We start from the raw sequence: 56,908 nt of genomic DNA, 5'->3' as shown, positions 1-56,908 counted from the left end.
CGGGTTCGCCGGCGCGCTGACCTTCGAATCGGATCTGCTGGCCATGTACGCGAGCGGCGCCGTGGCTCCCGTCGGCTACGGCGTGGTGTGCGGAACAGGCGCGAGCGCCGTGCGCGTGGAGGGCGGGCGCATCGTCGCCACGGCAGACGGGCTGGGCTGGCTGCTCGGCGACCGCGGGAGCGGATTCTGGATCGGCCGCGGCGCGGCGGCGGCCGCGATCGCGGAGCTGGACGGTCTCGGCCCGGAGAGCATGCTCACCGCGCGCGTGCTGCAGGCCGCCGGCATCGCGGGCGAAGGCGCCCACGCCTCAGGAAACGATGGGCGCCCCGCCGCTCTGGAGCATCTGATCCGCGTGCTGTACGCGCAGCGGCCGGTGCAGCTGTCCGGGTTCGCGCCCCTCGTGTTCGATGCCGCAGAGGAGCATGATCCGGTCGCGCAGGGGATCCTGCACGAGGCGGGCGAGCAGCTGGTGCGCACGCTCGGACTCGTCCAGGCGGGTCCAGGACCCGTGGTGATCGGCGGGAGCATCGTGCTGCGACCCGGCGCGCCGCAGCAGATGCTGCGCGCGCACGTCGCGGAGGCCTTCGGCGACGTGCCGTTCGTGCTCGTGGACAGCGGCGCGGCCGGCGCGACGATGCTCGCACTGCGGCACGCAGGCGTCGACGTCGACGAGGGCACGCTCGCGCGGGTGCGCGCGGGCATCGGCGAGGCGATGCGCGCCGGGGCGACGGCGGGGATCCCCGGCCCTCTCACGACGGTTCCGAAGGGCGACACGCCCTAGAATCGATAGCCTATGAACCCCGAAGCCCTCGCCACTGCGATCCTGACCGTCCTCGCCCCGATCGCGGACGAGCGACGACCCGGCGAGCCCCTTGCGCTCACCGCGGGCGACATCGTGCTGGAGCGTCCGCGCAACCGCGAGCACGGCGACTGGGCGACCAACGTCGCGATGCGCCTGGCGAAGCAGTTCGGTGCGAACCCGCGCGAACTCGCGCAGCAGATCGCCGACGGGCTCGGCGCCGTGGACGGCATCGCCGAGGCCTCGGTCGCGGGGCCGGGCTTCCTCAACGTGCGCCTCGAGGCGGGCGCTGCCGGCGCCCTCGCGAAGGTGATCGTCGACGCCGCCGAGGCGTACGGGCGCAACGACTCGCAGACCGGCCGCTCGATCAACATCGAGTTCGTCTCGGCGAACCCGACCGGGCCGCTGCACATCGGGCACACCCGCTGGGCCGCGCTCGGCGACGCGATCGCGCGCCTGCTCGACGCGAGCGGTGCGACCGTGGCGCGCGAGTTCTACATCAACGACGCGGGCGCGCAGATGGAGCGGTTCGCGGGATCCATCGTCGCCGCCGCTCAGGGCGAGCCGACCCCCGAGGGCGGATACGCGGGCAGCTACATCGCGGACATCGCGCAGCGCGTACTCGCCGATCGCCCCGACTTCCTCTCGCTGGAGCAGAGCGAGCAGCTCCTCGTCGCGCGCGAGCTCGGCTACCAGTACCAGCTGGCCGAGCAGAAGGACTCGCTGGCGAAGTTCAACGTCGTGTTCGACGTCTGGTTCTCGGAGCGGGTGCTGCACGCGAAGGGCGACGACGGCGCGCCGAGCCTCGTCGACCAGGCCGTGGACCGGCTGCGCGTACAGGGGCACGTGTTCGATCAGGACGACGCCGTATGGGTGCGCACGACCGACTTCGGCGACGACAAGGACCGCGTGATCCGCCGCTCGAACGGCGAGTACACGTACTTCGCCGCCGACGCCGCCTACTACCTGAACAAGGGCGACCGCGGCTTCGAGCACAAGATCTACCTGCTCGGCGCGGACCACCACGGCTACGTGCACCGGCTGAAGGCGCTCGCGGGCGCCGCCGGCGACGACCCGGAGAAGGACGTCGAGGTGCTCATCGGGCAGCTCGTCTCGGTGGGTGGTGCCCGGCTCAGCAAGCGCGCCGGCAACATCATCGAGATGGACGACCTGCGCGAATGGCTCGGCACCGACGCGCTGCGGTACTCGCTCGAGCGCTCGCCGGCCGATTCCCCGCTGTCGCTGGATCCCGAGCTGCTGCAGAAGCGCACGAACGACAACCCGGTGTTCTACGTGCAGTACGCGCACGCGCGCACGCACAACGTCGCGCGCAACGCGGCCGACTCCGGTGTGGACCGCTCGGCGTTCGCGCCCGAGCTGCTCACGCACGAGACCGAGTCCGCGCTCCTGGGCGCCCTCCAGGAGTTCCCCCGCATCGTGGCCTTCGCCGCCGAGGTGCGCGAGCCGCACCGCGTCGCGCGCTACCTGGAGGAGCTCGCGGGCCTGTACCACCGCTGGTACGACAACTGCCGCGTGATCCCGCAGGGGGACGACCCGATCGAGGATGTGCACCGCACGCGCCTGTGGCTGAACGACGCCACCGGCCAGGTGCTGCGCAACGGCCTCGATCTGCTCGGGGTGTCCGCGCCGGAGCGGATGTGACGTGAGCGGCGCGGAAGAGGGCGCGCACCCGACCGAGCCGTATCCGCGGGATCTCGGTCCCGAGCATCCGACCGTGCCGCTGCCTCCGGCACCGGGGTCGCCGGCTCCGGGCGCCGCGCCCGGTGCGGGGCTTCCGCCTCGGCCCCCGCTGCCGTCCGCGCCCGTCGCCGTGCCGCCGCCCCGCCGGCGCGCGCGGTGGCCCTGGGTGCTCGGAATCGTGGTCGTGGTCCTCGCGGCGCTCGTCGTGGGAGGCGAGTTCGTGGCGCGGGCCGTCGTCGCACAGCAGATCCGCTCGCAGGTGATCACGGCGCTGAAGCTCCCCGCAGATCAGCAGATGGACGTGAACGTCGGCGGGATCGTGCTGCCGCAGCTCGTGGCCGGCCGGCTGGACGATGTGCGCCTCTCCTCGAAGAGCGTCGCGATCGGCCCGATCACGAGCGCTGTGGCCGTCGATGCGAAGGGCGTGCCGATCCGCGGCGGTGAGCTGGGGAGCGCCAGCGGCACGTTCCGGATCACGGGCGATCAGCTCGAGAAGGCCATCAAGGCCGCCGCCGGATCCACCCCGATCGACTCGGTGACGCTGGACGGCAAGGACGTCAAGGCGACCGGATCCGTGAAGCTGTTCGGCGCGACCGTGCCGCTCGCCCTCGCGCTCACCCCTGGTGCGGAGGGCGGCGAGCTCACCTTCACGCCGACCTCGGCGACCATCGGCGCCATGACGCTGGACGCCTCCGACACGTCCTCGCCGTTCGCGAAGGCGCTCAAGCCGCTGTTCGCCACGCAGAAGCTCTGCATCGCCGACCGGCTTCCGGCGGGGGTGCACCTGAGCGGGCTGCGCGTGGACGGCGAGGCCCTCGTGGCGACGTTCTCCGCGGACAGCGCGATCACCACGGATCCGAAACTTCTCGAGAACGGGACCTGCGAGGGGCAGTAGCCCGTCAGGAACCACGGCGCTCGGTGGCGACCTGGTCCCGCGCCGCGTCGCGCTCGGCCGTGGTCGCGACGAGCAGCCGTTCGGCGCGCTGGAGGCGCCGTTCGGCGAACGTGCGCGGCCTGCCGGTGTCGCGATCCTCGCCGTCCTCGACCCCGGTGATGATCCAGGCGCTTGTCAGCAGAACGACCTGCGCGGACAGGTTGAGCCAGAGCAGCAGCGCGATGAGCGCCGCGAAGGAGGCGAGCAGCGGGTTCGACGAGGCGCCGCCGACGAACAGGGTGGACAGCTGCTGCAGCACCAGCAGTCCGAGGCCGCCGAGCGCGGATCCCGCCCAGAGGGTGCGCGCGCCGGTGCGCACGCCCGAGAGCACCGAGAACAGCCCCGCGATGAGGGCGGTGTCGAGCGCGAACACGATCAGGAGCGACAGGATCCGCTCGGTCCAGGCGGTCGCGGGGGAGTGGCGGAGGCCCAGCAGATCGGCGATCTGGTCGAGCCCCACGGAGCCGACCACGGTGGCGGCCGCGCTGAGCGCGAAGCCGATCCCGATCCCGGCGGCCAGAGCGAGGTTGCGACCGATCACCCAGTACCACTGCACGTCGTCGGCGAGGGCGCCGGCGAGGGTGCGCAGGGCGATGCGCAGGGATCCGATCGCGCCGAGCGCGGCGCCCACGAGTCCGGCGAGTGAGACGACCCCCGCGATCGACAGCCCGGCCGGGGCGGTGATCTTCTCGGGGTCGATGAGGCCGCCGGATCCGACGAGCCCCGGCACGGCGGCGTCGACCGCACTGACGAGCGCGGTGAGCGCTCCGGGGTTGCCGGCCAGCCACAGCCCCGCCGCGGAGAAGCCCAGCAGCACGGCGGCGAACAGGCTGAACAGCGCGCGGTAGGTGATCCCGTCGGCAAGCGCAGGGCCGTGCTTCTCGGAGTACAGCAGCCAGGCGCGCGCGAGACGCCACCGCAGCACGCGCGCCAGCACGGCGTCGATCGTGCGCGGCAGCCACGGCTTCTGCGCGCGTGCGCCCTCGGATGCGGTGCGGGTGCCCATGCTCCGAGCGTACCCAGCCCCGGTTCCGCCCCCTCTACTTCCGAGTCGTCCCCGTCAGCGGAGCCCATAGGGTGCGCTGACGGGGACGACCCGGAGGCGGGGGAGTCGGATCCGGGGACGTTGTGCGGGGCATCGCCGAGGGCATGGCCTGTCGCGGGGCGGACCGTCTGCTGCCGGGCACACGGCTTGTTGCCGAGCGCACGGGGTGTTGGCGTGAGGATCCCGTGCATTCGGCAGGATCCCGTGCCCTCGGCGAGCGCCGGCGTCGTCGACGAGAGGCCGGGCCACGGCCGTCCCGCGGCGTCACACCCGTCGGGGCGGACCGGTGTCGTGCCTTAGAATTCTCAGAACTCGGCACGCTCTGGGCCGGGCTCGAACACCCGAGACACCCACGACGATTGGTGCCCTGTGCTTCCCGCATCGCCCGACGACGCGCTCGCCCCGGAATGGCTGAAGGAACCGGCCGATCCGAACGATCTCGCCCCGGGGGTGTGGCCCGCGTCTGCGCGGCGCGACGCCGACGGAGAGCTCGAGCTCGGCGGCGTCGGCGTCGCCGAGCTGCGGGCCCGTTTCGGCACCCCCCTCTACGTGCTCGATGAGGCCGAGGTACGAGCCCACGCGGCACGGATCAAGGCCGCCTTCGACACCGCGGCGGCCGCCCACGGCGTCAAGGCGCGCGTCTACTACGCGGGCAAGGCGTTCCTCAGCACCGAGGTCGCACGCTGGGTGACCCAGGAGGGCCTGCGCGTCGACGTCTGCAGCCGCGGAGAGCTCGAGATCGCCCTCGCCGCCGGCGTCAAGCCGTCCCGGATCGGCTTCCACGGCAACAACAAGAGCGTCTCCGAGCTGGAGCGGGCCGTCGAGGTCGGCGTCGGCACGATCATCCTCGACTCGGCGATCGAGATCGAGCGCCTCGGCGCGATCGCCGAGCGCCGCAGCGCCGCGAGCAACGGCACGGGATCCGACGGATACGTCCAGCGCGTGCTGCTCCGGGTGAACAGCGGCGTGCACGCGGAGACCCACGACTTCCTCGCCACCGCGCACGAGGACCAGAAGTTCGGCACCTCGCTCGAGGCGGCGCCCGCGCTCGTCGAGCGGATCCGCGAGATCCCGAGCCTGAAGCTGCGCGGCCTGCACTGCCACATCGGATCCCAGATCTTCGGATCCGCCGGCTTCGCCGAGTCCGCCTCGCGCGTCGTCGATCTGCACGCGGAGCTGCGCGAGGGCGGGGAGCTGCCCCTGCTCAACCTCGGCGGCGGCTTCGGCATCGCGTACACCGCGGCCGACGACCCGACCCCGATCGAGGAGCTCGCCACGGCGATCGTCGAGGCCGTCGCGCGCGAGTGCGAGGTGCGCGGGATCCCCATCCCCACGCTGGCGTTCGAGCCGGGCCGCGCGGTCGTCGGACAGGCCGGCGTCACCCTGTACGAGGTCGGCACCACCAAGGAGGTGTCGCTCGGCGAGCGCGGAGAGCGCCTCTACGTGAGCGTCGACGGGGGCATGAGCGACAACGCGCGGCCCGCGCTGTACGGCGCCCAGTACTCCGCACGCATCGCCTCCCGCGAGGGCACGGGCGCACCGGTGCTCGCGCGCGTCGTGGGCTCGCACTGCGAATCGGGGGACGTCGTCGTCGATCACGAGTACCTCCCCTCCGACGTCACCCCGGGCGACCTGCTCGCGGTGCCGGCGACCGGCGCGTACTGTCACGCGCTGTCCAGCAACTACAACCACACCCCGCGCTCCGCGGTCGTCGCCGTGCGCGACGGTCAGGCGCGGGTGATCGTGCGGGGGGAGACCCTCGACGACCTCCTCTCCCGCGACGCCGGCATCGCCGCCCGCCGGACGAAGGAAGCCACCGGCGTTCGCGCCGGAGAAGGAGAAGCATGACGGAAATCGACGGCCTCCGCCGCACCCTCCGCGTCGCCCTGCTCGGGGCGGGATCCGTGGGATCCCAAGTCGCGCGCCTGCTCCTCGAGCACCAGAGCGACCTCGCCGAGCGCAGCGGCGCCCGGCTCGAGCTCGCGGGGATCCTGGTCCGCGACATCGATGCGCCGCGCGACGCCGAGCTGCCGCGCGAGCTGCTCACGACCGACGCGGAGGCGCTGATCCAGAGCGCGGACATCGTGATCGAGCTCATGGGCGGGATCGAGCCGGCCCGCGGCTACGTGCTGCAGGCGCTGCGCAGCGGGGCCGACGTCGTCACCGGCAACAAGGCGCTGCTCGCCACGCACGGTGCGGAGATCTTCGAGGCCGCGGATCAGGTCGGCGCCTCCGTGTCGTACGAGGCTGCCGTCGCCGCGGCGATCCCGATCATCCGCCCGCTGCGCGACTCCCTCGCCGGCGATCGGATCAAGCGGATCTTCGGCATCGTCAACGGCAGCACGAACTACATCCTCGACTCCATGGACCGTCAGGGCCTGAGCGCCCAGGAGGCGCAGCGGATCGCCACCGAGCTCGGCTACCTCGAGGCGGATCCGTCGCTCGATCTCGAGGGATACGACGCGGCGCAGAAGGCCGCGATCCTGGCCAGCCTGGCGTTCCACACGCAGGTCTCGCTCGACGACGTGCACCGCCAGGGCATCGAGTCCGTCACGGCCGACATGATCGCCGACGCCCGCAGGGCGGGCTACGTGATCAAGCTGCTCGCGGTGTGCGAGCGCCTGTCCGAGGACGGCGGAGACGCCGTCTCCGTGCGCGTGTATCCGGCGCTGATCGACCGCGAGCACCCGATGGCGAGCGTGCACGGCGGCAACAACGCCGTGTTCGTGGAGGCCGAGGCCGCAGGCCCGCTCATGTTCTACGGGGCAGGTGCAGGCGGCGTGCAGACCGCGTCGGCTGTGCTCGGCGACGTCGTCTCCGCCGCGCGCCGGCACATCGCCGGGGGCGTGGGCGTGGGGGAGTCCGCCAGGCAGAGCCTTCCGATGGCGCCGTTCGGCCACATCACCACGCGCTACCAGATCACGATCGAGGTCGCGGACGTCACCGGCGTGCTCGCGACCGTGGCCGGGATCCTCAGCGATCACGGCGTCTCCATCGCGACCGCGCTGCAGACGATCGAACGGGGCGAGGAGAGCAGCACCGCCCGCATCGTGATCGGCACCCACCGCGCCACCGAGCAGGCGCTCAGCGACACCGTCGCCCGCCTCGCCGACAGCGACGCCGTCACCCGCGTGCTGTCGGTGCTGCGCGTCGAGGGGGAGTGACGTGAGCGCCACCATCGGGCCGATGCCGGGGCGCACCGTCGAGGTGCGCGTCCCCGCCACGAGCGCCAACCTCGGTCCAGGGTTCGACACCCTGGGCCTCGCGCTCAGCATGTACGACGAGCTCGAGGTCACGGCTCTCGAGCCCGGCCTGCTCGAGGTCGAGGTCTCCGGATCCGGCGCGGACGAGATCGCCCGTGACGGATCCAATCTCGTCATCCGCTCGATCGCGCACGTCTTCGCCGACGTGGATGTCGCGATGCCGGGGATCCGGCTCGTGGCGCGCAACGGCGTTCCGCACGGGCGAGGTCTCGGCTCCTCCGGCGCCGCGGTCGCCGCCGGCGTGCTGGCCGCGCAGGGTCTTCTGGCGGGGATCGTCGAACTCGACGACGCCGCACTGCTGCGCCTCGCGACGGAGCTCGAGGGACACCCCGACAACGTCGCACCCGCACTGTTCGGTGGTCTGACGATCGCCTGGACGGCCGCGCGTGGTCCGCAGCACAAGAAGCTGCTCGTGCACCGCGGCGTCTCGCCGCTCGTGCTCGTCCCCGGCTACACGATGTCGACCAAGGCAGCGCGGAGCCTGCAGCCGGAGCAGGTGCCGAGCGAGGACGCGGTGTTCAACGTCTCCCGCTCCGCACTGCTCATCGCCGCGCTCACCCAGAGCCCCGACGTGCTGCTGGACGCCACCGATGACCGGCTGCACCAGGACTACCGCGCGCCCGCGATGCCGGAGACGAACCGCCTCGTGCGCGCCCTGCGCGCCGAGGGATTCGCGGCGGTCGTCTCCGGCGCCGGACCCAGTGTGCTGGTGCTGTGCGACGGGCCGGGCAGCCGCCTCGACGCGGTGCGGATCGCCGACGCCGTCACGGACACTCCGTGGATCCCGCAGATGGTCGCCGTCGATGTGCGAGGTGGTACAGTGAGGGATCGAGCGGAGGGTTCTTCGTCACAATCGTGATCCCGACCCGCGACGCACTTCCCGCGTCAGCCGCACAGCACCCGAAACCGCAGGACGAGCCGGTCACCGAGCTCTATGTCAGCGTGTTCCCCGGGTGGCATGCAGGGGACAGCCTGTTCTCGGCATGATCGTGCGGTCGCGCCTCGGCATCTGCCGTGTGCGCGCCGAAATACCCACGACTTACAAGAGGAGTACTCGTGGAGACTATCTCCGAGACCCAGATCGAAACTTCGGCTCCGGCCGATCAGGCGTCCGCCGAGGACGCACCCAAGGCACCGCGCAAGCGCGCCCCGCGCCGCGCGAACACGGCGACGGCTGCGGCGAAGGCCGCCGAAGCCGCTGAGGCTGCGCCCGCCGCCGAGGCCGCACCCGCTGCCGAGGCTCCGGCCGAGGCTGCTCCGAAGGCGAAGGCTCCGCGCCGCAGCCGGGCGAAGAAGACCGAGGACGCGCCCGCCGAGGCCCCGGCCGAGGCGGGTCCCGTCGCGGAGGCGCCCGTGGCCGAGGCTCCGGCCGAGGCTGCTCCGAAGGCGAAGGCTCCGCGCCGCAGCCGGGCCAAGAAGACCGAGGACGCTCCGGCGGAGGCCGCGGCGGATGCTCCGGCCGAGGCCGCGTCCGAGCCTGCAGCGAAGGAGGCGCCCGCCGAGTCGGCGTCCGCCGACGCGCAGCCGGCGGACAACTCCGCCGAGGGCGGCGACGAGACGAGCGGCCGCAGCCGCAGCCGGTCCCGCAGCCGCAGCCGCAACCGCAACGGCGGTCAGGACGGCCAGGGCAGCGGTGGTCAGGGCAGCCAGAACGGCAACCAGGGCAACCAGGGCAACCAGAACAGCAACCAGGGCAACCAGGGCGGCCGTGGCGGCGCCCAGGAGGCCGACGAAGACGGCGGCAGCGCCCGCGGACGTCAGCGCAACAAGCGCCGCACCGGCACGAACCAGAACATCGACGAGTTCGAGACCGAGATCGGCGAGGACGACGTCCTCATCCCGATCGCCGGCATCCTCGACGTGCTGGACAACTACGCCTTCGTGCGCACCAGCGGCTACCTGTCCGGCCCCAGCGACGTGTACGTCTCGCTCGGCCAGGTCAAGAAGTACAACCTGCGCAAGGGCGACGCCGTCGTCGGCGCGATCAAGCAGCCTCGCGAGGGCGAGCAGCAGGGGCGCCAGAAGTACAACGCGCTGGTCAAGGTCGACTCGATCAACGGCCTGAGCACGGACGACGCCGCGAACCGCGTCGAGTTCTCCGCGCTGACCCCGCTCTATCCGCAGGAGCGCCTGCGCCTGGAGACGGCGCCGGAGAAGCTCACGCAGCGCATCATCGACCTCGTCGCCCCGATCGGCAAGGGCCAGCGCGGACTCATCGTCGCGCCCCCGAAGGCGGGCAAGACGATCGTGCTGCAGCAGATCGCCAACGCGATCGCGCAGAACAACCCCGAGGTGCACCTCATGGTCGTGCTCGTCGACGAGCGCCCCGAAGAGGTCACCGACATGCAGCGCACGGTCAAGGGCGAGGTCATCGCCTCGACCTTCGACCGCCCCGCGGAGGATCACACGACGGTCGCCGAGCTCGCGATCGAGCGCGCCAAGCGCCTCGTCGAGCTGGGCCGCGACGTGGTCGTTCTGCTCGACTCGATCACCCGCCTCGGCCGCGCGTACAACATCGCGGCTCCGGCCTCCGGCCGCGTGCTCACGGGTGGCGTGGACGCTTCGGCGCTCTACCCGCCGAAGCGCTTCTTCGGCGCTGCGCGCAACATCGAGAACGGCGGATCGCTCACGATCCTCGCGACCGCGCTGGTGGAGACCGGATCCAAGATGGACGAGGTCATCTTCGAGGAGTTCAAGGGTACCGGCAACAGCGAGCTGCGTCTCAGCCGTGCGCTGGCCGACAAGCGGATCTTCCCGGCCGTGGACGTCAACGCGTCCTCGACCCGCCGCGAGGAGATGCTGCTGAGCCCCGACGAGGTCAAGATCACGTGGAAGCTGCGCCGCGCCCTCGCCGGGCTCGACCCGCAGCAGGCCCTCGAGGTCGTCCTCGGCAAGCTCAAGGAGACCGAGTCGAACGTCGAGTTCCTGCTGCAGATGCAGAACGCGCAGCTGGGCAAGCCGGCCTCCGGCACCGGCCACAGCCACGCGTCCGAGAACAGCATCCGCTGATCCGCGCCGCCTGAACCAGGGATCCGGTCGTCATGTTCGAGCAGGTCGAGTCGCTGCGCGACGAGCACCGCAGGGTGGAGAGGGAGCTCTCCGACCCCGAGGTGCACGCCGATGCCGCGCGGGCGAAGCGGGTCAACCGCCGCTACGCCGAGCTCAGCCGCATCGTGAAGGCGCATGACGACTGGATCGCCGCGGGCGAGGACCTCCAGACCGCACGGGAGTTCGCCCGCGAGGACGAGTCCATCGCGGCGGAGATCCCCGGCATGGAGGAGGGACTGCAGGGCGCCCAGGAGAAGCTCCGGCGCCTGCTGATCCCTCGGGATCCGGATGACGCGCGCGACGTGATCATGGAGATCAAGGCGGGGGAGGGCGGAGCCGAATCCGCCCTCTTCGCCGCCGATCTGCTGCGCATGTACGTGCAGTACGCCGCCTCGAAGGGGTGGAAGACCGAGCTCCTGGAGCGCACCGAGTCCGACCTCGGCGGTTACAAGGACGTGCAGGTCGCGATCAAGGGATCCTCGACCGACCCCTCCCAGGGCGTCTGGGCGCACCTCAAGTACGAGGGCGGCGTGCACAGGGTGCAGCGCGTTCCGGCGACGGAGTCGCAGGGGCGCATCCACACGTCCACGACGGGCGTGCTGGTGTTCCCCGAGGTGGATGAGCCCGACGAGGTCGCGATCAACCAGAACGACCTCAAGATCGACGTGTTCCGCTCCTCCGGCCCCGGAGGGCAGTCTGTGAACACGACCGACTCGGCGGTCCGCATCACGCACGTGCCGACCGGCATCGTCGTCTCGATGCAGAACGAGAAGTCGCAGCTGCAGAACCGCGAAGCGGCCATGCGCGTGCTGCGCGCCCGGCTGCTCGCGAAGCAGCAGGAGGAGCTCGATGCCGCGGCCTCCGACGCCCGCCGCTCGCAGATCCGCGGGATGGACCGCTCCGAGCGGATCCGCACCTACAACTTCCCGGAGAACCGGATCGCGGATCACCGCACCGGGTTCAAGGCCTACAACCTCGACCAGGTGATGGACGGGGCCCTCGAGCCGATCATCGAGTCCGCGATCCACGCGGACGAGGAAGCCCAGCTCGCCGCCCTCGGCACCGAGGGCTGAACGCGACGCGCGGTCACGGACCGCGCGTCACCATGCTCCGCGGGTGGGCGTACGACCGTCGCGCGCATCCTCCGGCAGTGCCATCTCCGCGCGCATCCCCAGCAGGCGCACCGCGCGGTCCGGGGCGATCCGGGCGATGAGCTCCTTCGCCTTCGCGAGGACCACGTCGCGGTCCGCGGTCTCCGGGATGCGCTTCGTGAACGTCTTCGTCGTGAACGGCGCGTAGCGCACCTTCAGTCCGAGACCGACGACGGGTCGTCCGTCCTCCCTCACGTCGTCCAGGACCTGCGCGAGCAGCGTCAGCGCGGCCCGCTCGATCTCCGCACGGTCGGCGAGGTCGGTCTGGTAGGTGGTCTCTCGGCTGTGCCCGCGCGGGACCCACGGCGTGTCGTCGACGACGGCCGATCCGCCGCCGCGGCCGAGCTCCTGGTACCAGAGACCCATCCGCGGGCCGAACTCGGCGGTGAGCCCGGGTTCCGGCGCCACGGCGAGCTCTGCGACCGTGCGGATGCCGAGGGTGAGGAGCCGCTTCGAGACCTTTGTGCCGACGCCCCACAGTTCGATCACCGCTCGCGCGCCCATCACCTCGTCCCAGTTCTCGGCGGTGAGACGGAACACGCCCTGCGGCTTGCCGAACCCGGTCGCGATCTTCGCGCGTACGAGGGTGTCGCCGATCCCTACGCTGCAGTGCAGCCGGGTGCGGTCCAGGACAGCCTGCTGCAGGCGTCGGGCGTAGGCCTCCGGATCGTCCGTGTCGACGCCCACGAAGGCCTCGTCCCATCCCAGCACCTGCACCACGGCGCCGGGCTGCGCGCGCAGCACCGACATGACCTCGGCGGAGGCGGCCAGATACGCCGGGGCGTCCACGGGCAGGATCACCGCGTCCGGCACCTTGCGGGCGGCGATCCGCAACGGCATCCCCGACCCCACGCCGAACGCGCGGGCCTCGTAGGAGGCGGTCGACACCACGGCGCGCTCGGTGGGATCGCCGCGCCCGCCCACGATGACGGGGAGGCCGGCCAGTTCGGGCCGGCGCAGCACTTCGACGGCCGCGATGAACTGGTCGAGGTCCACGTGGAGCACCCAGCGCATGATCCCGACAGTACGCGGCGCGCGCCAGGTGCGCACCCGTCCCGCGCTATGCTCCGGCTATGGGCCTCTTCTTCATGCGCACCCTGATCTTCCTGGCGTCGTCGGCGCTCGGCCTGATCGTGGCCGATCTGCTGCTGACGGGCTTCACGATCGAGTGGAGCAAGTGGTGGGGCTTCGTGCTGTGCGTGCTGATCTTCACCGTGCTGCAGAGTCTGCTGGCACCGTGGATCGCGTCCATGGCCACCCGCTATGCGCCGGCTCTGCTGGGCGGGATCGGCATCATCTCCACCTTCGCGGCGCTGCTCATCGTCATCCTGCTGCCGATCGGCGGCCTGCGGATCACCGATCCGCTGGGCTGGATCCTCGGACCCGTCGTCGTCTGGGTCATCACCGCGCTGTGCACCGTCGTGCTGCCTCTGCTGCTGATCAAGCGCGAGGTGCGCGAGGCGGCTGCGCTCAAGGCCGCGGCCAAGAAGCGCTGATCGCCGCTCAGATCGAGTAGTCCGGGACCGACAGGATCCTCGCCGTGCTCTCGCCCTCGACACGGGGCCTGGCCCTGGCGGGGACCCCGGTCAGCACGGAATCTGCGGGCGCGTCCTTCGTGACCACGGCGTTCGCGCCGACCGCGGAGCGCGCTCCGATCACGACGGGGCCGAGGATCTTCGCGCCGGCGCCGACCACGACGCCGTCCTCCAGAGTCGGGTGGCGCTTGCCCGCATCGCGGGTGCGCCCGCCGAGCGTGACGCCGTGGTAGAGCATCACATCGTCGCCGATCTCCGCGGTCTCCCCGATCACGACGCCCATGCCGTGATCGATGAAGAAGCGGCGCCCGATCGTGGCGCCGGGGTGGATTTCGACGCCCGTGAGCCAGCGCGCGACCTGCGAGCCCATGCGGGCGGGGAAGCGCCAGCCGCGCGCCCAGAGGGCGTGGTTCAGCCGATGCGCCCAGATGGCGTGCAGGCCGGGGTAGAGCAGTGCGATCTCGAGTCCGCCGCGCGCGGCGGGGTCGCGCAGCCGGGCGGATGCGATGTCCTCGCGCATCCGCCCGGCCCACGACATGCCAGAGTGCGGCATCAGTCCTCGCGCAGGTCCTCGAACAGGGCGGTGGACAGGTAGCGCTCGCCGGTGTCCGGCGCGATCACGACGATGGTCTTGCCGGCGCTCTCGGGGCGCGCGGCCACCTTCAGCGCCTGGGCGACGGCGGCGCCGGCGGAGATGCCGACCAGCAGGCCCTCCTTCGCGGCGAGGTCGCGGGCAGTGGAGAGGGACTCCTCGAAGCCCGCGGTGATGATCTCGTCGATGACCTCGCGGTCCAGGATCGCGGGGACGAAGTTCGGGCCGATGCCCTGGATCTTCGCGGGTCCGGGGTGCCCCTGGCTGAGCAGCGGGGAGTCGGTCGGCTCGACCGCGATGACCTTGACTTCGGGGTTGGCGGCCTTGAGGGCCTGCCCGGTGCCCGTGATGGTGCCGCCGGTGCCGATCCCGGCGACGAAGACGTCGACGTTGCCGTCGGTGTCGCGCAGGATCTCCTGCGCCGTGGTCTCGCGGTGGATCTGCGGGTTCGCGGCGTTCTCGAACTGGCGGGCCCAGACGGCACCGGGAGTCTCCGCGATGATCTCCTGCAGCTTCTCGATCGCGCCCTTCATGCCCAGCGCGGGGTCGGTCAGCACGAGCTCCGCGCCGAACGCCTTCAGCAGTACGCGGCGCTCCTTCGACATCGATGCGGGCATCGTCAGGATCACGCGGTAGCCGCGCGCCGCGCCGACCATCGCGAGAGCGATGCCGGTATTGCCGCTGGTGGCCTCGACGATCGTGCCGCCGGGCTCGAGCTCGCCGGACGCCTCCGCGGCGTCGACGATCGCGATGCCGATGCGGTCCTTGACGCTCGAGGCCGGGTTGAAGGACTCGAGCTTGACCAGCACCGTGGCGTCGAGGCCCTCGGTGACGTGGTTCAGCTTGACGAGCGGGGTGTTGCCGAACGTGCTGGTGATGTCGGAGTGGATGCCTGCCATGACTGACCTTTCGATGGGCGCACTTCTTCGCGGATGCGACGGCCCCGTCCCGCTTCGGAGGAGGACCCGATCGAGCACAGCCTAAGGCGAGGGTGTGTGCGCCCGGTGAATGTGACGCCCGCATTACGCTGGAGGTCTATGTCCGTGCCCCTTGCCGATGCCCTCCGCCATGCCGCGACGACCCTCGGCGACGCCGGTGTTCCGGATCCCGCCGTCGACGCAGAACTCCTCATCGGCCACGTGCTGGGACTCGGCCGCGGCGGTGTGCAGGCCGCGACGATCCGCGGTGACGTGCTGACCGAGGAGGACGAGACGGCGCTGGCCGGACTCGTCGCCCGCCGGGCCGCCAGGGAGCCGTTGCAGCATCTCACCGGCACCGCCCCCTTCCGCCACCTCGAGCTCGCCGTGGGCCCGGGCGTGTTCGTGCCGCGGCCCGAGACCGAGATCGTCGCGCAGTTCGCGATCGACGCGCTCCTGGCCGCAGCCTCGCCCGCGCCGATCGGCGTCGACCTCTGCACGGGGTCAGGGGCGATCGCGCTCGCGCTGGCGACCGAGGTGCCGCACGCGCAGGTGCACGCGGTCGAGCTCTCGCCCGAGGCGCACGCCTGGGCGGTGCGGAACACGGCGGGGCAGGAGAACCTGTCCCTCGTCCTCGGCGACCTCGCTGACGCACTCGCGGACCTCGACGGGACCGTGGACGTGGTCATCTCCAATCCGCCGTATGTGCCGGACGACGCCATCCCGCGCGACCCGGAGGTGCGTCTGCACGACCCGGCGCTCGCGCTGTACGGCGGCCGGGACGGGCTCGACGTGGTGCGTGCGATCAGCCGTCGCGCGTGGGCGCTGCTGCACCCCGGCGGCACGCTCGTGCTCGAGCACGCGGAGGTGCAGGGCGCCGCGATCAGGGAGCTCCTGGCGCAGGACGGCTGGCGTGCCGCCGCGACGCACCAGGATCTCACCCACCGGGACCGCGCCACCACCGCCCTCCGCCCGTAGCCGGATCCGCCGCGGCAGGGCGCCGGTCCGGGATCGGACTGCGGTGATTCGCGTGCCCCGCTCAGGGCGTACCGCGCCGCGCCCCGTAGACTGGGCCGGTCATGTCCTCAGTCTTCGATAGCCGCGACGCGGATCAGATCCTCACCGGTATGCGCCAGGCCCGTCTGGCCATCGGCCGCGGTGAGCTGGTCGTGCTCCCCACCGACACCGTCTACGGCGTGGGCGCCGACGCCTTCAGCCCCACCGCCGTGCAGCGCCTGCTCGACGCGAAGGGGCGAGGGCGCCAGCAGCCGCCCCCCGTCCTGGTCGGCAGCACCGCCACCCTCGCCGCCCTCGTGGAGACCGTGCCGGAGCCCGTGCAGCGCCTGGTCGACGAGTTCTGGCCCGGGGGCCTCACGATCGTGCTGCCCTCGCAGCCCTCCCTGGTCTGGGATCTCGGCGAGACCCACGGCACCGTCGCGGTGCGCATGCCCGACCACCGCGTCGCGCTCGCCCTGCTCGAGGAGACCGGCCCTCTCGCGGTCTCCAGCGCGAACCTCACCGGCGAGCCCGCCGCCGTCGAGCTCGAGGCGGCGAGGAGCATGCTCGGCGAGAGCATTGAGGTCTACCTGGACGCCGGACCCTCGACCCGCGGCGTCGCCTCCACGATCATCGACGCCACCTCTCTGGTCCGTCCCGGGGGTGAGGACGCCAAGGTGCGCGTGCTCCGCGAGGGCGCGATCTCCCGTGACGAGCTCGCCCGCGTGCTCGGGGATCTGCTCGACGAGCAGCCCTGACCCAGGGCGGAGGAGAGCGACGACGTGAAGCAGTACCTGTTCACCGTGATCCTCACGGCCGCCGTGACCCTGGCGTGCTCGTGGGCCGTGTGGCAGCTGAGCCTGCGGTTCAAGCTGTACCCCGGCATCCGCGAGCGCGACGTGCACACCACGCCGACGCCGCGGCTCGGGGGAGTGGCGATGCTGCTCGGCATCCTCGCCGCCTTCGCCGCGAGCGCGGCGAGCCCGTTCTTCCACATCATCTGGGCGCAGCCGCAGACGATGTGGTCGGTGCTCGGCGCGGTCCTGCTCATCGCGATCGTCGGCGTGATCGATGACCTGTGGGATCTGGACTGGATGATCAAACTCGGCGCGCAGTTCTTGGCGGCCGGTCTGGTCACGATCGTCGGCGGCCTGCAGATCGCCTCGCTGCCTCTCGCGGAGCCCGTGATCGGATCCAACTGGCTGAGCATCGTGATCACGATGCTCGCGATCGTCATCGTCATGAACGCGGTGAACTTCATCGACGGCCTCGACGGGCTCGTCGCCGGCGTCTGCCTCATCGCGAACGGCGTGTTCTTCGCGTACTCGTACATCATCGCCCGCGACATCGGCCAGTCCAGCTACTTCAGCCTCGCCCCGTTCATCGCGGCCGTGCTGATCGGGGCGTGCATCGGCTTCCTGCCGATGAACTGGAGCCCCGCGAAGCTGTTCATGGGCGACTCCGGAGCCCTCGTGATCGGGCTGCTGATGGCCACGAGCGCCGTCGCCATCACCGGTCAGCTGAACCCCGCCGTGCTCACGAACGCGCAGATCGGGCGCTCCCAGCTGCTCGGCGCGTTCATTCCGATCCTGCTGCCCGTCGTGGTCGTGCTGCTGCCGCTGCTCGACTTCGGCCTCGCGGTGCTGCGCCGCATGGGCGCGGGCAAGTCGCCGTTCTCCCCTGATCGCAAGCACCTGCACCACCGCATGCTGGACCTGGGGCACCGCGGACGCGACGCCGTCCTCATCTTCTACGCCTGGACCGCGATCATCTCGATCGCCGTGCTGCTGATGTACATCGGCTCCCGCGAGGGCTGGTACGGCGAGTATGCGGCCGGCGTGGTCTTCGGCATCGTCGGGGCCGCGGCCTGCCTCGTCGTCACCCTCATCCCGTCGCGCCCGCGCGCCACCCAGAAGGAATCGAAATGAGCTCCGCGAGCCACCAGCCCTCCTCCGGATCGAACCCCGTGACCAGCACGCCGATCCTGCGCACCGCATTCATCGCGTCCGGTGCCGCCGCCGTCGTGCTCGGGGTCGTCGCCGGGGTCATCGGGGGAGTGCTCAAGGGCGCCCCCGGAGTGTGGAGCGGCCTGATCGGCGCGCTCATCGCCGTGCTCTTCGGCGCGATCACCGCCGCCAGCATCCTCATCGCGAACCGCTGGTTCGGGCAGGAGCTGTACGTGCAGCTGTTCTTCGCGATCGTGATGGGCGGCTGGTTCCTCAAGCTCGGGCTGTTCTTCGTGCTCATCCTCGTGCTGCGCGGGCAACCCTGGCTGGAGCCGATCATCTTCTTCTGGGCGTTGCTGGCGGGGGTGGTGGTCTCGCTCGCGATCGACGCCGTCGTGTTCCTGAAGATGCGTCTGCCCGTGGTCAGCGACGCGTCCTTGCCGACCGTCGCTCCCGAAGACGTCGCCCCGGGGTCTGGAACCGCCTCCCAGCAGGCTCCGGACGGGGATTCAGGCAACTCACGGGTCTGATAGGCTGGAACCCGAGCCCGCTCGTTACGCGAGCGCTGCGCTGTGAAGCACATCGACCGACGCCCCGGTAGCCCCCGGTGCCCCGAAGTTGGAGCCCGCGCTGTTTAATCTTGCTGCGACCATGATCCCTCGACTGGCCGACAACGGCGGGTTCCACGGTCCGTCGATCGACGAGTTCTTCCCCGGCGAACTGTTCAACATCTTCGGTCTGACCGTGCACCGTATCACGCTGGTGCAGGCCATCTCGACTCTCGCGATCATCCTGATCCTCGTGCTCGGCACCCGCCGCATGAAGATCATTCCCGGTCGCTTCCAGAGCGTGGTCGAGATGGGTCTCGGCTTCGTCCGGACCAATGTGGCGCATGACCTGCTCGGCCGCAAGGACGGCGACCGGTTCCTGCCGATCCTCACCACGATCTTCTTCATGGTGCTGTTCTTCAACATCACCGGCATCATCCCGTTCCTGAACATCGCGGGATCCAGCGTGGCCGCCGTGCCGCTCACGCTGGCGGTGGTCAGCTACGTGACCTTCATCTACGCGGGAATCCGCCGCAACGGCTGGCGCTTCTTCAAGAACTCGCTGTTCCCGCAGGGCGTTCCCGGCTTCGCGCTCCCCATCGTCGCGATCATCGAGCTCGTGTCGACGTTCATCCTGCGTCCCGTCACTCTGATGCTGCGACTGCTGATGAACATGATCGTCGGCCACATGCTCCTGGTCCTCTGCTTCTCGGCGACCTGGTTCTTCTTCTTCACGGCGGGTGGCGGCTGGGCCGCGCTCGGCGTGGGAACTCTCGCCTTCGGCGGCGCCTTCACGGTCTTCGAGATCCTGGTCGCCGTCCTCCAGGCCTACGTCTTCACCGTCCTCACCGCGGTCTACATCCAGCTCGCGGTCGCAGAAGAGCACTGACAACCCCTGCGGGCGGCGAACCTGCCGCCCACAACGAAAGGAAAAACCCGTGGACGCTACTACGGTTCTCGCAGCAGTCAACGGCAACCTCGCGGCAATCGGCTACGGCCTCGCCGCCATCGGCCCGGCCATCGGCGTGGGCATCGTCGTCGGAAAGACGATCGAGGGTGTCGCCCGTCAGCCCGAGCTGGCCGGTCGCCTGCAGGTTCTGATGTGGATCGGTATCGCCTTCACCGAGGCGCTCGCGTTCGTCGGCATCGCCGTCGGCTTCATCCCCTTCCCGTAATCCGCACTCGAATCCCGAAGGAGACAGGATGCTGAACGCTCTTGTCACGCGCCTCGCGGCTGAGGGTGAGACTCCGAAGAACCCGATCCTGCCCGAGGTCTATGACCTCGTCTGGTCGGCCGTGTTCTTCCTGCTCATCCTCTTCGTGGTGTGGAAGGTCGCCCTTCCCCGCTTCACGAAGATGCTCGACGAGCGCTCCGCCGCCATCGAGGGCAACATCGCGAAGGCTGACGAGGCTCAGAAGCAGGCCGAGGCCGCGCTGGAGGAGTACACCCGCCAGCTCGCCGAGGCCCGCACCGAGGCCGGCACGATCCGCGAGACCGCCCGTGAGGACGGCAAGAAGATCGTCGCCGAGGCCAAGGAGACCGCTGTCGCCGAGGCCGCACGGACGACCGCAGCCGCACACGCGCAGATCGAGGCAGAGCGCCAGACCGCGTTCGTCTCGCTCCGCAACGAGGTGGGCGGCCTCGCCCTCGACCTCGCCGGTGGCGTGGTGGGCGAGACTCTCTCCGACGACGCACGCGCGACGGCTGTCGTGGACCGCTTCCTGGCGGACCTCGAAGCCTCCGAGGCGGCGAAGTAATGGGCAGCGCGACCGCTCAGGCCCTCGAGGCGTCGAGCAGTGCTCTGACCGCCGCGCAGGGGATCACCCTCGACGTCGCCGGAGACCTGTTCTCCGCCACGCGCCTGATCGGTGAGACCTCCGCGCTGAGCGGCGCGCTCGCCGATCCGTCCGCTCCGGTCGAGGCGCGCGCGGCACTCGTGTCGCGCGTCTTCGCCGGCGCGTCGGCGCCTGCGCAGCAGGTGCTGACCGTCGCGGTCTCGCAGCGCTGGTCCTCCGCCGCCGACCTGGTCGACGGCGTGGAAGAGCTGGCCGTGCGTGCCGCGGCGATCGCCGCACCCGATGCCGACATCGAGGGCGAGCTGTTCTCGGTCTCGCGCCTGGTGGCCGACAATGCCGACCTCGAACTCGCCCTGGGCAGCCGCCTGGGCGGCGGCGAGGGCAAGGCCGCGCTCGTGCAGAAGCTGGTCGGTGCGAGCCTGCACCCGGCCACGTCGCTGATCCTCACCTCGCTGGTGCGCCAGCAGCGCGGCCGTCGCGTGCGCCGGCTGCTGAGCAGGGCGATGCGCATCGTGTCCACGCAGCGCGACCGGATCGTCGCGACCGTGCACACCGCCACCCCGCTGAGCGCTCCGCAGCGCGACCGCCTCCGCGCAGTGCTGGCCGGTCGCTACGGCCGCCAGATCGCGCTGAACGAGGTGCTCGACTCCTCCGTCGTCGGAGGCCTGCGCGTGCAGGTCGCGGACGTCGTCATCGACGGCAGCATCTCCGCCCGCCTCGCCGATCTCCGGCACAAGCTCGCGGGCTGAAACACGACTTCGCGCGGGAAGCCGCGCACCCATACACAAAGGGAAGACAATGGCAGAACTTTCGATCAGCCCCGACGTCATCCGTGACGCGCTGAAGGACTTCGTCGCCGCGTACGAGCCCACGGGCGGCGTGGCGACCGAGGTCGGCACCGTCATCGACGCAGCGGATGGCATCGCGCACGTCGAGGGCCTGCCCGGCGTCATGGCGAACGAGCTCGTGACCTTCGCCGACGGCACCAAGGGACTCGCGCTGAACCTGGACGAGCACGAGATCGGTGTCGTCGTCCTCGGCGAGTTCTCCGGTGTCGAGGCCGGCCAGGAGGTCACCCGCACCGGTGAGGTGCTCTCCGTCCCGGTCGGCGACGGCTACCTCGGCCGCGTGGTCGACCCGCTCGGCAACCCGATCGACGGTCTCGGTGAGATCGCCTCGGAGGGCATCCGCGCCCTGGAGCTGCAGGCGCCCGGCGTCATGCAGCGCAAGAGCGTGCACGAGCCGATGCAGACCGGCATCAAGGCCATCGACGCGATGATCCCGGTCGGCCGCGGCCAGCGCCAGCTGATCATCGGCGACCGCCAGACCGGTAAGACCGCGATCGCGATCGACACGATCATCAACCAGAAGGCCAACTGGGAGTCGGGCGACGTCAACAAGCAGGTCCGCTGCATCTACGTCGCGATCGGCCAGAAGGGCTCGACCATCGCCTCCGTGAAGGGCGCGCTGGAAGAGGCCGGCGCCCTGGAGTACACGACCATCGTCGCCGCCCCGGCGTCCGACCCGGCCGGCTTCAAGTACCTCGCGCCCTACACCGGTTCGGCCATCGGCCAGCACTGGATGTACGGCGGCAAGCACGTCCTGATCATCTTCGACGACCTGTCGAAGCAGGCCGAGGCGTACCGCGCCGTGTCGCTGCTGCTGCGCCGTCCGCCGGGCCGCGAGGCCTACCCGGGCGACGTCTTCTACCTGCACTCCCGTCTGCTGGAGCGCTGCGCGAAGCTGTCCGACGAGCTCGGCGCCGGTTCGATGACGGGCCTGCCCATCATCGAGACCAAGGCCAACGACGTCTCGGCGTACATCCCGACCAACGTGATCTCGATCACCGACGGCCAGATCTTCCTGCAGTCCGACCTGTTCAACGCGAACCAGCGTCCGGCTGTCGACGTGGGCATCTCGGTGTCCCGCGTCGGTGGTGACGCCCAGGTCAAGTCGATCAAGAAGGTCTCCGGAACGCTGAAGCTCGAGCTCGCGCAGTACCGCTCGCTCGAGGCCTTCGCGATGTTCGCATCCGACCTGGACCAGGCCTCGCGCCGTCAGCTGGCTCGCGGTGCGCGTCTGACCGAGCTGCTCAAGCAGCCGCAGTACTCGCCCTACCCGGTCGAGGAGCAGGTCGTCTCGATCTGGGCCGGAACCAAGGGCAAGCTCGACACGCTCGAGGTCGAGGACGTGCTGCGCTTCGAGCGCGAGCTGCTGGATCACCTGCGTCGCAACACCAAGGTGCTCGACACCCTCCGCGAGACGAACGTCCTCGATGACGACACGGTCGCGGAGCTGGAGAAGGCCACCGACGCCTTCCTCCTCGAGTTCCAGGGCGGCAAGGGCCACGGCATCAGCGCTCCCGGCCACGAGGAGCACAGCGCCGCGGACGTCGACGACGTGAACCAGGAGAAGATCGTCAAGGGCCGCCGCGCGTAATCGCGGGGGATTCTCAGAGCTATGGGCGCACAACTCAGGGTCTACAAGCAGAAGATCTCTTCTGCTCAGACGACCAAGAAGATCACGAAGGCGATGGAACTCATCGCGGCTTCGCGCATCCAGAAGGCGATGGCGCGCGTCAACGCGTCCTCGCCCTTCGCGCGGGCCGTGACGAGGGCCGTGTCCGCCGTCGCGACGCACTCCAACGTCGACCACCCGCTCACCCGTGAGCCCGAGACGATCCGCCGCTCCGCCGTCGTGGTCTTCTCGAGCGACCGGGGACTGGCCGGCGCGTTCAACTCGCAGATCCTGCGCGAGGCCATGGAGCTCGCAGAGCTCCTGCGCTCGGAAGGGCGCGAGCCGGTGTTCTACCTCGTCGGCCGCAAGGCCGTCGGCTACTTCCAGTTCCGGCGCCTCGAGGCCGCCGCGGAGTGGACCGGTGACACCGACACGCCCTCCTTCCACACGGCGGAGGCCATCTCCGCCGCGCTGCTGGAGGCGTTCGAGCGCGGTGGCGAGCAGGGCGGCGTGGACGAGATCCACCTCGTGTACAACCGCTTCGTCAGCATGATGACGCAGTCGCCCGAGACGGTGCGCCTGCTTCCGCTGGAGATCGCGGAGGCGGACGAGGCCGACACCTCGGGCGCCGTCTACCCGCTGTACGAGTTCGAGCCGGATGCGGCGACGGTGCTCGACGCGATCCTGCCGGTATACATCCAGAGCCGCGTCTTCAACGCCCTCCTGCAGTCGTCCGCCGCCAAGCAGGCCGCGACGCAGAAGGCGATGAAGTCGGCCAGCGACAACGCCGACAAGCTCATCACCGACTACACCCGCCTGCGCAACAACGCGCGCCAGGCGGAGATCACGCAGCAGATCGCCGAGATCGTCGGCGGCGCCGACGCGCTGGCGTCGAGCAAGTAAGACCCTCAGGAGAGAGACGAAATATGACTGCCACCGCTACGACGGTCGTCGGCCGCGTTGCTCGCGTCACCGGCCCGGTCGTCGACATCGAGTTCCCGCACGACTCGATCCCCGACATCTACAACGCACTCAAGACGACGATCACCATCGGCGAGGAGTCGACCGAGATCACGCTCGAGGTCGCGCAGCACCTCGGGGACGACCTCGTCCGCGCGATCTCGCTCAAGCCCACCGACGGCATGGTCCGCGGTCAGGAAGTGCGCGACACCGGTGAGGCCATCTCGGTCCCCGTCGGCGACGTCACCAAGGGCAAGGTCTTCAACGTGATCGGCGAGGTCCTGAACGCCGAGCCCGGCGAGCAGATCGAGATCACCGAGCGCTGGCCGATCCACCGCAAGGCCCCGAACTTCGACCAGCTCGAGTCGAAGACCACGATGTTCGAGACCGGCATCAAGTCGATCGACCTCCTCACCCCGTACGTGCAGGGTGGAAAGATCGGCCTGTTCGGCGGCGCGGGCGTCGGCAAGACCGTCCTCATCCAGGAGATGATCCAGCGCGTCGCGCAGGACCACGGTGGTGTGTCGGTGTTCGCCGGTGTCGGCGAGCGCACCCGTGAGGGCAACGACCTCATCGCCGAGATGGAGGAGGCGGGCGTCTTCGACAAGACCGCCCTCGTCTTCGGCCAGATGGACGAGCCGCCGGGAACGCGTCTGCGCGTCGCCCTGTCGGCCCTGACCATGGCGGAGTACTTCCGCGATGTGCAGAAGCAGGACGTGCTGCTCTTCATCGACAACATCTTCCGCTTCACGCAGGCCGGTTCCGAGGTCTCCACGCTGCTCGGCCGCATGCCGTCCGCCGTGGGTTACCAGCCGAACCTCGCGGACGAGATGGGTGTGCTCCAGGAGCGCATCACCTCGACCCGTGGCCACTCGATCACCTCGCTGCAGGCGATCTACGTGCCGGCCGACGACTACACCGACCCGGCCCCGGCCACGACGTTCGCGCACCTCGACGCGACGACCGAGCTCTCGCGTGAGATCGCGTCGAAGGGTCTGTACCCGGCGATCGACCCGCTGACCTCGACCTCGCGGATCATGGACCCCCGCTACCTGGGCGAGGACCACTACCGCGTGGCCACCACGGTCAAGCAGATCCTCCAGAAGAACAAGGAGCTCCAGGAGATCATCGCGATCCTCGGTGTCGACGAGCTCTCCGAAGAGGACAAGATCGTCGTCGCCCGTGCGCGCCGCATCCAGCAGTTCCTGTCCCAGAACACCTACATGGCGAAGAAGTTCACCGGTGTCGAGGGCTCCACGGTTCCGCTCAAGGAGACCATCGAGTCGTTCGACGCGATCTGCCGCGGAGACATGGATCATGTCGCCGAGCAGGCCTTCTTCAACGTCGGCGGGCTCTCGGACGTCGAGGAGAACTGGGCTCGGATCCAGAAGGAGAACGCCTGATCATGGCGCTGCACGTCAGCCTCGTCTCCGCCGATGCGGAGGTCTGGACCGGTGAGGCCAGCCTCGTCGTCGCGAAGACCGTCGAGGGCGAGCTGGGCTTCATGGCGGGGCACGAGCCCGTGCTGGCCATCCTCGCCGAGGGTCAGGTCCGCATCACCCAGCTGGACGGCACCAAGGTGCTCGCCAGCGCTCGGGACGGCTTCGTCTCGATGGAGGGCAACTCCCTCACGATCGTCGCGGGCAACGCGGCGCTCGTCGCCTGATCGAACCATTCACGCAAGCGCCGGATCCCCTCGGGGTCCGGCGCTTGCGCGTCTCCATCCGCTTGAGGAGTCCTGCGCATGATGATCCTGCTGCCGCCGAGCGAGACCAAGCGTCCCGGAGGCACACGCGCACCGGTGGATCCCACGGGATGGGCGCTGTCGGATCTCGCGCCCCAACGCGAGCAGGTGATCGACGCGCTCGTCGCGCTGGCCGCGGACGCGGAAGCGACACGCCGGGTGCTCAAGCTCAGCGACAAGCAGCTCGCCGAGGCTCTGCGCGACAACGCCGGGCTGCGGACCGCCGCGGTGATGCCGACCGTGGACCGCTACATCGGCGTGCTCTACGACGCGCTGGACGCGGCGACGCTCGACGGCTACGCGCGGCGCTGGCTGGGGGCGCATGTGCTCGTGCACAGCGCACCCTACGGACCGGTCGGCGCGCTGGATCCGATCCCGTCGTACCGTCTCGGCGCCGGCGCGTCGGTGCCGGGGCTGCCCGCTCTGCGGCGGTTGTGGGCCGATGCCGTGTCCGCCGCGTTCTCGGCGGCTGCGCCGGACTTCGTGCTGGATCTGCGCTCCGAGGCCTATGCGGACCTCGGGCCCGTGCCGGCGGAGCTGCCCTCGGCTTACGTGCGCGTGGTGACGGCGCAGGGCAAGGCGCTGAACCACTTCAACAAGCACGCCAAGGGCGAGCTGGTGCGGCGTCTCTCGACCGAGCGGCCGAAGATCGGGTCGCGACGCACGCTGCTGAACTGGGCGGGCAGGGTCGGCGTCGAACTCCGCACCACGGAGGATGCGGGGATCCTGGAACTCGTCACGGATCAGCCGACTGCCCGCAAATAGTTCGTGAGTGCGGCACCGGGACAGGGTAGGGTGTTTCGCGTCGAAGCGCTCAGCTGATTCTCAGGTGCGCGCTCCTCGATGCCTTGGCATCTCAACCTGTTCCCGGGAGGAACACATGAACGACTACGGATACGACTCAGGAGTGAGCATCGCCGCACTCCTGATCGGCACGCTGGTCTACCTGATCTTCGCGATCGGCTTCTACGTCCTGGCCTCCATCTTCCTCATGAAGATCTTCGACAAGGCCGGGGTGCAGGGCCGGTGGCGCGCATGGGTGCCGATCTACAGCGGAATGGTGTTCCTCAAGCTCGGTGATCTGAGCCCCTGGCTGGTGCTCATCGCGATGGGCGCCTCGATCGTGCTCGGCTGGATCCCGGTCATCGGGTGGCTGCTCATCGCGGCAACGGCTGTGCTCTGGGTCCTCGCCGCGTGGCGTGTCGGCCTCAAGCTGCAGAAGGGCGCGGGCTGGGTGGTGCTCTACATCTTCCTGAGCATCGTCTGGTACGGCATCAACGCCTTCGACAAGTCCCGCTGGAACCCGAACATCGCTCCCGCCTCGTGGGCCGGCAACGGCTTCTTCGCCGACCGCACGGTGTGGCAGGGCATCCCGGTGCAGCCGTCGGCCGCAGCAGCTCCCGGCTACGGCGCCCCGCAGGGATACCAGCCGCCGGCTGCCCAGGGTTACGCCCCGCCGGCTGCTCCCCAGGCTCCCCAGGCTCCGCAGTTCGGCCAGCCCGGCCAGCCCGGCCAGCCGCCGCAGGGATTCCCGCAGGCCGCACCGCAGGCCCCGCAGCCGACGTTCCAGCCGCCGGCCGCTCCGCCCGCCGCCGCTCCCGAAGCCCCGGTGACGCCGCCGGCTCCGCCTGCGCCGCCGGCTCCGCCCGCACCGCCGGCCGCCGCGCCGGACGCCGCTCCGGACAACGGCGAGCAGCCCCCGGCGTGATAACGCCAGGAAGCCCCGGTCTTTCGACCGGGGCTTCCTGCATGCCCGGCGTCCGCACCCCGGAGCGGCCTGTAGTTTGGAAGTATGAGCGCTGAACGTCGTGTCGGATCGTCCGGGCTCCTGGTCTCCGCCGTGGGACTCGGATGCAACAACTTCGGGCGCGCAGGGACGGCCACCGAGACGCTGCAGGGCACCGTTCAGGTGCTGGATGCGGCGATCGATCATGGCGTGACGTTCCTCGACACCGCGGACATGTACGGCAAGGATCCCGGCCTCAGCGAGACGCTGATGGGGGAGGCCCTCGACGGTCGGCGGGACCGCGTGGTGCTGGCCACGAAGTTCGGCTACCCGTCTGCGGACATGGGCTACGACTTCCCGGCCGGGTTCGGCTCGCGCCGTTACATCCGCAAGGCCGTCGAGGAGTCGCTGCGACGGCTGCGCACGGACTGGATCGATCTCTACCAGCTGCATTGGCCGGATCCGCTCACCCCGATCGAGGAGACGCTCGACGCCCTGGACGATCTCGTCCGCGAGGGCAAGATCCGCTACTTCGGCCACTCCAACTTCAGCGGCTGGCAGATCGCCGAGGCGGAGTTGCGCGCGGAGCGCAGCGCCCATTTCATCTCTTCCCAGAACCAGTACTCGCTGCTGTCGCGTGCGGCGGAGCGCGAGGTGCTGCCGGCCGTCAACCGGTTCGGTCTCGGGTTCTTCCCGTTCTTCCCGCTGCACAACGGCCTGCTCACGGGCAAGTTCACGCGGGACGGCGGACCCGCCCAGAGCCGCATCATGCGCACCAGGGCGTACCTCTGGGAGGACGCCCCCTGGGATGCGCTGGATGCTTATCGCGAGTTCTGCGAAGAGCGCGGCATCAGCATGCTCGAGGCGACGTTCGGCTGGCTGCTCGCGCAGCCCGGCGTGGCTTCCGTGATCGCCGGGGCCACGTCCGCCGAGCAGATCGAGGCGAACGCACGCGCCGGCGCAGCATGGACGCCGACCGCGGCGGACGTCGCCGCGATCGATGCGCTGTTCCCGCTCCCGGCGGATCCGGCGGTCTGAGGCGCGTGTCGACGCAGGAATCCAATACGATGTGTGAGATTTCAGCGGTCGTTCCGATCGCCCGAGGATGGGGAGGACCGCGATGAGCCAGGGTTCCACGGCACACGCGCGCGAGGTCGCACTGGCGTCGGGCGACACGGTCGTGCTGTCCTGGGCGGGTGCGACCGACACCGGTCGGCGCCGGGAGAACAATCAGGACTCGCTCCTCGCGGAGTTCCCCCTGTTCGTCGTCGCGGACGGCATGGGCGGCCATGCGGGCGGCGAGATCGCGAGCCAGCGCACGATCGCCCGCCTCGAGGAGGCCGTCGCCGCGGGCGAGATCACGACGCAGACGATCGAGACGGCTCTGGTCGCCGCGGTGCAGGACATCACTGCGCATCCCGACACCACGGACGAGGGCACCGGGACGACCCTGACGGGCGTGTTCTTCACACTCGTCGACGACGACGCCCGCTGGGTGTCGCTGAACATCGGCGACTCCCGGGTGTATCTGCTGCGCGACGGCGCGCTCGACCAGGTCACGACGGACCACTCCGTCGTCCAGGAGCTGATCACGGCCGGCCGGCTCAGCCCCGAGGAAGCCGAGGGACATCCCTACAGCAACGTGATCACCCGTGCCGTGGGCGTCAGCGAGGCGCTGCCGCCCGACTACCGCGAGTTCAGCGTGCGGGACGGCGACCGGTTCGTGATCTGCTCCGACGGGCTCACCAAGGAGCTCACCGACTACGGGATCCAGCACTTCCTCGGGCTCAACGCGACGCCGGACGCCGCGGTCGACGCGATGCTCTCGGCCGCGCTGGAGAACGGCGGGCGCGACAACGTCACGATCATCGTGGTGGATGTGCGGCGCGGTGCGAGTGACGACGGATCCTCCTCCACCGCTCCGATCCCCGTCCCCTAGTCCACCGGTTGCGCTGAGCCGTTCCCACTGGTTGACGGCTCGCGGTGGGATGGCGGGATGGATCCCGCCGAGACGATCGTCCTCCCCGCCGTCGCTGTGGCTCCGCCGCGCGGCCCGCTCCCTCTGCTGGCTGCGATCGTCCCGGTGGTCTCCGGCGTCGTCCTCTTCGCCGTCACCGGCTCGCCGCTGTCCTTGAGCTTCGCCGCGCTCGGACCCGTCATGATCCTCGCCTCGTTCCTGGACGGGGTTCGCCAGCGGCGCCGTGCCGTCCGCGTCGCGCGAGCCGACGAGGCGAGGGCGTGGGCGCAGGTCGAACGGGTCGTGGCCGAACACGAGGCGACCGAGCGCGGGCGTCGACTGCGGGCGACGCCGGATCTCGCCGCCTGCCTGACGGATCCGCCGACGCGCCCGGTCGCCCTCGCGGAGACCGTCGAGATCGCGGTGGGTCGAGGAGAGGGGTCCTCGTCGCTGCGGTTCAGCGGCGGTGGAGAACGGGCCGATGCGTTCCGCGGCCGGCATCGGCGTCTGCCGGGAGTGCCCGTGACGGTGCTTCTCTCCGCCGGCCTCTGCGTGCGAGGCCCGGCGCCGATCGCCGCGGCTGTGGCGAGAGCGCTGGTGCTGCAACTGTGTCTTCGGCACGCGAGCGGCGCGATCCGACTCGAGGGCGATGGCGTCGCCGCGCTCGGGCTGGACGAACTGCCGCAGGCCCGTCTCAGCCCGCACGGCTCTGGCGCCGTGCATGTCGGCGCGCAGCGAACTGCGCCCTTCGGACCCAGACTCTGCCTCATCGCCGCCGGGACATCGCCGCCGGTGGGCTATCACGCGGTGCTCGACGTCGCCGAGCCCGGTTCCGCTCTGCTGAGCACTCCGGAGGGCACTCGCGGCTGTCGTGCAGAGGGCGTCTCGCGCGAACAGGCGGAAGCGATCGTGCATCGCCTGGCGCGGGAACAGGGGGAGGAGGAGACGATCCCTGCGGCGGTGGCGCTGCGCGACGTGCTGCCGCTCACGTCGGACGGAGAATCGGGCGGCGGTGCCGGACCTCGTCCTGCGGTCGCGGAGGGCTTGTGGACGGGGATCGGGCGGGATGCCGCCGGGCTCGTCGCACTCGATCTCGTCGACGACGGGCCGCATGCGCTCGTCACCGGCGTCACCGGAGCGGGCAAGAGCGAACTCCTGGTGAGCTGGGTCGCGGCGCTGGCCGCCGCGCACTCCCCGGAGCAGGTGGGATTCGTGCTGGCCGATTTCAAGGGCGGCACGGCCTTCGAACGGCTGCGCGTGCTGCCGCACGTCGCCGCCGTGATCACCGACCTCGACGCCGCGGGAGCCGAACGCGGCGTGCGGAGCCTGCGAGCCGAGCTGCGGCGCAGGGAGGGCATCCTCGCGGGGGTCGGGGCCCGCGATGTTGCGGAGACCGGGGGAGCGCTCGGCCGTCTGGTGATCGTCGTCGACGAGTTCGCGGCACTGCTGCAGGAGCATCCGGATCTGGCGGCCGTGTTCACGGACATCGCCGCCCGCGGGCGCGCGCTCGGCGTGCACCTGATCCTCGGCACGCAGCGCGCCACCGGGGTGATCCGCGATGCGCTGGCGGCGAACTGCCCGCTCCGGATCGCCTTGCGCGTCACGGATCCGGCGGACAGCAGGGCGATGATCGGCAGCGACGCGGCGGCCCGGCTGCCGGGCGACACCGGAGGGCGCGGCCTCGCGTACCTGCTCCGCCCTCAGGACGCGGCTCCGTCTGCGTTCCGCGTCGCGCGGACCGGCGCGGAGGACCTCGCGGAGCTCTCGAGCCGCTGGCGCAGCGCGCCGCGCGTGCCGAGCCCCTGGCAGCCAACCCTGCCGCGGCGGCTGGGTCGGGACGCCCTGCCTGCGGCACGGCCCGGGGAGATCGTGCTCGGGCTCGCAGACGAGCCGGAGCAGCAGCGGCAGACGCCGCGCACGCTCCGCCTCGGCGAGGACCGAGGGCTCACGGTGTTCGGCGGGCCGGGGAGCGGGAAGAGCAGCGTCCTGCGGGCGGCCGTTGCGCAGGCGCCGGACGGGGTGCTGCTGTCCTCGGACCCCGAGCAGGCGTGGTCGGTGATCGACGAGATCGCGGAAGGGTATCGTCTCGTGCCGACGCTGCTGGCGGTCGACGATGTGGACCGGCGCCTCGCGGCCTTCCCACTCGAGTACGCCTCCGCCTGGGCGGAGCGGCTGCAGCGTGTCGTCCGCCTCGCCGCGGAGCACGGCACGGTGCTCCTCAGCGCCTCACGGTGCACAGGCCAGGTCGCCGTCCTCGCGGATCTGCTGCCGGAGCGCGCCCTGCTGTGCGCCCCGAGCCGCGCAGAGCACCTCACCGCCGGAGGCGAGCCCGGAGCATACGATCCCGACCGTCCACCGGGGCGCGCTCGACTGGGCGGCGCGGAGGTGCAGTTCGTGCTGCCGGAAGCGGAGAGCAGGGAGGCCACTTCTCCGGCACTGCGGCGCCGCGGCGCGACCCCTCGCGCTGGCACCCCGCAGTGGGAGCCGCGCGCGCCGCTCGTCGGCGTGGTGAGTACGGTGCCGTCGCGCACGGCGGACGCACTCGCCGCGCGCTTCGGACGCGCCGCGGTGCAGATGCTCGGGGAGGGAGGCCCGCTCGTGCTGCCGGGTGGGGCGGGGCTGACCGGCGGCGCGGCGGAGGACGGAGGGATCCGCGCGGACGGCGGGACGGACATCGGGACGGCCGGCGCGACGGCCTGCGGGACGGACGAACGGAGAGGGCGCTCCGCGCATCGGGAACGGGAGCCGGCGGGTCTCCTCGTGCTGGTCGGCGACGGCGATGCCTGGCAGCGTCAGTTCGCGCTCTGGCAGCGGGTCGTCCGCGCCGGCGAGGTCGTGGTGCTCGCCGAAGCCGCACGGGACCTGCGTCTGCTCGCCGGCGTCCGCGAACTGCCGCCCTATGCGGCGCCGCACGCGGGGCGGGCGTGGACCATCGATCAGGACGGCCGACCGTCCAGGGTGATCCTGCCCGCCCCGCGGGGCGGACTCAGTCCAGCAGCTCGTCCAGCGGCGTGAGGGGCAGGTCGTGCGCGGTGGCCACGCCGGCGCTGGCGATCTTGCCGCCGGTCACGTTGAGACCGCCGGCGAGAGCGGCATCTGCGCGCAGCGCCGCCTGCCAGCCGCGCCCCGCGATCTGCCTCACGTACGGCAGGGTCGCATTGGTGAGCGCCGAGGTGGACGTGTTCGGCACAGCGCCCGGCATATTCGCCACGCAGTAGAACACGGTGTCGTGCACGCGGAACGTGGGGTCGTCATGCGTGGTCGGGTGCGTGTCCTCGAAGCAGCCGCCCTGGTCCACCGCGATGTCCACGAGCACGCTGCCGGGACGCATCTCGGCGACCATGTCGTTCGTGACCAGCTTCGGCGCCTTCGCACCCGGGATCAGCACCGATCCGATGACGAGGTCCGAGTTCACGACCGCACGACGCAGATCGAGCGGGTTCGACGCCGCCGTCTTCACCCGGCCGCCGAAGAAGTCGTCGAGGTAGCGCAGCCGGGCGATGTTGGTGTCGAAGATGGTCACATCCGCGCCCATGCCCGCCGCGATCACGGCGGCGTTCGCACCCGCGACGCCGCCGCCGATCACCGTCACGGTGGCGGGGCGCGTTCCGGGGACGCCCGACATCAGCAGGCCGAGGCCGCCGTGCGAGCGCATCAGGGTGTTCGCGCCGACCAGTGGCGCGAGACGGCCCGCGACCTCGCTCATCGGGGCGAGCAGCGGCAGCGCGCCAGAGGCCAGCTGCACGGTCTCGTAGGCGATCGCGGTCATACCCGACTCGGCGAGCCGGTCGGTGAGCGGGCGGTCGGCGGCGAGGTGCAGATACGTGAACAGCACCAGGTCGCTGCGGAAGCGGTGGTACTCGCTGGCGATCGGCTCCTTCACCTTCAGCACCAGCTCGGCGCGGGCCCAGACCTCGTCGGCGTCGTCGAGCATCGTCGCTCCCGCCTCCACGTAGTCGGCATCCGACATCGAGGAGCCGGCACCGGCGCCGGACTGCACGAAGACCTCATGACCGGCCTGCACGAGATCGTGCACGCCGGCGGGCGTGAGGGCGACGCGGAACTCGTTGTTCTTCACCTCGCTGGGGACAGAGATCCTCATCGTGGCTCCTTTCCTTCCCTATGACGGGTACGGCCCCTTTTGGGGGCGCTCAGATTCCGGCGCCGGGGCGGATGGCCCCCACGCCGCTGCCGCCTCCGAGGACGGCAAGTGGAAGGGCCGAGGCGAGGCTTTCCACCTGCGCGTCGGTCAGCGCGCCCGCACGGGCGAGCAGAGTGGCGGCGACGATCGTCGCCGCGCGGCCGGAGCCGTCGAGCATCTTCAGGGCGACCGTGGCACCGTTCGGGGCGACCATCACCATCACGCCCTCCGCGCCGTGCTTCGCGAACACGCCGAGCTTCTCGATCGCGATGGTGTCGGGGCGGCCTGGACCTTCGATCGTCCACGGGTTCTCCCGCACCGTGCGCACCAGTGCGCCGGCGACGCGGTGCAGCGCGAACGGAGAGCGCTCCGAGGCGGTGCCGATGCGATGCACGGCCCTGGCGAGACCGGTGAGCGTGATGGCGTGTACGGGGGCGCCGCAGCCGTCGATGGCCGTGGCCGCGATGCGCTCGCCGCTGAGCCGCTCCACGACGTCCTTGATGTGCACCTGCAGGGGATGATCCAGGTCGAGGTAGCCGGCGGTCGGCCAGCCGTTCGCGATGCAGGCGCGCAGCATCGTGGCGTGCTTGCCGGAGCAGTTCATCCGGATGCGCGCCTTGCCGGCGTGATCGCGCACGAGCTCGTCCCTGGTCGCCGAATCGCCGGGCCAGTCCGCGGGGCAGCCCAGGTCGTCCTCGGTGAGTCCGCCCGCCGCGAGGATCTCGCGCACCACGGCGACGTGCCGGTCGGTGCCGTTGTGGCTCGCCGTGGCGAGTCCGAGCTGCTCGCCCTCGAGCGGGGCGCCGGCGGTGAGGCACGCGATCGCCTGCAGCGGCTTCAGACTGGAGCGGGGCAGCACCAGCGCGTCGGAGTTGCCGTGGCGGACCACGACCTCGCCCTCCGGGGAGAGCACGACGGCTGCTCCGATGTGGCGGGATTCGATGAATCCGTTCCGTTCGACGACGGCGAGTTCCACGGCATCCTGGACGGTCAGAGTCTGCACCACGAGTGCCAGCCTAGTGGGCGCGCGCATGGCCGACAGGCGCATTTCGACCCTGGCGGGCGGGATCCTGGCACGATGGATCCATGACCCTCGGCACGCATCACTACGCCCTCCGCACCACCTGGACAGGGAACAGGGGCACCGGTACCTCGGGCTATCGCGATTACGACCGCGCGAGCACGGTCAGCGTCGAGGGCAAACCGGATCTGCTGGCATCCTCCGACAAGCCTTTCCGCGGGGATCCCACCCGCTGGAACCCCGAGGACATGCTGCTCGCGGCGCTCAGCGAGTGCCATCTGCTGAGCTATCTGCACGCCTGTGTGACGGCGGGTGTCGTCGTCGTCGACTACCGCGACGAGGCCACCGGCACGATGCAGGAGGACGGGCGCGGAGGCGGCGCCTTCACCGAGGTGACGCTGCATCCGGTGGTGACCATCGCCGAGGAGTCCATGCGCGCGGCCGCCGAGGCCGCGCATGCGCAGGCCAACGCCTGGTGCTTCATCGCGAACTCGGTGTCGTTCCCGGTGCACCACGAGGCGACGATCCTGGTCGCGGATCCGGTCGTGCACAGGGCGTGATCCGCGCGGTCAGCGCCGCTCGTGGGGCAGGGCCTGCTTGATCTTCTCGATCGTGCCCTGCGCCGGCACCTCGTTGTAGACGCCGGCGAGCTCCTGCTCGCTCAGCGCGTGGATCGCCGCCATGATCTCGTCGGTCGCGCCGCGGCGGGCGCGGCCGGAGTTCGCGGCGCCGTGATGCGAGAGGTCGAGCGGCTCGCCGAAGCGGATCGTGACCTTCGAGCCGATCTTGGGCATGCTCGCGCCGACGGGCATCGCCTTGTCGGTGCCGATCACGCCGACCGGCACGACCTTCGCGCCCGTCTGCAGGGCGAGGAAGGCGACGCCCGTGCGTCCCTTGTAGAGGCGGCCGTCGGTCGACCGCGTGCCCTCGGGGTAGAGAGCGACCGCGAGTCCCTGGTCCAGCAGCTTCCGCTGCGCGTCCAGCGCGTCCAGCGCCGCCTGCCCCGCGCCCCGGCGCACCGGGATCGCGCCGACCGCGCGCATGAAGTTCGCCACGAAGCGGCCCTTGAGACTCGTGCCCTCGAAGTAGCTCGACTTCGCGAGGAAGTGCACGCGGCGGGGCGCTGCGACGGGGATCGCGATCGAGTCGATGAAGGAGAGGTGGTTCGACGCGATGATGATCGGCCCGTCCATCGGCACGTTCGCGCGGCCCTCGATACGAGGGCGGTAGATGAGCCGCGTGAGCGGGATCAGGATCATCCGGCCGAGCAGGTAGGTCGCCCCGGCCCGATGCAGTTCTTCGTCTTCGGCCTGGTGCTGATCCGCGACGGCTTCGTCGCGAGCCGCAGACGCTGCGGGTTCGGGTTCCGGGGTCACCAGACAAGGCTAGATCAGGATCCATTCCGCGATCGGAATGGGCTCGCGTGGCGGAGCGGCGGGGCGGATCTCCCCGCCTCCCAGCGGCGGCAAAGCCCGATAGGGCAGGATAGGCGGGTTCGTCTCTACGTCTCGAGGTCCTCCGTGCGCATCCGCCTTGCCGCTGCTCTCTCCGCCGTCGCAGCGACGGCACTCCTGATCTCCGGCTGCGCCGGCGCCGGGAACCCCTCCGCTTCGCCGTCCCCGTCCGCGTCGTCGTCGTGCCTGCTCGACGCAAAGCCGGGCAAGACCTCCGACGCCGTCAAGGTCGAGGGCGAGGGCAAGGACCTGAAGGTCACGGTGCCGTCTGGCACGGACGTCGATGCCGCCGCCTCCGTCGAGCGCACGATCGTGAAGAAGGGCGACGGCGAGGAAGTGAAGTCCGGCGACCTCGTCTCCGCGCAGTACCGGATCGTCAACGCGGCCGACAACACCGTGCTCGACTCCAGCGCGCGTCAGGCGGACGACCAGCTGCCGGTGCTTCTGGATCCGCAGCAGCAGTCGCTCTTCGTCGTTGCGCTCGGCTGCCAGCCCCTCGGCTCCTCGGTCGTGATGGCGGTCCCCGGCAAGATGTTCGGCGACGGCGGCAAGGCCGTCGTCGTCTACGCCCAGTCGATCAAGAAGCTGCCGACGGTCGCCACGGGCAAGGACGTGGCTCCGGTCGACGGAATGCCCGGCGTCAAGCTCGCCAAGGACGGCGCGCCTGAGATCACGATCCCGAAGGCCGACCCGCCGACCGAGACGAAGATCGCCCAGCTGAAGCAGGGCGATGGGCCGACCGTGGCCAGCGGCGACCAGGCCATCGTGCAGTACCGCGGCGTGACCTGGGCCGACGGCAAGGAGTTCGACTCCAGCTGGAAGCGCGGCACCCCCGCGCAGTTCCCGACGACCGGTGTCGTCGCGGGCTTCAAGAAGGCGCTCGAGGGTCAGAAGGTGGGCTCGCAGGTGCTGGTCGTGATCCCGCCGGCCGACGGCTACGGCGCCCAGGCCTCCGGATCCATCCCCGCCAACTCGACGCTCGTGTTCGTGATCGACATCCTCGGCACGGTTCCGGCGGCGACGCCGGCGCAGTGACCGCTTCCTGACCTGATCGGGGCCCGCCACGTCGCGCGACGTGGCGGGCCCCGTTTCGTTCGAGGGCATACGGCCTAGGCTGAGGCCATGCGTCGCGTCCTCGTCCTCGGCTCCACCGGCTCCATCGGCACTCAGGCTCTCGACGTGATCAGGGCGAATCCGGATCGCTTCGAGCTGGTCGGGCTCGCCGCGGGCACGCAGGCGGAGCTGCTGCAGCAGCAGGCCGAGGAGTTCGGCGTGGAGGACACGGCTCTCGGCGCCGACGAGGCAGAACAGCTGGTCCGCGACGTCGAGGCCGACGTGGTGCTCAACGCGATCACCGGATCCATCGGGCTCGGGTCGACCCTCGCCGCGCTGAAGGCCGGCCGCACTCTGGCGCTCGCCAACAAGGAGTCGCTGATCGTCGGGGGCTCCCTCGTGACCGCGCTCGCCGCACCCGGCCAGATCGTGCCCGTCGACTCCGAGCACTCCGCGCTCGCGCAGGCGCTGCGTTCCGGGACGAAGCAGGAGGTCCGCAGGCTCGTCGTGACCGCGTCCGGAGGGCCTTTCCGCGGCCGGTCCCGCGAGGAGATGGCCGCGGTCACCCCCGCGGAGGCGCTCGCGCACCCCACCTGGGACATGGGACGCATGGTCACCACGAACTCGGCGACGCTGGTGAACAAGGGCCTCGAGGTCATCGAGGCGCACCTGCTGTTCGACGTGGACTACGAGCGGATCGAGGTCGTCGTGCATCCGCAGTCGATCGTGCACTCGATGGTGGAGTTCGTGGACGGATCCACGATCGCGCAGGCATCCCCGCCCGACATGCGCCTGCCCATCTCGCTGGGGCTGGATTGGCCGAATCGTGTGGGCGGCGTCGGACGGCCGATCGACTGGACCAAGGCCGCGAGCTGGACTTTCGAACCCCTCGACAACGCGGCCTTCCCGTCGGTCGCCCTGGCGAAGCACGTCGGCCGCGCCGGGCGCACCTTCCCGGCCGTCTACAACGCCGCGAACGAGCAGGCCGTGAACGCGTTCCACGAGGGGCGGCTGAGCTTCCTCGCGATCGTCGACACGATCCAGCGCGTCGTCGACGCCCACGAGCCGCCCGACGAGCTCACGGTCGAGTCCCTGGCCGCCGCCGAGGCATGGGCCCGGGCGACCGCAGACCGGATGATCGCCGCCCAGGCGTGAGGCACCGGACCGGATCCGCTGGATCCTGGCGAGTGCACAGCTCCGGCACGGCCGTTTCCTAGCCCGGCACCGGTAACGTGGCGGGGTGGAGATCCTGCTATACATCGGCGGCCTGCTGTTCGTGCTGGTCGGGCTCGGTGTCTCGATCGCCCTGCACGAGCTCGGGCATCTCGTTCCCGCCAAGCTGTTCGGCGTGCACGTCGGTCAGTACATGATCGGCTTCGGGCCGCGGCTCTTCTCGAAGAAGATCGGCGAGACCGAGTACGGCGTCAAGGCGCTGCCGATCGGCGGCTTCATCTCCATGTCCGGCATGTACCCGCCTTCGCCCGGCGATCAGGGCGACGACGGAGGGCGGAGCCGATCGCGCGGCGCCTTCCGCACCCTCATCCAGGACGCGAGGGCCGCGAACGACGAGACGATCGACCCCGAGCGCGCGAGCCGCGTCTTCTACCTGCTGCCGGTGTGGAAGCGGGTCATCGTCATGTTCGGCGGCCCGTTCATGAACCTGGTCCTCGCGGTCGTCACGTTCACGGTGCTGCTGAGCGGCATCGGGCTGCAGCAGGGCACGACCACGATCGCCTCGGTCTCGGAGTGCGTGCTGCCCGCCGGATCCACGCAGACCTCGTGCTCCGCATCGGATCCGGTGGCCCCCGCGGCGCAGGCCGGCGTGAAGCCGGGGGACAGGATCGTCTCGGTCGACGGGAAGGTCGTCAGCACCTTCGCCGAGGCCAGCGCGATCATCCAGGCCTCGCCAGGCAAGGCCCTCCCGCTCGTCGTCGAGCGCGACGGATCCCGGCTCACGCTGCAGCTGACCCCTGTCGCCGCCCAGCGGCAGGAGGCGGATGCCAACGGGCGCGCGGTCGTGGACGACAAGGGCAATGCGGTGATGCACACGGTCGGCTACGCCGGAGTCGGCGCGCAGCTCGCCTACGTGCAGCAGCCGCTGTCCGCCGGTTTCGATCAGGCGATGGCGAACACCGGATCCGTCGTGCAGCTCATCGGCAACCTGCCGGTGCGGCTGTGGGACGTGGGCGTCTCACTCGTCACCGGCACCCCGCGGGATCCGAACGGGCCGCTCAGCGTGATCGGCGTCGGCCGCATCGCCGGCGAGGTGGCCGCGGCCGATGCGCCGCTGCTGAACCGCTTCGCCGTGCTGCTGAGCCTCATGGGCTCGCTGAACATCGCGCTGTTCGTGTTCAACCTGATCCCGCTGCTGCCCCTCGACGGCGGGCACATCGTGGTCGCGCTGTGGGACGGGTTGAAGCGCGCCTGGGCCAAGGTGGCCGGGCGTCCGAAGCCCAAGCCCGTCGACGCCACCCGGCTCGTGCCGTTGACGATCGTCGTGGCCGCGCTGCTCGTCGGCATGGGCGGCCTGCTGCTCGTCGCCGACCTGTTCAACCCGGTGTCGATCGGCTGAGTCTTCAGCTCAGGGCGTGTCCGACCAGGCGTTCCAGGGTCGTCATGCCGTCGCGGGACAGGATCGACTCCAGGTGGCCCTGCACGGAGGCGAACGCCGGGCCGCGCAGCGCGTAGACGTCGCCTGAGGCGGCGTCGGCGGACACCTCGGCGACGCCGGCTTCCGTCGTACCGGGGGCGACGCGCGCCGTGAACGTGTTGTAGAAGCCGATGGAGGCGTCCTCGCCGAACACCGGCACCGCCTTCTGCAGACCCTGGTGCGGACTGGCGAGCGGCGCCAGCTCGATCCCGAGCGAGTCCGCGAGGATCTGGTGGCTGAGGCACACCGCGAGCAACGGGCGCGCCGTCTCGCGGCGGCGTGCCACGAGCGCGCGCATCCGGGCGATGCGCGGCGAGGAGTCGTCCCTGGGGTCGCCGGGGCCGGGGCCGGCGATGAGCAGGTCGGCGGCGTCGATCTCGGCGTCGTCGGCCTCCGCCCACGGCTGGATCCGCACCTCGAGTCCGAGGTGGCGCAACTGGTGCGCGAGCATCGTGGTGAAGCGGTCCTCGGCGTCCACGACCACGGCCGTGCGCCCGGCGAAGGGCGAAGCCGTCGACGCCTCGGTGCCGCCGTCCTGCGGGTTGATCCAGAACTCGGCGAGGCGGGCGTTGCGAGAGGCGAGCAGAGCCTGGATCGCGGGATCGTCGGCCGGGGTCGCCCCGGACCCGGGCGCATCGGCATCCTCACGGGCCTCGGCGGCAGTGTCGCGCGCGACGGCGCCGATCGCACCCAGCACGCCCGCGGCCTTGCCGTGGGTCTCGCCGACCTCGCCGGCCGGATCGGAGTGGCGCACGAGCGTGGCGCCGACCGGCACGCTGACCTCGCCGTCCTTGAGGTACACGGTCCGGATGAGGATCGGCGCGTCCAGGTCGTGGCCGCCTGCGTCGTTCGGCGTGAAGAGCGCCGCCACGCCGGAGTAGTAGCCACGAGGCTTGCGCTCGTGCCGGCGGATCACCGTGCACGCGTTCTGCATCGGAGATCCGGTCACGGTCGGCGCGAACATGGTCTCGCGCAGGATGTCGCGCGGATCCAGCCGGCTGCTGCCGCGGAGCATGTACTCGGTGTGCGTGAGTCGCGACATCTGCTTGAGGTGCGGGCCGGTGATCCGACCGCCGTCGGAGCAGACGGCGCTCATCATCTTGAGCTCCTCGTCGACCACCATGAACAGTTCCTCGGTCTCCTTCGTCGAGGAGAGGAACTCGCCCAGCGCCGCCGTGGTCGACCCGCCCGCGGGGTGTCGGAACGTGCCGGAGATGGGGTTCATGGTCACGACGCCGCCCTGGGCGACGACGTGCGCCTCGGGGCTCGCGCCGACCGCGACCACGCCGGGGGTGACGACCGCGAACGTCCAGTACGCGCCGCGCTCGTGCTCCAGCAGTGCTCGGAACCAGGTGAGCGCCGCCGTGCGCTCCGCGTCAGGGACCGTCGTGTCGATGCGGGCGGTGTAGTCGCGGCGGATCACGAAGTTCGCACCCTCGCCGCGCCCGATCTCGTCGGCGATCACGCGCTCGACGATCGTGGCGTACTCCTCGTCGCTGAGGTCGAAGCCGCCGTCGTGCAGCGGGATCGGATCCGCGGGCAGCGCCGCGCGCACCTCGTCCGCGGGCAGGTGCAGGTGCTCGTCCACGATCAGGCAGCGCAGCGGGGCGCCGTCGTCCTGCGCCTCGAAGCCGCGCTCGCGGACCTGGCGATAGGGGACGAGCGAGAACACCTCGCGGCGCTCGCCGCCGGTGCCCAGGGGGATGTCGGCGAGGTTCGTCACGTCGACGATCTCGCCGGTGAGCAGCTCGACGTTGTCCGAGCCCTCACGGGCGAGCAGGACGAAGGACGAATCGAGGGCGTGGATCCGGTCGGCGGTGGTCATTGAGGGTTCTCCTGAAAGAGGGATCCGACGCGGCAGAAACGACAAGACCGCCCCGGAAGGCGGTCTGGATCGTGGGTCGCGAACTCTCCGCCTAAGAGGCGGGCCACCAAGAGCGGTTCACGGACATGCGCCGAAACTACCACACGGATCCTGTCCAGCTGCGCACGGGTACCCTGGATGACGTGCCAGCTGTGAACCTGGGGATGCCCCGGATCCCCGACGTCCTCGCCCCGCGACGCAAGAGCCGCCAGATCAAGGTCGGCAAGGTGCTCGTCGGCGGCGGTGCTCCCGTCAGCGTGCAGTCGATGACGACCACGAAGACCACCGATATCAACGGGACGCTGCAGCAGATCGCCGAGCTCACGGCCTCCGGCTGCGAGATCGTGCGCGTGGCGGTGCCGTCGCAGGACGATGCCGACGTGCTGCACATCATCGCGAAGAAGAGCCAGATCCCGGTCATCGCGGACATCCACTTCCAGCCGAAGTACGTGTTCCAGGCGATCGATGCCGGCTGTGCTGCGGTGCGCGTGAACCCGGGCAACATCCGCAAGTTCGACGATCAGGTCGGCGCGATCGCGAAGGCCGCGAAGGATGCGGGCGTCTCGTTGCGCATCGGCGTGAACGCGGGCTCGCTCGACCCGCGCCTGCTCGAGAAGTACGGCAAGGCCACTCCCGAGGCGCTCGCCGAGAGCGCGCGCTGGGAGGCGTCGCTGTTCGAGGAGCACGACTTCCATGACTTCAAGATCTCGGTCAAGCACAACGACCCCGTCGTCATGGTGAAGGCCTACCGTCTGCTCGCCGCGATGGGCGACTGGCCGCTGCACCTCGGCGTGACCGAGGCTGGTCCGGCGTTCCAGGGCACGATCAAGTCGGCGACCGCCTTCGGGATCCTGCTCGGCGAGGGCATCGGCGACACGATCCGCGTCTCGCTGTCCGCGCCTCCCGCCGAGGAGGTCAAGGTCGGTCACCAGATCCTGCAGTCGCTGAACCTGCGCGAGCGCAAGCTCGAGATCGTGTCCTGCCCCTCCTGCGGGCGGGCGCAGGTCGACGTCTACACGCTCGCCGAGAACGTCACCGAGGGCCTCAAGGACATGACCGTGCCGCTGCGCGTGGCCGTCATGGGCTGTGTCGTGAACGGTCCTGGCGAGGCCCGCGAGGCCGACCTCGGCGTCGCCTCCGGCAACGGCAAGGGGCAGATCTTCGTCAAGGGCGAGGTCATCAAGACCGTGCCAGAGGAAGACATCGTCGCGACCCTCATCGAGGAGGCGAACCGCATCGCCGACGAGATGGGTCCGAACGCGCCGCTCGGCACCGCGCAGGTCGTCACCAGCTGAGGGGCACCCCGTAGCGCGAGGCCTCTGCGGAGGGCCGCGTGACAGAGTGGGACCTTTCCGAGGAGGAATCATGAGCCAGCTTCCTGTTGCCGTGCAGCGCATGGTCGACGCCATCAACGATGCCGACACCGAGGCGTTCGTCGCCGCCTTCACGCCGGACGGTTTCGTCAGCGACTGGGGCACCGTCAAGGCGAGCCCCGAGGGCGTGCGCGCCTGGGCCGGGTCCGACGCGATCGGCGCCGGCGCCCGCATGACGGTTCTGTCCGCGGACACCGACGGCGACACGACCCGGATCCGCTTCGGCTGGCGCAGCAGCGTCTTCAGTGGCGAGTCGGACGGGACCTTCGTGGTCTCCGACGGCCTCCTGGCCAGCTTCACCATCCCGCCGTCGCACTGACGTCGCGGCGTTCCCCGTCACCTTGTCTGGAGTCTCCGTGTCGCACAGCACCGTCGTCACCTTCCCCTCGGGGTCCCTCGTCGAGTCGGCGCGCGTCGTGGGCGTGCATCCGGCGGAGGGCGGAGCGGTGGTCGTGCTGGACCGTACTCCGTTCCACCCCGTCGACCACATCTGGCCGGATCAGCCGGGCGATCGGGGTGCGCTGCGCGTGGATGACGTCGAGGTCGCGGTGACCGAAGCGGTCATGGCGGCGGTGAGCGACGAGGGCGAGGTCGCGGTCGGTGCGGACATCCCGGTCAAGCGCGGTGCCGAGGGCTGGACGTGGCTCGTCGGGCACCGGGTCGAGGCCGTTCCTTCGGCGCTCGCGGCGGGCGCCTCGGCCGAGGCGACGGTCGATGCGGAGCGTCGTGCGGGGCTGAGCCGCGGGCACACCGCCTGTCACCTCGCCTCGCTGGCTCTGGATCTCGCGGTCGCGGATCTGTGGCGCAAGGATCCCGGATCCGATGCACTCGGCACTCCCGATTTCGAGGGCCGCGCGAACCAGACGAGCTTCATCGACGAGGGCGGCTCGGTCGACGAGTACCGGCTCGGCAAGAGCCTGCGCAAGGCGGGGTTCGATACCGAGGGTTTCGCCGCGTCTCTGGCGGAACGCGAGGAGCGGATCAACGCGCAGCTCGCCGCCTGGGTGGCGTCCGGCGCATCGAGCCGGATCGAGGTCGACGGCGAGACGATCGTGGATCGCCGCCGCTGGGTGTGCGGGCTGCCCGAGGGCACCGCATCGATCCTCTGCGGCGGCACGCACGTGTCGTCGCTCGCGGAGTTCGCGTCGATCCGAGTGTCGCTGGATCTGACGGATCCGCAGCTGCTCGTCATGAAGACCTCGGCAGTGCCGGCGTAGTCCGCGCCAGACTGGACGTATGACGATCTGCGAGGTCCCGGCCGCTCCCGCTGTGCACCCGGCGCTGGCCGGCAGATTCAGTCCGGTGGGATTCGACCCGGAGTTCGAGATCGGCGCCGCGCACGTCGATTCGCTGCTGGATGCGGCGCGGATGGCGCCGTCTGCGGGGAACGGCCAGCCCTGGATGTTCCTCGTCGCTCGCCGGGGTGATGAGATCCACCGGCGGCTCGTGCCGCATCTCGCGCGGAGTTCATCGATGTGGGCGCCCGATGCGTCGCTGCTGGTGGTGAACTGCACGCAGGTGCTGGTCGAGGGGACCGCGGACTGGGCGTACTCGGAGTTCGCCGGCTACGACCTCGGCCAGGCCGTCGCCCACATGACTGTCCAGGGCCTTCATCTCGGACTCGACGCGCACCAATTCCGGGCATTCGATCGCGACGCGCTCGCCGCCGAGTTCCAGATCCCGCCTCATTGGGAGGCCACCACCATGACCGCGTTCGGTCGCGCCTCCCACGCCCCCGGGGACGTCTCGTCCGCGGGCACGAGTCGTGAGCGGGCCAGTCGTGACGAGATCACCTGGGCTCGCGACTGATCGCTTTCCGCGATCCCGTCATGCCGCCGCGCGGAATCGCTTCCGCCATGGTCGGACGCCCGCCCAGGCGTATCGGAGGGCAGGTCGGGGAGGGAGCGCGAAGGTCTGCCCGCGAGGGTGATGAAGGACGAAGTCTTCCTTCTCGTGACGGGTGATCCGCCAGCCGCCGTGGTGCAGTTGCATGTGATGGAACCTGCACAGCAGGATGCCGCGGTCGATGTCGGTCCGCCCGTCATCCTGGACCCACTCATCGAGGTGGCGTGCTTCGCCGAAGGACGCCGGCCGATCGCAGCCCGTCCATCGGCATCCACCGTCTCGGATGGCGAGCGCGACGCGCTGCTTGGGTGTGAAGAGGCGGTGTTCGCGGCCGACGTCGAGCGGGTTCCCACGGGAATCGACCGTGACCCTGACAGCGCCGACATCGCACGTCTGCTGCTGGGCGACCGCCGAGGGGAATGAGTGCAGGTGATCCTCCGCGTGTGCGATCGGATCTGCGATGCCCTCGCCGTTCACGACCTGCACGATGCGGACTCCCGCACGTCGCGCGCCGAACACGGCCGGGGCGTCGGCGAGGGCCCCGGTGCGGAGCAGATCGAGGAACAGGTCGTAGGTCAGCTGGTCGTTCGTGCGCGGATCGTCGGTCAGAGCCTTCGCGCGGGCCTTCTCCTCGGCGTCGACGAAGCGAGGGCCGCCGGTCCGCGGGCGCATGGCGTTGGCGATGATGGTGGTCGCCCACGCGTAGCCTTCGTCATCGAAGTCGATCGTGCCCCGCTTGTGACCGTCGTCCGTGGTCCACACGCGGAATGAGCGCCGCGAGTGCCGTTCCTGGAACCGTCGGCGCGCACCATCGGGATCGAGCCGGTCGCGGATCGAGCGAGCCGCGGAGCTCAGCATCTCAGGCGTGTCGTGCGCCGCCGCGCCGATGAGCTGATCTGCGGCCACCTCCCACAGCTCGCGCAGGAGCGCGTCGTGCTCGGTCTCGTCGCACTCGGACTCGTGCTCGGTCTGGTCGGAGCGTGGAGGATCTGCGAGCCCCTGACGGATCGCGTCGTGCTGCGCCGACGTGATCCGCCCGTCGAGCAGGGCGCGGTCGAGTTCGGTGTGCCAGGGCGTGATCGGCATATCCGCGCGAGTCGATTCGTCGTCCGAAGACGGGTCGCCGACGGCCGGGACGGAGGAAGCCGCCGCGACTGCAGAGGTGCGGAGCGACTCGCCGATGCGCACCTGCCGGCCGGCCTCGGCCCTCGTCGAGCCCGTGATCTCCTGCACGAGGGAGGCGACGTTCCTGTGTCCGCGGGACTGGGCGAGTCCGTTCTGCCCGGCTTCGCGGGAAGAACGAGCCGCGATGACGCCCGTGGCCGCCGCCCGGATCCTCTCCCCGTCCTGGACCAGCGCTGTCGCCGCCGTGAGCGCATCGACTGCTTGCGCGTCGTCGAGCCTCTCGATGAGCGGGATGAGATCGGTCGGTTCGAGGGCATCACCGAGCAGCGCGCGCAGGGCCTGAACCTGTGCCTCGATGTCGGTGAAAAGTTCCATGCTCCATTCTCTCGAACGCCGCAGACTTTGGGAGAGACGATCCAGGATCGGGGAAGAACTTCGAACGAGGGCCGACTGTGCGGATCGTTAGTGGAGCCTGCCGGTCGCGATCGGCATACATCGGCAACCCTCAGCGCCGATCGAGCCCGCGGTCGTCGATCCAGGTCCGCCAAGGGGTCACCGACCGGATGAAGGCCACCGCGTCGAACGCGTCGCGTGCGCGGCCCGGCTGGACCACGTCGCCGTTGTGCCATCCGGTCGTGACGTCGAGCGCGACGGCGGCCGCCTCCGGCGCGGTGCGCAGGTCGATGACGGCATCGTCGATGCCTGAACGCTCGAGCGCCGCGTCCAGGCTGGACGGATCGAGCGATGCGAGCGGCGCGACGAAGGGGCGGGAATGCCCCGGCGGATCCGCGGGGTCTGGGCGATGCAGCCATTGCTCGCCACCGCCGAACGCGGTCCCGATCACCACGAGGTCGTCGCCGAGCCTGTCCGCGAGGTGCCCGCCCATGGTCGTCATCGGATCCGGGACGAACGGGGGAGCGGAGAACGGGGTCCGCTGCACGTGGCCGTTGGCCGCCGAGACCACGATGCGGGGCTCCCGCTGCAGGACCCACTCCACGGTGTCGGCCATCCACGCGTCGCGGATGTTCGCGGCGGGCCAGGTGCGGGTGGGGCCCGCGGTCATCGCCTGCAGGAACGAATCGGCCGCCCGGGCGCTCTCGGCGGCGCGGATCGCGAAGTCCACCCGCTGCTCCGCTGCGGCATCACCGCCGAGCGCCACGATCTGCTCGCGCCGCCGTGCCCGGATGCGTGCGGCGAGATCGGCGATGCCGACCGTGATGACCCCGCGATCTGGCGCGGGCAGCGCCAGATACGCGCGGATGGAGGGTGCGGCCTGCGCCAGCCCTGTGCGGTCGTCGGGGAGATACCCGAACAGCGGCAGCAGCGTCTCTCGGATGTGCGCGGCGTAGTGCGGATCCGCCTCGTCGAGCACATCGAGCGCGGCGAGGATCCCCGGCAGCGCGCTCGCCGAGGAGTCGGGCAGATCCATCCCGTACCAGCGCGGGGCGGATCGCCCGGTCGCGGTGCGCTCGCGCATCCAGGTGAGCTGGTCGAGCATCTCCTGGCAGGCGCCGAAGCCGTAGGAGACCCCTTCGTGCAGGGTGTCCCGCAGGCCACCGCGCCCGGTGCGGATCCACTCGTCGACGCGCCTTCCCTCCGGGAGCCCGCTCTCCGTCACGAGGGCGGTGAAGCCGGCGCGCCGATGCAGGAACCGGAACACGCGGTCGCGCAGCGCGAAGAACTCGTGCACGCGGTGCATCGACTCGCCGATCGCGACCACGCGGGAATCGCCCACGATGCCGAGAAGCGGCTCGAGGTCCGCGTCGTCGTCCTCATCCGGATCGAGCGTGCGCAGGCGATGCGCGTGACTGCGGAGCCACGCGGTCAGGTCGTCCGCGGAGCCCTCAGACGACCGCAAAGGCCGCCTGCCCCTTCGCGACGTCGACGGAGTTCAGCACCACCTGGATGGTCGCGCCCGCCGCCGCCGAATTCGGCAGCGCCATCGAGGCGGTCACCGGCGGCTCCGTGATCTGCACGGTGCCGCGCTCGCCGTTGCGCCGGATCACGACCGCGGGGAAGGTCTCGCCGACGTGCGGCGCGAGCACGGCGGCCTCCACGAGGTCGAGCGTGCGCGAGTTCAGCGTGGAGGACCGCTGCGCCGCGGCGTGCATCAGGTCAGGAACCTGCTCCATGCTCTCGTGCACCCACGCGGGGATCTCCTCGCCGCGGCTCACCGCGAGCGAGATCGCGAGGGACCAGCGGTCCACGAGACGCCGCAGCGGAGCGGTGGCGTGGGCATAGGGCGCGGCGATCGCGGCCTGCGTCGTCTCGGCCGGGACCTGGCCGTCGAACGCGACGTAGCCGGCGCCGCGGAACAGCGCGGACGCGGCCTCCAGGATCGGCAGGGTGCGCTGGTCGTCCCGATCGAGGCCGCGCAGGTAGTCGCCGTAGCGGCCCGCCGTCCACGGCACGCCGAGCGCCTCGGTCTGCCGGCGGAAGGTGTCGAATGCGGCATCGTCGGGCTGCGGCATGGTCCGCAGGATGCCGACCTTCGCCTGCAGCATGAGCTGCGCCGCGGCCATGCCGGTCATGAGCGACAGCTGCGCGTTCCAGTCCTCGATCGGCAGGGGCGTGCGTCGCTCGATCGCATAAGTGCCGTCGTCCTTGCGCACGACCTCATCGTCGGGCAGGTTCAGGCTCGCACCGCCGCGCTGCGCCTCCTGCGCCAGACGCAGGCGCCCGACCTCAGGGAGGAGCGCGGCCGGGGTGTCCCTGCCGGCGTCGAGGTCCGCCTGGGCCGTGATGTAGTCCAGCTTCGCGCGGGAGCGGATCAGCGCACGTTCCAGCCGCGTGTCGGTGACGGTTCCGGTCGCGTCCAGGGCGAACGTCCACACGAGCGCGGGGCGGTCCTGATCCGGCAGCAGTGAGGCGCGATCCTCGCTGAGGACGGGCGGATGCAGCGGGATCGTGCCGTCGGCCGCGTACAGCGTCTCGCCGCGGCCGCGGGCAGCCTCGTCGAGTGCGCCGCCCGCCGTCACGAATGACGGGACATCCGCGATCGCATAGCGGACCGTGTAGCCGGATCCGCTCCTCTCGATCTGGAAGGCCTGATCGAGATCCATGGATCCGGCCGGGTCCAACGTGGCGAACGCGATGTGGCGCAGGTCCAGGTCCGGCACGGGCGCGGAGACCGACGCGGCCTCCGCGAGCGCCTCGGGTGAGAATTCCGCAGGAGCACCGATCTCGGTGCGCAGCGCCGCGAGCGCGGTGGCGAGCTCGCTCTGTGCGGCGGACGGGGCGACGTGCGATCGGCGCTGCGGCATGGGTTCAGCCTAGGCCGCCCCCGGATCCGGGCCGGGTATTAGCGTTGTGACCATGACCACCTCTGCCGACAAGGCCCGCACCCTCGCCGCGCTCTACGCGGCACCCGAGATCCTCCGCGTCGTGAACGTCTGGGACGTCGTCTCCGCCAAGGCGATCGCCGCACTGCCCGAGACCACGGCCATCGCCACCGCGGGCCACTCCATCGCCTCCTCCTACGGCTACGCCGACGGCGCGATCCCGCGCGAGCTCATGCTCGACATGGTCGGCCGCATCGCCGCCGCGGTCGAGCTGCCGGTGACCGCCGACCTCGACGACGGCTACGGCGACGCGGGGGAGACCGTGCGCCTCGCGATCGGTGCGGGCGTCGTGGGTGCGAACGTCGAGGACCGGCTGCGCCCCCTCGCCGAGGCCGCGGCCGATGTCGAGGCGATGATCCGGGCCGGTGAGGCCGAGGGCGTTCCGTTCGTGCTCAACGCCCGCACCGACGCCTTCGTCCGCGGCGGAGGCCGCCCCGTCGAGGAGTCCGTCGCCGACGCGATCGCGCGCGGCCGGGCCTACCTGGACGCCGGCGCGACCGCGGTGTTCGTGCCGGGGATCCTCGACGCCGACACCACCCGCGCCCTCGTCGAGGGGATCGGTCACGGCAAGGTCAGCGTGATCGGCCTGCCCGGCGCGCTCACCTCCACCGAGTACGAGGCGCTCGGCGCCGCCCGCATCTCCTTCGGCCCGCTGCCGCAGCGGGTCGCCCTCACCGCGTTGCAGGACAACGCGGCAGAGCTCTACGCGGGCGGGGTCATCCCGGCGAGCACGCGCGCGCTGAACTGATCCGACCTGCCGATCGCCCCGCCTCTGCAACCCGCACAGGCGGGGCGATCGTCGTCAGTAGACTTGTCCGGTGGTCACACGTCTCTCGAACTTCTTCCTCCGCACGCTCCGCGAAGACCCGGCCGGCGCCGAGGTCGCGAGCCACAAGCTGCTGATCCGCGCCGGATACATCCGACCGCAGGCGTCTGGCATCTTCGCCTGGCTCCCGCTGGGCCTGCGCGTCAAGGCGCGTATCGAAAAGGTCGTCCGCGAGGAGATGGCCGCAGCGGGCGCCCAGGAGGTGCACTTCCCGGCGCTCATGCCGCGTGAGGCATACGAGGCGTCCGGCCGCTGGGACGAGTACGGCGACCTGCTGTTCCGACTGCAGGACCGCAAGGGCGGCGACTATCTGCTCGCGCCCACGCATGAGGAGGCGTTCACGCTCCTTGTGAAGGACCTCTACTCCTCGTACAAGGACCTGCCGCTGACGATCTACCAGATCCAGGACAAGTACCGCGACGAGGCCAGGCCCCGCGCCGGCCTGCTGCGCGGCCGCGAGTTCACGATGAAGGACGCCTACTCGTTCGACGCCAGCGATGCCGGGCTCGACGTCAGCTACCAGGCGCAGCGCGACGCCTACGAGCGCATCTTCCAGCGCCTCGGCCTGGAGTACGTCATCGTGCAGGCCGACGCCGGCGCCATGGGCGGATCCCGCAGCGAAGAGTTCCTGCACCCGACGCCCGTCGGCGAGGACACCTTCGTGCGTTCGGAGGGCGGCTACGCGGCCAACGTCGAGGCGTACACGACCGCGATCCCGGAGCCCCTCCCGTTCGACGCGGCGAGCGCCCCCGTGATCTTCGACTCGCCGAACACACCCACGATCGAGACGCTCGTGACGCATGCGAACGCGAACCTCGAGGGCGAGTTCACGGCGGCCGACACGCTGAAGAACGTCGTGCTCGCGCTCACGCACCTCGACGGCACCCGCGAACTGGTCGTCATCGGCATCCCCGGTGACCGCGAGGTCGACGAGAAGCGCGCGGAGGTCGCCTTCGCCCCCGCCGAGATCGAGCCGGCGACCCCCGACGACTTCGAGAAGCACCCGCTGCTGGTCAAGGGCTACATCGGCCCGTGGTCGCCCACGGGTGCGATCCTCGGCGAGGAGTCCGCGACCGGGATCCGGTACCTCCTCGACCCCCGCGTCGTCGAGGGCACGAGCTGGATCACGGGCGCGAACATCGATCAGAAGCACGCGCACTCCGTGATCGCGGGCCGCGACTTCTCCGCGGACGGCGTCGTGGAGATCGCCAACGTGCGCGAGGGCGACGCTGCGCCCGACGGGTCCGGCCCCGTGCATCTCGCGCGCGGCATGGAGATCGGCCACGTCTTCCAGCTCGGCCGCAAGTACGCCGACGCGCTCGGGCTCAAGGTGCTCGACGAGAACGGCAAGCTCGTGACCGTCACGATGGGCTCCTACGGCATCGGCGTGACCCGCATCCTCGCGATCATCGCGGAGCTCAACAACGACGACAAGGGGCTCATCTGGCCCGCCTCGGTGGCGCCGTTCGACGTGCACGTGGTGGCCGCCGGCCGCGACCAGGTCGCGTTCGACGTGGCCGCGGACGCCGCGGCCCAGCTCGAGGCCGCGGGTCTCGACGTGCTCTACGACGACCGCCCCAAGGTCTCGCCCGGGGTCAAGTTCGGCGACGCCGAGCTCGTGGGCGTGCCGCGCGTGCTCGTCGTCGGCCGCGGCGCCGCCGACGGCCAGGTCGAGCTGTGGGATCGTCGCAGCGGCGAGCGCGACACCGTCTCCCTCGCGGAGGCCCTGCAGACGCTCGCCACGCGCTGACCGCCGCCCTGCAGTGCGAAGGCCCCGGGATCCGAATCGGATCCCGGGGCCTTCCGCATGCACGAGGGTCACTCCGCGGTGATCTCGCAGCCCAGCGCGAGCGACGCGTAGGAGAGGATGTTCGCGCGATAGGTCGTGGCGCCGTGCTCGAGGCCGATCAGCGGGTAGAGGTCGTATGCGTCTTCGAGCGCGACGATGTTGCGCGCGATCACGGTGAGCTCCGCCGCGGGCCGGAAGACGCCGAGCGCGGCCCCGATCTCGATCGTGGAGCGGTACAGGCTCACCTGGCGCTCCACGATCGAGCGGTGCAGCGGACGGTACTGGGGCTGCTCGCGCAGCAGCGGGATGCTCTCGTACGCCATGCGCAGATGGTCGCTGATCTCATCGGGCACACCAGCCTCGACCAGCTTCGCGAGCCGACGGATCGGATCCGGCTCCTGCTCCGCGATCACCCTGCGGTGCTCGTACATCTCCTCCAGTACGCCCTCGACGGTCGCGTACATGAGGTCGTCGAAGCTGGAGAAGTAGTAGAGCACGCTGCCGGCGCTCACCGACGCCTCGGCCGCGACCGCGCGCACGTTCGTCGCGTTCAGCCCGCTCCGGCCGGCGACCCGGCGGGTGGCCGAGATGAGCTCGGCACGGCGTGCGCTGTGCTTGTGCGGTGCCGGCACGGCGACCCCTTCCTGCGAACTGTCGGAGCCGTCGCGTCCGGATGTCGGCGCTCAGCCCTCGTCGTCCACGACCACCGTGGTCAGCTCAGCATAGTGCCGGGGGTTGCGGGCCTTGAGGACGAAGCCGATCACGATCCCGGCGAGGAACAGGACAGGGGTAGGAGCCAGCAGAGCGATGTTGATGGGACCCTCGACCCCCGAGACGAGACCGAAGTTCGTCGCGATGAGGATCCACCCCACGATCAGGCCGATCGCGCCGAGCGCCGGCGCGACGATCACGCGCCAGACGCTGTGCTCTCGACGGTCGCGCAGGAAGAAGCCGACGACGGCGATCGCGGCGACAGCCTGCGCGAACACGAGGCCGGCGACGCCCACCGAATACACCGGCAGGGCGAAGCCGAGGAACGGATCCGCCCCGGTGGCGAGCGTGATCACGATCGCGGCGAGCGAGATGATGCTCATCACGAGACTCGCGTGGTGCGGAGCCTGGGTCTTGATCTGCGTGCGGGCGAGCCAGGCGGGCAGCAGTCGCTCGCGGCCGATCGAGAACAGGTAGCGGGTGCAGGCGTTGTGGAACGCGAGCAGACAGGCGAAGAAGCTCGTGACGATGAGGATGCGCATCGTGATCGACGCCCAGAGGCCCAGGTACTGCTCGCCGGCGTTGAACACCATGTCCTGGAAGGTGTCCTCCTGCGCGAGCTTGAGCACGCCGTCCACGCCGAAGGCGACCGTGAGGATCCAGAACGTGAAGGCGTAGAAGATCCCGAGGAACGCGATCGCGATGTAGGTCGCCATCGGGACCGTGCGGGTGGGACGGATCGCCTCCTCGGTGTAGATCGCGGTGCTCTCGAAGCCGAGGTAGGCGCCGAAGCCGAACACGAACAGCGCACCGCTGCCCGCGGCGAAGAACACGTTCTGCGGGGCGAACGCGGCGAACGAGATCGGCTCCGGACCGCCCTGTGCGAGGACGCCGATGGCGAGGATCAGCAGGATCGCGACCTCTGCGGTGAGGAGGACGGCGAGGACCTTCGCGCCCACGTCGATCTTGCGATAGCCGAGGATGCCGACCACGAGGAAGGCGATGAGCGCGTAGACGGTCCACGGCAGGTCGATCCCGAACAGCGCCGAGAACGTCATCTCGCCGAAGAAGCCCACGAAGCCGTAGAAGCAGATGCAGAGCGCCGCGTAGGAGAAGATCGTGACGAACACGATCCCGATCCCGATCGGCTTGCCGAGCCCCTTCGCGCCGTAGATGTAGAAGGCGCCGGCGTTGCGGACGTAGCGGGACATCGCGGTGAACCCCACAGCGAACAGCATCAGCACGATGCCGGAGGCGAGCATGGCCCCCGGGCCGCCGATCCCCGCGAGACGGAAGTCGGTGGGAGCGGCGCTGGCCACCACCGTGAGCGGCGCCGCGGCGGAGATCACGAAGAAGACGATCGCCCAGACGCCCAGTCGGCGGCGGGCGAGCGCGGTGCCACCGGTGAGCGCGGCGTCGGCCGGGGCGGCGACCGCGGAATCGGCGGGGGAAGGTCGAGACATCATCGGCTCCTGGTTCGATCCGCCGTCGCATCGGGACAGCGACGGCGCTTGAACAGTGATTCAAGAGTGTCAAGTCGATCCTGTCAAGCAATTGGTTGCGATCTGTCGTAAGATTCTGAACAATCGTTCAAAGTAGATCGGAGACCCCATGACGTCGCATCCCCCCTCGCCGCAGCCGGAGGGGCGCCCGCGCGCCCGCGATCTCGGCATCGAGTTCGACGGCGAGCCCGGTGCACTGGATGCGATCACGGACGTCCCAGGGCTCGAGGTCGGCTTCAGGACGCTCATCGCGGGGGAAGGCCCCCATGCGGTGCGTTCCGGGGTGACCGCGATCCTGCCTCGCGGGCGTGGCGGCGTCGGCGATGCGTGCGCGGCGGCCGTGCACTCCTTCAACGGCAACGGCGAGCTCACCGGCCGCAGCTGGATCGACGAGTCCGGATCCGTCGCGCTGCCGATCGCGATCACGAACTCGCACGGCGTCGGCCCGGTGCACGCCGGCGTCGACGCCTGGCTGGCCGCGAACCGCCCCGACCTGGCCGCGCAGTGGCTGCTGCCGGTCGTGGGGGAGACGTGGGATGGCTACCTCAACGACATCAACGGCGCCCACGTGCGACCGGAGCACGCGGTGCAGGCGCTGGATGCGGCGACGGCGGGGCCGGTCGCGGAGGGCAACGTCGGCGGGGGCACCGGCATGAACTGCTACGGCTTCAAGGGCGGCACGGGCACGGCCTCCCGAGTCGTGCACCATGGCGAGGACGAATACGTGGTCGCCGCGCTCATCCAGGCGAACTTCGGCTCGCGCGCGGAGCTGCGCCTGCACGGCATCCCGCTCGGGCGACAGACCGCGGCGCCGAACCCGATGGGCGACACCGACTGGTTCGCCCAGGACCGGGCCGCAGGACGCGCCGTGGGAGGGGCCGGATCCGCGATCGTCGTCATCGCCACGAATGCGCCGCTGCTGCCGGGGCAGTGCGCGGCGCTCGCCCGCCGCGGGGCGCTGGGCCTCGGCCGCAGCGGAACGACCGGCAGCCACTTCTCCGGAGACATCGTGCTGGCGCTGTCGACCGCGAACCCCGGGGCGCTGAGCTCGGTGTTCCCCTCCGACGAGCGCGCCGAGTACGAGCAGCTGCGCTTCGTGCCGTGGGGGCGGATGGATCCGTTCCTCACCGCGGCGGTGCAGGCCGTCGACGAGGCGGTCTGGAACGCCCTCGTCGCGGCGGAGGACATGGTCGGCCGCGACGGTCACGAGAGCGTCGCGCTCCCGCACGACGAGGTCCGCGCGGCCGTGGCGCGGCTCGCGGAGCGCTGAGACCTCGGCGGGTGCGTGTCCTGCAGGATGGGGGCATGGACACCACGCCTGCCGCCTGGCTGCGAGCACGCCCCTCGCTCACCGGATCCGCTCCTGCGCTGCATCCCGACGCGGTGCCGGACGATCCGCTCGCACTGTTCCTGAACTGGATCACGGCCGCGGCGGAGGCCGGCGTCGCCGAGCCTCATGCGGTGACCCTGGCGACGGTCGACGCCGACGGCGTTCCGGACGCGCGCACCCTCATCCTCAAGGACGTGGACGAGCGCGGCTGGGCGTTCGCGGGCACGCGCTCCTCCGCCAAGGGCCGCCAGCTCGCGGCGAATCCCGCAGCTGCGCTGAACTTCTGGTGGCAGCCGGTGCTGCGCGCCGTGCGGGTGCGGGGGCCGGTGATCGAGGCTTCCGCGGAGGAGATCGCCGCCGATCTCGCGGCGCGTTCCGAGGCAGCGCGCGCCGGGGTCGCCGAGGGCGACTGGGTGCTCTGGCGGATCGTTCCGAGCTGGATCGAGTTCTGGCAGGGTGCGACGGACCGCAGGCACACCCGCATCGTGTACACCCGGGAGGGAGATCGCTGGCTCCGGTCCTGGAGCGGTGGCGAGGGCACGCGTCAGGGCGCGGAGGAGGAGAGCGGATGAGCGACTATCAGGTCATGAGCATCGGGAGCCCCGACGAGTGGCGGGCCTTCCACGGCGGGTTCGACGAGACGCGCTCGCGCGACGGACGGCGCGTCGTCGACCACGAGCTCACGATGCAGTACATCGGCATGACAGCCAACGCCCTGGTCCCCGGTGAGGAGGCGGGCTACTGGCATACGCATGCGCGGATCGAGGAGCTCTACGTGTTCCTCGCCGGACGCGGTCAGATGGGTGTCGGCGACGACGTCGTCGAGGTCGGACCCGGTTCGGTCGTCCGCGTCGGCCAGGGCGTGCCGCGCACCTGGCGCGCCCGCCCGGACAGTCCCAGCGAGCTGCGCTGGCTCTGCATCCGCGCCGGCGGCGAGTCGCTGCCGCACCTCCCCGACGACAGCGCGCGCCTGCCGGAGCGTCCCATGCCCTGGCCTGCCGCGGACTGACGGACGCGGGCGAGGGCTGCTCCGCGCGGCGGCGTCCGCCGACGCGGGGGGCGTGACACGCTGGAGGCATGACCGACGAGATCCTGCCTCCCGCCCTCAGGGCCGAGATCAACGCCGTGCTCGACGACGCCGGTGTGCACGCCGACCGGCGCCTGGTGCTGCGGATGCTGCAGACCGCCGTGCTGCTCGGCGAGGACGGCACGGACCGGCTGGATCTGAAGATCGCCTCGGCCGCCCTCTCCGAGATGCGCAGCGCCTTCCGGCTGTTCGCTCCGTTCCACGGTGTGCCGAAGGTCACGGTCTTCGGATCCGCCCGCACCGCGCAGGACGACCCCCTGTACCGGCAGGCGCGCGATGTGGCGGCGGCGCTCGCCGCGGAGGGCTGGATGGTGGTGACCGGCGCGGGGCCGGGGATCATGCAGGCCGCCGCCGAAGGGGCGGGCCCTGAGCGCTCCCTCGGGGTCTCGATCCGGCTCCCGTTCGAAGAGAAGGCCAACACGATCGTCGCCGAGCAGGAGCACGTCGTCGCGATGAAGTACTTCTTCACGCGCAAGCTCATGCTCATGAAGGAGTCGGGCGGGTTCATCTGCCTGCCGGGAGGCTTCGGCACCCTGGACGAGATGTTCGAGCTGCTCACGCTGCAGCAGACCGGCAAGGCGGAGCCCATGCCGATCGTGCTGCTCGACGAACCGGGCGGAACGTTCTGGCGGGGGCTGGAGCGCTTCGTCCAGGAGGACCTCGCGCCGACCGGCGTGATC

53 protein-coding genes (2 of these 53 cut by a window edge) are annotated in these 56,908 nt (G+C 70.7%); 40 read left to right on the top strand and 13 right to left on the bottom strand.

Features of this window, described 5'->3' with window-relative positions; translation table 11 throughout:
• The 3 genes in view from RS86_RS19305 to RS86_RS19295 are tightly spaced (at most 12 nt apart) and all read left to right on the top strand, a layout consistent with a single transcriptional unit that may run on beyond the window.
• Positions 1-781, top strand: the 3' portion of a protein-coding gene (locus RS86_RS19305; protein ID WP_152642238.1) for an N-acetylglucosamine kinase. The gene continues 275 nt to the left of window position 1, outside the view; the window shows 781 of its 1,056 coding nt (coding positions 276-1,056); its start codon lies off the left edge, out of view; it ends in the stop codon at positions 779-781.
• Positions 782-793: 12 nt separating this feature from the next.
• Complete coding sequence (gene argS, locus RS86_RS19300; RefSeq protein WP_045273884.1) at positions 794-2,461, top strand: arginine--tRNA ligase; 1,668 nt, start codon at positions 794-796, stop codon at positions 2,459-2,461.
• Position 2,462: 1 nt separating this feature from the next.
• The gene (locus RS86_RS19295; RefSeq protein ID WP_052680392.1) at positions 2,463-3,395 is read left to right on the top strand and encodes a DUF2993 domain-containing protein; all 933 of its coding nucleotides are present in this window, start codon (positions 2,463-2,465) and stop codon (positions 3,393-3,395) included.
• 4 nt (positions 3,396-3,399) lie between these two features.
• Here RS86_RS19295 and RS86_RS19290 read toward each other — a convergent pair whose 3' ends face one another.
• Positions 3,400-4,440, bottom strand: coding sequence for a YhjD/YihY/BrkB family envelope integrity protein (locus RS86_RS19290; protein ID WP_045273883.1), 1,041 nt, complete (start codon positions 4,438-4,440; stop codon positions 3,400-3,402).
• Positions 4,441-4,848: 408 nt separating this feature from the next.
• Here RS86_RS19290 and lysA point away from each other — a divergent pair, with 408 nt between their 5' ends.
• The 5 genes from lysA (at position 4,849) to prfA (ending at position 11,863) form a co-directional block, all read left to right on the top strand.
• On the top strand, positions 4,849-6,327 hold the full coding sequence (gene lysA / locus RS86_RS19285; RefSeq protein ID WP_045273882.1) for a diaminopimelate decarboxylase: 1,479 nt from the start codon (positions 4,849-4,851) through the stop codon (positions 6,325-6,327).
• Complete coding sequence (locus tag RS86_RS19280; protein ID WP_045273881.1) at positions 6,324-7,643, top strand: homoserine dehydrogenase; 1,320 nt, start codon at positions 6,324-6,326, stop codon at positions 7,641-7,643. Before lysA ends, RS86_RS19280 begins: the two co-directional genes overlap by 4 nt.
• A 22-nt stretch (positions 7,644-7,665) precedes the next feature.
• Complete coding sequence (gene thrB, locus RS86_RS19275) at positions 7,666-8,601, top strand: homoserine kinase (protein WP_045273994.1); 936 nt, start codon at positions 7,666-7,668, stop codon at positions 8,599-8,601.
• Positions 8,602-8,798: 197 nt separating this feature from the next.
• Entirely contained in the window at positions 8,799-10,751 is a 1,953-nt protein-coding gene (rho, locus tag RS86_RS19270; protein ID WP_045273880.1) for a transcription termination factor Rho, read from the top strand.
• Between the two features lie 32 nt (positions 10,752-10,783).
• Positions 10,784-11,863 (top strand): peptide chain release factor 1, encoded by a 1,080-nt coding sequence (prfA, locus tag RS86_RS19265; RefSeq protein WP_045273879.1) that lies wholly within the window; start codon positions 10,784-10,786, stop codon positions 11,861-11,863.
• A 27-nt stretch (positions 11,864-11,890) separates the two neighbouring features.
• Here the strand turns inward: prfA and RS86_RS19260 are convergent, their stop codons facing one another.
• Positions 11,891-12,955 carry a DNA polymerase IV gene (locus RS86_RS19260; RefSeq protein WP_200892847.1) on the bottom strand — a complete coding sequence of 355 codons (1,065 nt, stop codon included), beginning with the start codon at positions 12,953-12,955 and terminating at the stop codon, positions 11,891-11,893.
• A 59-nt stretch (positions 12,956-13,014) separates the two neighbouring features.
• Here RS86_RS19260 and RS86_RS19255 point away from each other — a divergent pair, with 59 nt between their 5' ends.
• Positions 13,015-13,437: a phage holin family protein gene (locus RS86_RS19255; RefSeq protein ID WP_045273878.1), complete on the top strand. Its 423-nt coding sequence runs from the start codon at positions 13,015-13,017 to the stop codon at positions 13,435-13,437.
• 7 nt (positions 13,438-13,444) lie between these two features.
• Here RS86_RS19255 and epsC read toward each other — a convergent pair whose 3' ends face one another.
• Positions 13,445-14,029, bottom strand: coding sequence for a serine O-acetyltransferase EpsC (gene epsC / locus RS86_RS19250; RefSeq protein WP_052680391.1), 585 nt, complete (start codon positions 14,027-14,029; stop codon positions 13,445-13,447).
• Positions 14,029-14,967, bottom strand: a complete 939-nt coding sequence (cysK, locus tag RS86_RS19245; protein WP_045273876.1) for a cysteine synthase A — start codon at positions 14,965-14,967, stop codon at positions 14,029-14,031. The genes epsC and cysK overlap by 1 nt, the downstream gene beginning before the upstream one ends.
• A 138-nt stretch (positions 14,968-15,105) precedes the next feature.
• Between cysK and prmC the strand changes: the two genes are divergently transcribed.
• The 17 genes from prmC to RS86_RS19160 all read left to right on the top strand — a co-directional run bounded on the left by prmC (position 15,106) and on the right by RS86_RS19160 (position 32,131).
• On the top strand, positions 15,106-15,963 hold the full coding sequence (gene prmC, locus RS86_RS19240; RefSeq protein WP_045273875.1) for a peptide chain release factor N(5)-glutamine methyltransferase: 858 nt from the start codon (positions 15,106-15,108) through the stop codon (positions 15,961-15,963).
• Positions 15,964-16,064: 101 nt separating this feature from the next.
• A complete protein-coding gene (locus RS86_RS19235; protein ID WP_045273874.1) occupies positions 16,065-16,739 on the top strand; it encodes an L-threonylcarbamoyladenylate synthase in 675 nt (224 codons plus the stop codon).
• Between the two features lie 24 nt (positions 16,740-16,763).
• Positions 16,764-17,909 (top strand): MraY family glycosyltransferase, encoded by a 1,146-nt coding sequence (locus RS86_RS19230; RefSeq protein ID WP_045273873.1) that lies wholly within the window; start codon positions 16,764-16,766, stop codon positions 17,907-17,909.
• A complete protein-coding gene (locus tag RS86_RS19225; protein WP_045273872.1) occupies positions 17,906-18,457 on the top strand; it encodes a hypothetical protein in 552 nt (183 codons plus the stop codon). The genes RS86_RS19230 and RS86_RS19225 overlap by 4 nt, the downstream gene beginning before the upstream one ends.
• A gap of 121 nt (positions 18,458-18,578) precedes the next feature.
• Complete coding sequence (atpB, locus tag RS86_RS19220; RefSeq protein WP_045273871.1) at positions 18,579-19,364, top strand: F0F1 ATP synthase subunit A; 786 nt, start codon at positions 18,579-18,581, stop codon at positions 19,362-19,364.
• A 49-nt stretch (positions 19,365-19,413) separates the two neighbouring features.
• On the top strand, positions 19,414-19,650 hold the full coding sequence (gene atpE, locus RS86_RS19215) for an ATP synthase F0 subunit C (protein ID WP_045251710.1): 237 nt from the start codon (positions 19,414-19,416) through the stop codon (positions 19,648-19,650).
• A 28-nt stretch (positions 19,651-19,678) separates the two neighbouring features.
• On the top strand, positions 19,679-20,233 hold the full coding sequence (locus RS86_RS19210; RefSeq protein WP_045273870.1) for a F0F1 ATP synthase subunit B: 555 nt from the start codon (positions 19,679-19,681) through the stop codon (positions 20,231-20,233).
• Complete coding sequence (locus tag RS86_RS19205; protein ID WP_045273869.1) at positions 20,233-21,021, top strand: F0F1 ATP synthase subunit delta; 789 nt, start codon at positions 20,233-20,235, stop codon at positions 21,019-21,021. Before RS86_RS19210 ends, RS86_RS19205 begins: the two co-directional genes overlap by 1 nt.
• Positions 21,022-21,070: 49 nt before the next feature.
• Positions 21,071-22,711: a F0F1 ATP synthase subunit alpha gene (gene atpA, locus RS86_RS19200; RefSeq protein WP_045273868.1), complete on the top strand. Its 1,641-nt coding sequence runs from the start codon at positions 21,071-21,073 to the stop codon at positions 22,709-22,711.
• Positions 22,712-22,732: 21 nt separating this feature from the next.
• On the top strand, positions 22,733-23,632 hold the full coding sequence (locus RS86_RS19195) for a F0F1 ATP synthase subunit gamma (protein ID WP_045273867.1): 900 nt from the start codon (positions 22,733-22,735) through the stop codon (positions 23,630-23,632).
• A 23-nt stretch (positions 23,633-23,655) separates the two neighbouring features.
• Positions 23,656-25,092 (top strand): F0F1 ATP synthase subunit beta, encoded by a 1,437-nt coding sequence (gene atpD, locus RS86_RS19190; protein ID WP_045273866.1) that lies wholly within the window; start codon positions 23,656-23,658, stop codon positions 25,090-25,092.
• Between the two features lie 2 nt (positions 25,093-25,094).
• Positions 25,095-25,355: a F0F1 ATP synthase subunit epsilon gene (locus tag RS86_RS19185; protein WP_045273865.1), complete on the top strand. Its 261-nt coding sequence runs from the start codon at positions 25,095-25,097 to the stop codon at positions 25,353-25,355.
• A gap of 78 nt (positions 25,356-25,433) precedes the next feature.
• Positions 25,434-26,198, top strand: coding sequence for a YaaA family protein (locus RS86_RS19180; RefSeq protein WP_045273864.1), 765 nt, complete (start codon positions 25,434-25,436; stop codon positions 26,196-26,198).
• 115 nt (positions 26,199-26,313) lie between these two features.
• A complete protein-coding gene (locus tag RS86_RS19175) occupies positions 26,314-27,141 on the top strand; it encodes a DUF5684 domain-containing protein (protein WP_200892846.1) in 828 nt (275 codons plus the stop codon).
• An 84-nt stretch (positions 27,142-27,225) separates the two neighbouring features.
• Positions 27,226-28,197: an aldo/keto reductase gene (locus tag RS86_RS19170; protein WP_045273863.1), complete on the top strand. Its 972-nt coding sequence runs from the start codon at positions 27,226-27,228 to the stop codon at positions 28,195-28,197.
• 82 nt (positions 28,198-28,279) lie between these two features.
• On the top strand, positions 28,280-29,098 hold the full coding sequence (locus RS86_RS19165) for a PP2C family protein-serine/threonine phosphatase (RefSeq protein ID WP_045273862.1): 819 nt from the start codon (positions 28,280-28,282) through the stop codon (positions 29,096-29,098).
• A 57-nt stretch (positions 29,099-29,155) separates the two neighbouring features.
• Positions 29,156-32,131: an FtsK/SpoIIIE domain-containing protein gene (locus RS86_RS19160; RefSeq protein WP_045273861.1), complete on the top strand. Its 2,976-nt coding sequence runs from the start codon at positions 29,156-29,158 to the stop codon at positions 32,129-32,131.
• Here RS86_RS19160 and ald read toward each other — a convergent pair.
• Both ald and RS86_RS19150 read right to left on the bottom strand, forming a co-directional pair.
• Entirely contained in the window at positions 32,103-33,218 is a 1,116-nt protein-coding gene (gene ald, locus RS86_RS19155) for an alanine dehydrogenase (RefSeq protein ID WP_045273860.1), read from the bottom strand. The two genes, RS86_RS19160 and ald, sit on opposite strands and share 29 nt — an antisense overlap.
• A 49-nt stretch (positions 33,219-33,267) precedes the next feature.
• Complete coding sequence (locus RS86_RS19150) at positions 33,268-34,290, bottom strand: asparaginase (protein WP_045273991.1); 1,023 nt, start codon at positions 34,288-34,290, stop codon at positions 33,268-33,270.
• A gap of 53 nt (positions 34,291-34,343) precedes the next feature.
• Here RS86_RS19150 and RS86_RS19145 point away from each other — a divergent pair, with 53 nt between their 5' ends.
• Complete coding sequence (locus RS86_RS19145) at positions 34,344-34,838, top strand: OsmC family protein (RefSeq protein ID WP_045273859.1); 495 nt, start codon at positions 34,344-34,346, stop codon at positions 34,836-34,838.
• Between the two features lie 9 nt (positions 34,839-34,847).
• Here RS86_RS19145 and RS86_RS19140 read toward each other — a convergent pair whose 3' ends face one another.
• Positions 34,848-35,537 (bottom strand): lysophospholipid acyltransferase family protein, encoded by a 690-nt coding sequence (locus RS86_RS19140; protein WP_082076919.1) that lies wholly within the window; start codon positions 35,535-35,537, stop codon positions 34,848-34,850.
• Positions 35,538-35,798: 261 nt separating this feature from the next.
• Between RS86_RS19140 and RS86_RS19135 the strand changes: the two genes are divergently transcribed.
• From RS86_RS19135 to RS86_RS19125, 3 genes are all read left to right on the top strand, one after another.
• Complete coding sequence (locus RS86_RS19135) at positions 35,799-36,767, top strand: FKBP-type peptidyl-prolyl cis-trans isomerase (protein WP_045273858.1); 969 nt, start codon at positions 35,799-35,801, stop codon at positions 36,765-36,767.
• An 87-nt stretch (positions 36,768-36,854) separates the two neighbouring features.
• Positions 36,855-37,940, top strand: a complete 1,086-nt coding sequence (gene dxr, locus RS86_RS19130) for a 1-deoxy-D-xylulose-5-phosphate reductoisomerase (RefSeq protein WP_045273857.1) — start codon at positions 36,855-36,857, stop codon at positions 37,938-37,940.
• Between the two features lie 85 nt (positions 37,941-38,025).
• Entirely contained in the window at positions 38,026-39,357 is a 1,332-nt protein-coding gene (locus tag RS86_RS19125; protein ID WP_045273856.1) for a M50 family metallopeptidase, read from the top strand.
• A 4-nt stretch (positions 39,358-39,361) separates the two neighbouring features.
• Here the strand turns inward: RS86_RS19125 and RS86_RS19120 are convergent, their stop codons facing one another.
• Complete coding sequence (locus RS86_RS19120) at positions 39,362-41,260, bottom strand: chorismate-binding protein (RefSeq protein WP_045273855.1); 1,899 nt, start codon at positions 41,258-41,260, stop codon at positions 39,362-39,364.
• Positions 41,261-41,442: 182 nt separating this feature from the next.
• Between RS86_RS19120 and ispG the strand changes: the two genes are divergently transcribed.
• From ispG to RS86_RS19100, 4 genes are all read left to right on the top strand, one after another.
• Positions 41,443-42,594: a flavodoxin-dependent (E)-4-hydroxy-3-methylbut-2-enyl-diphosphate synthase gene (gene ispG / locus RS86_RS19115; RefSeq protein ID WP_181158161.1), complete on the top strand. Its 1,152-nt coding sequence runs from the start codon at positions 41,443-41,445 to the stop codon at positions 42,592-42,594.
• 70 nt (positions 42,595-42,664) lie between these two features.
• Positions 42,665-42,991: a hypothetical protein gene (locus RS86_RS19110; protein WP_045273853.1), complete on the top strand. Its 327-nt coding sequence runs from the start codon at positions 42,665-42,667 to the stop codon at positions 42,989-42,991.
• A 37-nt stretch (positions 42,992-43,028) separates the two neighbouring features.
• Positions 43,029-43,889 (top strand): hypothetical protein, encoded by an 861-nt coding sequence (locus tag RS86_RS19105; protein ID WP_045273852.1) that lies wholly within the window; start codon positions 43,029-43,031, stop codon positions 43,887-43,889.
• Positions 43,890-43,908: 19 nt separating this feature from the next.
• Complete coding sequence (locus RS86_RS19100) at positions 43,909-44,481, top strand: nitroreductase family protein (RefSeq protein WP_045273851.1); 573 nt, start codon at positions 43,909-43,911, stop codon at positions 44,479-44,481.
• Positions 44,482-44,499: 18 nt separating this feature from the next.
• Here RS86_RS19100 and RS86_RS19095 read toward each other — a convergent pair whose 3' ends face one another.
• From RS86_RS19095 to RS86_RS19085, 3 genes are all read right to left on the bottom strand, one after another.
• Positions 44,500-46,017: an HNH endonuclease signature motif containing protein gene (locus tag RS86_RS19095; protein ID WP_045273850.1), complete on the bottom strand. Its 1,518-nt coding sequence runs from the start codon at positions 46,015-46,017 to the stop codon at positions 44,500-44,502.
• A gap of 130 nt (positions 46,018-46,147) precedes the next feature.
• Positions 46,148-47,500 carry an erythromycin esterase family protein gene (locus tag RS86_RS19090; RefSeq protein ID WP_052680390.1) on the bottom strand — a complete coding sequence of 451 codons (1,353 nt, stop codon included), beginning with the start codon at positions 47,498-47,500 and terminating at the stop codon, positions 46,148-46,150.
• Complete coding sequence (locus RS86_RS19085) at positions 47,487-48,905, bottom strand: RNB domain-containing ribonuclease (protein ID WP_045273849.1); 1,419 nt, start codon at positions 48,903-48,905, stop codon at positions 47,487-47,489. Before RS86_RS19085 ends, RS86_RS19090 begins: the two co-directional genes overlap by 14 nt.
• Positions 48,906-48,957: 52 nt before the next feature.
• Between RS86_RS19085 and RS86_RS19080 the strand changes: the two genes are divergently transcribed.
• Positions 48,958-49,731 (top strand): isocitrate lyase/PEP mutase family protein, encoded by a 774-nt coding sequence (locus tag RS86_RS19080; protein WP_045273848.1) that lies wholly within the window; start codon positions 48,958-48,960, stop codon positions 49,729-49,731.
• Positions 49,732-49,801: 70 nt separating this feature from the next.
• On the top strand, positions 49,802-51,559 hold the full coding sequence (locus tag RS86_RS19075) for a proline--tRNA ligase (RefSeq protein WP_045273847.1): 1,758 nt from the start codon (positions 49,802-49,804) through the stop codon (positions 51,557-51,559).
• Between the two features lie 68 nt (positions 51,560-51,627).
• On the opposite strand, the gene RS86_RS19070 is transcribed toward RS86_RS19075, so the two are convergent.
• The gene (locus RS86_RS19070; RefSeq protein ID WP_045273846.1) at positions 51,628-52,230 is read right to left on the bottom strand and encodes a TetR family transcriptional regulator; all 603 of its coding nucleotides are present in this window, start codon (positions 52,228-52,230) and stop codon (positions 51,628-51,630) included.
• Positions 52,231-52,281: 51 nt separating this feature from the next.
• Positions 52,282-53,772, bottom strand: coding sequence for an APC family permease (locus RS86_RS19065; protein ID WP_045273988.1), 1,491 nt, complete (start codon positions 53,770-53,772; stop codon positions 52,282-52,284).
• A gap of 148 nt (positions 53,773-53,920) precedes the next feature.
• Here RS86_RS19065 and RS86_RS19060 point away from each other — a divergent pair, with 148 nt between their 5' ends.
• The 4 genes from RS86_RS19060 to RS86_RS19045 form a co-directional block, all read left to right on the top strand.
• A complete protein-coding gene (locus RS86_RS19060) occupies positions 53,921-55,081 on the top strand; it encodes a P1 family peptidase (RefSeq protein ID WP_045273845.1) in 1,161 nt (386 codons plus the stop codon).
• A gap of 35 nt (positions 55,082-55,116) precedes the next feature.
• On the top strand, positions 55,117-55,713 hold the full coding sequence (locus RS86_RS19055; RefSeq protein WP_045273844.1) for a pyridoxine/pyridoxamine 5'-phosphate oxidase: 597 nt from the start codon (positions 55,117-55,119) through the stop codon (positions 55,711-55,713).
• Positions 55,710-56,150 carry a cupin domain-containing protein gene (locus RS86_RS19050; protein ID WP_045273843.1) on the top strand — a complete coding sequence of 147 codons (441 nt, stop codon included), beginning with the start codon at positions 55,710-55,712 and terminating at the stop codon, positions 56,148-56,150. The genes RS86_RS19055 and RS86_RS19050 overlap by 4 nt, the downstream gene beginning before the upstream one ends.
• Positions 56,151-56,218: 68 nt before the next feature.
• Positions 56,219-56,908, top strand: the 5' portion of a protein-coding gene (locus RS86_RS19045) for a TIGR00730 family Rossman fold protein (protein ID WP_045273842.1). It continues 378 nt past the right edge of the window; the window shows 690 of its 1,068 coding nt (coding positions 1-690); the start codon lies at positions 56,219-56,221; the stop codon falls past the right edge of the window.

It is taken from the genome of Microbacterium azadirachtae (assembly GCF_000956505.1).
Classification (GTDB): Bacteria; Actinomycetota; Actinomycetes; order Actinomycetales; family Microbacteriaceae; genus Microbacterium; species Microbacterium azadirachtae_A.
The sequence above is the reverse complement of the archived record's forward strand: the minus strand, read 5'-3'. Positions and strand labels throughout refer to the sequence as shown.

Bases quoted from the DNA above. Each gene is read 5' to 3' on its own strand.
- RS86_RS19195 (WP_045273867.1), top strand. From the start codon at position 22,733: ATGGGCGCACAACTCAGGGTCTACAAGCAGAAGATCTCTTCTGCTCAG.
- prmC (WP_045273875.1), top strand. From the start codon at position 15,106: ATGTCCGTGCCCCTTGCCGATGCCCTCCGCCATGCCGCGACGACCCTC.
- RS86_RS19260 (WP_200892847.1), bottom strand. From the start codon at position 12,955: ATGCGCTGGGTGCTCCACGTGGACCTCGACCAGTTCATCGCGGCCGTC.
- RS86_RS19150 (WP_045273991.1), bottom strand. From the start codon at position 34,290: ATGCGCGCGCCCACTAGGCTGGCACTCGTGGTGCAGACTCTGACCGTC.
- argS (WP_045273884.1), top strand. From the start codon at position 794: ATGAACCCCGAAGCCCTCGCCACTGCGATCCTGACCGTCCTCGCCCCG.
- RS86_RS19145 (WP_045273859.1), top strand. From the start codon at position 34,344: ATGACCCTCGGCACGCATCACTACGCCCTCCGCACCACCTGGACAGGG.
- RS86_RS19120 (WP_045273855.1), bottom strand. From the start codon at position 41,260: ATGACCACCGCCGACCGGATCCACGCCCTCGATTCGTCCTTCGTCCTG.
- RS86_RS19100 (WP_045273851.1), top strand. From the start codon at position 43,909: ATGACGATCTGCGAGGTCCCGGCCGCTCCCGCTGTGCACCCGGCGCTG.
- RS86_RS19065 (WP_045273988.1), bottom strand. From the start codon at position 53,772: ATGTCTCGACCTTCCCCCGCCGATTCCGCGGTCGCCGCCCCGGCCGAC.
- RS86_RS19185 (WP_045273865.1), top strand. From the start codon at position 25,095: ATGGCGCTGCACGTCAGCCTCGTCTCCGCCGATGCGGAGGTCTGGACC.
- RS86_RS19165 (WP_045273862.1), top strand. From the start codon at position 28,280: ATGAGCCAGGGTTCCACGGCACACGCGCGCGAGGTCGCACTGGCGTCG.
- RS86_RS19080 (WP_045273848.1), top strand. From the start codon at position 48,958: ATGACCACCTCTGCCGACAAGGCCCGCACCCTCGCCGCGCTCTACGCG.
- thrB (WP_045273994.1), top strand. From the start codon at position 7,666: ATGCCGGGGCGCACCGTCGAGGTGCGCGTCCCCGCCACGAGCGCCAAC.
- RS86_RS19255 (WP_045273878.1), top strand. From the start codon at position 13,015: ATGGGCCTCTTCTTCATGCGCACCCTGATCTTCCTGGCGTCGTCGGCG.
- ald (WP_045273860.1), bottom strand. From the start codon at position 33,218: ATGAGGATCTCTGTCCCCAGCGAGGTGAAGAACAACGAGTTCCGCGTC.
- RS86_RS19050 (WP_045273843.1), top strand. From the start codon at position 55,710: ATGAGCGACTATCAGGTCATGAGCATCGGGAGCCCCGACGAGTGGCGG.
- RS86_RS19085 (WP_045273849.1), bottom strand. From the start codon at position 48,905: ATGCCGCAGCGCCGATCGCACGTCGCCCCGTCCGCCGCACAGAGCGAG.
- RS86_RS19095 (WP_045273850.1), bottom strand. From the start codon at position 46,017: ATGGAACTTTTCACCGACATCGAGGCACAGGTTCAGGCCCTGCGCGCG.
- RS86_RS19055 (WP_045273844.1), top strand. From the start codon at position 55,117: ATGGACACCACGCCTGCCGCCTGGCTGCGAGCACGCCCCTCGCTCACC.
- atpD (WP_045273866.1), top strand. From the start codon at position 23,656: ATGACTGCCACCGCTACGACGGTCGTCGGCCGCGTTGCTCGCGTCACC.
- atpA (WP_045273868.1), top strand. From the start codon at position 21,071: ATGGCAGAACTTTCGATCAGCCCCGACGTCATCCGTGACGCGCTGAAG.
- RS86_RS19175 (WP_200892846.1), top strand. From the start codon at position 26,314: ATGAACGACTACGGATACGACTCAGGAGTGAGCATCGCCGCACTCCTG.
- RS86_RS19160 (WP_045273861.1), top strand. From the start codon at position 29,156: ATGGATCCCGCCGAGACGATCGTCCTCCCCGCCGTCGCTGTGGCTCCG.
- RS86_RS19225 (WP_045273872.1), top strand. From the start codon at position 17,906: ATGAGCTCCGCGAGCCACCAGCCCTCCTCCGGATCGAACCCCGTGACC.
- RS86_RS19170 (WP_045273863.1), top strand. From the start codon at position 27,226: ATGAGCGCTGAACGTCGTGTCGGATCGTCCGGGCTCCTGGTCTCCGCC.
- RS86_RS19210 (WP_045273870.1), top strand. From the start codon at position 19,679: ATGCTGAACGCTCTTGTCACGCGCCTCGCGGCTGAGGGTGAGACTCCG.
- RS86_RS19290 (WP_045273883.1), bottom strand. From the start codon at position 4,440: ATGGGCACCCGCACCGCATCCGAGGGCGCACGCGCGCAGAAGCCGTGG.
- RS86_RS19140 (WP_082076919.1), bottom strand. From the start codon at position 35,537: ATGATCCTGATCCCGCTCACGCGGCTCATCTACCGCCCTCGTATCGAG.
- RS86_RS19060 (WP_045273845.1), top strand. From the start codon at position 53,921: ATGACGTCGCATCCCCCCTCGCCGCAGCCGGAGGGGCGCCCGCGCGCC.
- RS86_RS19180 (WP_045273864.1), top strand. From the start codon at position 25,434: ATGATGATCCTGCTGCCGCCGAGCGAGACCAAGCGTCCCGGAGGCACA.
- epsC (WP_052680391.1), bottom strand. From the start codon at position 14,029: ATGCCGCACTCTGGCATGTCGTGGGCCGGGCGGATGCGCGAGGACATC.
- RS86_RS19235 (WP_045273874.1), top strand. From the start codon at position 16,065: ATGTCCTCAGTCTTCGATAGCCGCGACGCGGATCAGATCCTCACCGGT.
- prfA (WP_045273879.1), top strand. From the start codon at position 10,784: ATGTTCGAGCAGGTCGAGTCGCTGCGCGACGAGCACCGCAGGGTGGAG.
- dxr (WP_045273857.1), top strand. From the start codon at position 36,855: ATGCGTCGCGTCCTCGTCCTCGGCTCCACCGGCTCCATCGGCACTCAG.
- RS86_RS19110 (WP_045273853.1), top strand. From the start codon at position 42,665: ATGAGCCAGCTTCCTGTTGCCGTGCAGCGCATGGTCGACGCCATCAAC.
- atpB (WP_045273871.1), top strand. From the start codon at position 18,579: ATGATCCCTCGACTGGCCGACAACGGCGGGTTCCACGGTCCGTCGATC.
- cysK (WP_045273876.1), bottom strand. From the start codon at position 14,967: ATGGCAGGCATCCACTCCGACATCACCAGCACGTTCGGCAACACCCCG.
- RS86_RS19205 (WP_045273869.1), top strand. From the start codon at position 20,233: ATGGGCAGCGCGACCGCTCAGGCCCTCGAGGCGTCGAGCAGTGCTCTG.
- RS86_RS19280 (WP_045273881.1), top strand. From the start codon at position 6,324: ATGACGGAAATCGACGGCCTCCGCCGCACCCTCCGCGTCGCCCTGCTC.